This window comes from Streptomyces sp. NPDC050085, assembly GCF_044460595.1.
Classification (GTDB): Bacteria; Actinomycetota; Actinomycetes; order Streptomycetales; family Streptomycetaceae; genus Streptomyces.
The window spans coordinates 1-55454 of the sequence record NZ_JBITJZ010000007.1 but is presented as its reverse complement, the minus strand read 5'-3'; the positions used below and the strand labels follow the sequence as shown (position 1 = coordinate 55454).

The 55454-nt window shown below is 71.6% G+C and carries 52 protein-coding genes, 1 pseudogene and 2 riboswitches; of the genes and pseudogenes, 34 read left to right on the top strand and 19 right to left on the bottom strand.

What is annotated here, in order from left to right:
* Positions 1-132: 132 nt before the first annotated feature.
* The 3 genes from ACIBUY_RS25570 (at position 133) to ACIBUY_RS25560 (ending at position 2123) form a co-directional block, all read left to right on the top strand.
* A complete protein-coding gene (locus ACIBUY_RS25570; protein ID WP_365578506.1) occupies positions 133-357 on the top strand; it encodes a hypothetical protein in 225 nt (74 codons plus the stop codon).
* Positions 358-389: 32 nt separating this feature from the next.
* Positions 390-1292, top strand: coding sequence for a universal stress protein (locus tag ACIBUY_RS25565; protein WP_399153823.1), 903 nt, complete (start codon positions 390-392; stop codon positions 1290-1292).
* A gap of 222 nt (positions 1293-1514) precedes the next feature.
* A complete protein-coding gene (locus ACIBUY_RS25560; protein ID WP_365578510.1) occupies positions 1515-2123 on the top strand; it encodes a hypothetical protein in 609 nt (202 codons plus the stop codon).
* A gap of 79 nt (positions 2124-2202) precedes the next feature.
* On the opposite strand, the gene ACIBUY_RS25555 is transcribed toward ACIBUY_RS25560, so the two are convergent.
* Genes ACIBUY_RS25555 through ACIBUY_RS25545 form a run of 3 tightly spaced genes read right to left on the bottom strand, consistent with a single transcriptional unit; the run spans position 2203 to position 4779 of the window.
* Positions 2203-2970: an FAD:protein FMN transferase gene (locus ACIBUY_RS25555; RefSeq protein ID WP_365578512.1), complete on the bottom strand. Its 768-nt coding sequence runs from the start codon at positions 2968-2970 to the stop codon at positions 2203-2205.
* Entirely contained in the window at positions 2963-3406 is a 444-nt protein-coding gene (locus ACIBUY_RS25550) for an FMN-binding protein (protein WP_365578514.1), read from the bottom strand. The genes ACIBUY_RS25555 and ACIBUY_RS25550 overlap by 8 nt, the downstream gene beginning before the upstream one ends.
* Before the next feature lie 11 nt (positions 3407-3417).
* Positions 3418-4779, bottom strand: coding sequence for a ferric reductase-like transmembrane domain-containing protein (locus ACIBUY_RS25545; protein WP_399153822.1), 1362 nt, complete (start codon positions 4777-4779; stop codon positions 3418-3420).
* 169 nt (positions 4780-4948) lie between these two features.
* On the opposite strand from ACIBUY_RS25545, the gene ACIBUY_RS25540 reads away from it, so the two are divergent.
* The 3 genes from ACIBUY_RS25540 to ACIBUY_RS25530 all read left to right on the top strand — a co-directional run bounded on the left by ACIBUY_RS25540 (position 4949) and on the right by ACIBUY_RS25530 (position 7847).
* Entirely contained in the window at positions 4949-5683 is a 735-nt protein-coding gene (locus ACIBUY_RS25540) for a response regulator transcription factor (RefSeq protein ID WP_365578517.1), read from the top strand.
* Positions 5680-7104: a sensor histidine kinase gene (locus ACIBUY_RS25535; protein WP_399153821.1), complete on the top strand. Its 1425-nt coding sequence runs from the start codon at positions 5680-5682 to the stop codon at positions 7102-7104. The genes ACIBUY_RS25540 and ACIBUY_RS25535 overlap by 4 nt, the downstream gene beginning before the upstream one ends.
* A 119-nt stretch (positions 7105-7223) precedes the next feature.
* Positions 7224-7847 (top strand): flavodoxin domain-containing protein, encoded by a 624-nt coding sequence (locus tag ACIBUY_RS25530; protein WP_365578521.1) that lies wholly within the window; start codon positions 7224-7226, stop codon positions 7845-7847.
* 17 nt (positions 7848-7864) lie between these two features.
* On the opposite strand, the gene ACIBUY_RS25525 is transcribed toward ACIBUY_RS25530, so the two are convergent.
* The 3 genes from ACIBUY_RS25525 to ACIBUY_RS25515 all read right to left on the bottom strand — a co-directional run bounded on the left by ACIBUY_RS25525 (position 7865) and on the right by ACIBUY_RS25515 (position 12490).
* Complete coding sequence (locus tag ACIBUY_RS25525) at positions 7865-8761, bottom strand: universal stress protein (protein ID WP_399153820.1); 897 nt, start codon at positions 8759-8761, stop codon at positions 7865-7867.
* 58 nt (positions 8762-8819) lie between these two features.
* Positions 8820-11504, bottom strand: a complete 2685-nt coding sequence (gene ppdK, locus ACIBUY_RS25520; protein WP_365578525.1) for a pyruvate, phosphate dikinase — start codon at positions 11502-11504, stop codon at positions 8820-8822.
* Between the two features lie 65 nt (positions 11505-11569).
* On the bottom strand, positions 11570-12490 hold the full coding sequence (locus ACIBUY_RS25515; RefSeq protein ID WP_399153819.1) for a universal stress protein: 921 nt from the start codon (positions 12488-12490) through the stop codon (positions 11570-11572).
* Positions 12491-12692: 202 nt separating this feature from the next.
* On the opposite strand from ACIBUY_RS25515, the gene ACIBUY_RS25510 reads away from it, so the two are divergent.
* Positions 12693-13502 carry a universal stress protein gene (locus ACIBUY_RS25510; protein WP_365578529.1) on the top strand — a complete coding sequence of 270 codons (810 nt, stop codon included), beginning with the start codon at positions 12693-12695 and terminating at the stop codon, positions 13500-13502.
* A gap of 134 nt (positions 13503-13636) precedes the next feature.
* A complete protein-coding gene (locus ACIBUY_RS25505) occupies positions 13637-14911 on the top strand; it encodes an APC family permease (RefSeq protein ID WP_399153818.1) in 1275 nt (424 codons plus the stop codon).
* A 15-nt stretch (positions 14912-14926) separates the two neighbouring features.
* Here the strand turns inward: ACIBUY_RS25505 and ACIBUY_RS25500 are convergent, their stop codons facing one another.
* Positions 14927-15337, bottom strand: a complete 411-nt coding sequence (locus tag ACIBUY_RS25500) for a hypothetical protein (protein ID WP_399153817.1) — start codon at positions 15335-15337, stop codon at positions 14927-14929.
* A 237-nt stretch (positions 15338-15574) separates the two neighbouring features.
* Positions 15575-18292 carry a cation-translocating P-type ATPase gene (locus ACIBUY_RS25495; RefSeq protein WP_399153816.1) on the bottom strand — a complete coding sequence of 906 codons (2718 nt, stop codon included), beginning with the start codon at positions 18290-18292 and terminating at the stop codon, positions 15575-15577.
* Between the two features lie 76 nt (positions 18293-18368).
* Between ACIBUY_RS25495 and ACIBUY_RS25490 the strand changes: the two are divergent.
* A pseudogene (locus ACIBUY_RS25490) lies at positions 18369-18473 on the top strand (polyphosphate kinase 2); the annotation flags it as partial.
* A 21-nt stretch (positions 18474-18494) separates the two neighbouring features.
* Here ACIBUY_RS25490 and ACIBUY_RS25485 read toward each other — a convergent pair.
* On the bottom strand, positions 18495-19358 hold the full coding sequence (locus tag ACIBUY_RS25485) for a universal stress protein (RefSeq protein ID WP_399154037.1): 864 nt from the start codon (positions 19356-19358) through the stop codon (positions 18495-18497).
* A gap of 254 nt (positions 19359-19612) precedes the next feature.
* Here ACIBUY_RS25485 and ACIBUY_RS25480 point away from each other — a divergent pair, with 254 nt between their 5' ends.
* The 14 genes from ACIBUY_RS25480 to hypE all read left to right on the top strand — a co-directional run bounded on the left by ACIBUY_RS25480 (position 19613) and on the right by hypE (position 34309).
* The gene (locus ACIBUY_RS25480) at positions 19613-20134 is read left to right on the top strand and encodes a hydrogenase maturation protease (protein WP_399154036.1); all 522 of its coding nucleotides are present in this window, start codon (positions 19613-19615) and stop codon (positions 20132-20134) included.
* Positions 20131-22440 (top strand): carbamoyltransferase HypF, encoded by a 2310-nt coding sequence (gene hypF / locus ACIBUY_RS25475; protein WP_399153815.1) that lies wholly within the window; start codon positions 20131-20133, stop codon positions 22438-22440. The genes ACIBUY_RS25480 and hypF overlap by 4 nt, the downstream gene beginning before the upstream one ends.
* A gap of 5 nt (positions 22441-22445) precedes the next feature.
* Positions 22446-22721 carry a HypC/HybG/HupF family hydrogenase formation chaperone gene (locus tag ACIBUY_RS25470; protein WP_365578539.1) on the top strand — a complete coding sequence of 92 codons (276 nt, stop codon included), beginning with the start codon at positions 22446-22448 and terminating at the stop codon, positions 22719-22721.
* Positions 22722-22823: 102 nt separating this feature from the next.
* Complete coding sequence (locus ACIBUY_RS25465) at positions 22824-25499, top strand: GNAT family N-acetyltransferase (protein ID WP_399154035.1); 2676 nt, start codon at positions 22824-22826, stop codon at positions 25497-25499.
* 31 nt (positions 25500-25530) lie between these two features.
* On the top strand, positions 25531-26256 hold the full coding sequence (locus ACIBUY_RS25460) for a CBS domain-containing protein (protein WP_365578541.1): 726 nt from the start codon (positions 25531-25533) through the stop codon (positions 26254-26256).
* Between the two features lie 44 nt (positions 26257-26300).
* Positions 26301-26807 carry a flavodoxin domain-containing protein gene (locus ACIBUY_RS25455; RefSeq protein WP_399153814.1) on the top strand — a complete coding sequence of 169 codons (507 nt, stop codon included), beginning with the start codon at positions 26301-26303 and terminating at the stop codon, positions 26805-26807.
* A 111-nt stretch (positions 26808-26918) separates the two neighbouring features.
* Complete coding sequence (locus ACIBUY_RS25450; RefSeq protein WP_399153813.1) at positions 26919-28091, top strand: 4Fe-4S dicluster domain-containing protein; 1173 nt, start codon at positions 26919-26921, stop codon at positions 28089-28091.
* A complete protein-coding gene (locus ACIBUY_RS25445; RefSeq protein WP_365578547.1) occupies positions 28088-28546 on the top strand; it encodes a cyclic nucleotide-binding domain-containing protein in 459 nt (152 codons plus the stop codon). The genes ACIBUY_RS25450 and ACIBUY_RS25445 overlap by 4 nt, the downstream gene beginning before the upstream one ends.
* A complete protein-coding gene (locus ACIBUY_RS25440) occupies positions 28543-29361 on the top strand; it encodes an FAD/NAD(P)-binding protein (protein WP_365578549.1) in 819 nt (272 codons plus the stop codon). Before ACIBUY_RS25445 ends, ACIBUY_RS25440 begins: the two co-directional genes overlap by 4 nt.
* A 1-nt stretch (position 29362) precedes the next feature.
* Positions 29363-30139, top strand: coding sequence for an oxidoreductase (locus ACIBUY_RS25435; RefSeq protein ID WP_365578551.1), 777 nt, complete (start codon positions 29363-29365; stop codon positions 30137-30139).
* Entirely contained in the window at positions 30136-31455 is a 1320-nt protein-coding gene (locus ACIBUY_RS25430; protein ID WP_399153812.1) for a Ni/Fe hydrogenase subunit alpha, read from the top strand. Before ACIBUY_RS25435 ends, ACIBUY_RS25430 begins: the two co-directional genes overlap by 4 nt.
* Before the next feature lie 27 nt (positions 31456-31482).
* Positions 31483-32169, top strand: a complete 687-nt coding sequence (locus ACIBUY_RS25425) for a CBS domain-containing protein (RefSeq protein WP_365578555.1) — start codon at positions 31483-31485, stop codon at positions 32167-32169.
* Positions 32166-33278 (top strand): hydrogenase formation protein HypD, encoded by a 1113-nt coding sequence (gene hypD, locus ACIBUY_RS25420; protein ID WP_365578557.1) that lies wholly within the window; start codon positions 32166-32168, stop codon positions 33276-33278. Before ACIBUY_RS25425 ends, hypD begins: the two co-directional genes overlap by 4 nt.
* Positions 33275-34309, top strand: coding sequence for a hydrogenase expression/formation protein HypE (gene hypE / locus ACIBUY_RS25415; protein ID WP_365578559.1), 1035 nt, complete (start codon positions 33275-33277; stop codon positions 34307-34309). Before hypD ends, hypE begins: the two co-directional genes overlap by 4 nt.
* A 167-nt stretch (positions 34310-34476) precedes the next feature.
* On the opposite strand, the gene ACIBUY_RS25410 is transcribed toward hypE, so the two are convergent.
* Positions 34477-35073 (bottom strand): hypothetical protein, encoded by a 597-nt coding sequence (locus ACIBUY_RS25410; RefSeq protein ID WP_399153811.1) that lies wholly within the window; start codon positions 35071-35073, stop codon positions 34477-34479.
* Positions 35074-35326: 253 nt separating this feature from the next.
* Between ACIBUY_RS25410 and ACIBUY_RS25405 the strand changes: the two genes are divergently transcribed.
* A complete protein-coding gene (locus tag ACIBUY_RS25405; RefSeq protein ID WP_365578563.1) occupies positions 35327-36016 on the top strand; it encodes a response regulator transcription factor in 690 nt (229 codons plus the stop codon).
* A gap of 181 nt (positions 36017-36197) precedes the next feature.
* Positions 36198-37220 (top strand): Acg family FMN-binding oxidoreductase, encoded by a 1023-nt coding sequence (locus ACIBUY_RS25400; protein ID WP_365578565.1) that lies wholly within the window; start codon positions 36198-36200, stop codon positions 37218-37220.
* 6 nt (positions 37221-37226) lie between these two features.
* On the opposite strand, the gene ACIBUY_RS25395 is transcribed toward ACIBUY_RS25400, so the two are convergent.
* Positions 37227-38906, bottom strand: coding sequence for a GAF domain-containing protein (locus ACIBUY_RS25395; RefSeq protein WP_399153810.1), 1680 nt, complete (start codon positions 38904-38906; stop codon positions 37227-37229).
* 262 nt (positions 38907-39168) lie between these two features.
* Between ACIBUY_RS25395 and ACIBUY_RS25390 the strand changes: the two genes are divergently transcribed.
* Positions 39169-39435, top strand: a complete 267-nt coding sequence (locus ACIBUY_RS25390) for a DUF2180 family protein (RefSeq protein ID WP_399153809.1) — start codon at positions 39169-39171, stop codon at positions 39433-39435.
* A gap of 283 nt (positions 39436-39718) precedes the next feature.
* Here the strand turns inward: ACIBUY_RS25390 and ACIBUY_RS25385 are convergent, their stop codons facing one another.
* Entirely contained in the window at positions 39719-40249 is a 531-nt protein-coding gene (locus ACIBUY_RS25385; protein ID WP_399153808.1) for a flavodoxin domain-containing protein, read from the bottom strand.
* Positions 40250-40566: 317 nt separating this feature from the next.
* On the opposite strand from ACIBUY_RS25385, the gene ACIBUY_RS25380 reads away from it, so the two are divergent.
* Positions 40567-40980 (top strand): DUF1003 domain-containing protein, encoded by a 414-nt coding sequence (locus ACIBUY_RS25380; protein ID WP_365578571.1) that lies wholly within the window; start codon positions 40567-40569, stop codon positions 40978-40980.
* 428 nt (positions 40981-41408) lie between these two features.
* Here the strand turns inward: ACIBUY_RS25380 and ACIBUY_RS25375 are convergent, their stop codons facing one another.
* Positions 41409-41873, bottom strand: coding sequence for an ArsI/CadI family heavy metal resistance metalloenzyme (locus ACIBUY_RS25375; protein WP_365578573.1), 465 nt, complete (start codon positions 41871-41873; stop codon positions 41409-41411).
* Between the two features lie 80 nt (positions 41874-41953).
* Here ACIBUY_RS25375 and ACIBUY_RS25370 point away from each other — a divergent pair, with 80 nt between their 5' ends.
* Genes ACIBUY_RS25370 through ACIBUY_RS25360 form a run of 3 tightly spaced genes read left to right on the top strand, consistent with a single transcriptional unit; the run spans position 41954 to position 43870 of the window.
* The gene (locus ACIBUY_RS25370; protein WP_399153807.1) at positions 41954-42355 is read left to right on the top strand and encodes an ArsR/SmtB family transcription factor; all 402 of its coding nucleotides are present in this window, start codon (positions 41954-41956) and stop codon (positions 42353-42355) included.
* Entirely contained in the window at positions 42352-43470 is a 1119-nt protein-coding gene (gene arsB, locus ACIBUY_RS25365) for an ACR3 family arsenite efflux transporter (protein ID WP_399153806.1), read from the top strand. Before ACIBUY_RS25370 ends, arsB begins: the two co-directional genes overlap by 4 nt.
* Positions 43463-43870: an arsenate reductase ArsC gene (locus ACIBUY_RS25360; RefSeq protein ID WP_365578579.1), complete on the top strand. Its 408-nt coding sequence runs from the start codon at positions 43463-43465 to the stop codon at positions 43868-43870. The genes arsB and ACIBUY_RS25360 overlap by 8 nt, the downstream gene beginning before the upstream one ends.
* A gap of 48 nt (positions 43871-43918) precedes the next feature.
* Here the strand turns inward: ACIBUY_RS25360 and ACIBUY_RS25355 are convergent, their stop codons facing one another.
* Positions 43919-46327 (bottom strand): phosphoketolase family protein, encoded by a 2409-nt coding sequence (locus ACIBUY_RS25355; protein WP_365578581.1) that lies wholly within the window; start codon positions 46325-46327, stop codon positions 43919-43921.
* Positions 46328-46389: 62 nt separating this feature from the next.
* Here ACIBUY_RS25355 and ppk2 point away from each other — a divergent pair, with 62 nt between their 5' ends.
* Positions 46390-47172 (top strand): polyphosphate kinase 2, encoded by a 783-nt coding sequence (ppk2, locus tag ACIBUY_RS25350; RefSeq protein ID WP_365578583.1) that lies wholly within the window; start codon positions 46390-46392, stop codon positions 47170-47172.
* A 46-nt stretch (positions 47173-47218) separates the two neighbouring features.
* On the opposite strand, the gene ACIBUY_RS25345 is transcribed toward ppk2, so the two are convergent.
* Positions 47219-47671, bottom strand: coding sequence for an NUDIX domain-containing protein (locus ACIBUY_RS25345; RefSeq protein ID WP_399153805.1), 453 nt, complete (start codon positions 47669-47671; stop codon positions 47219-47221).
* Positions 47672-47738: 67 nt separating this feature from the next.
* A riboswitch (cobalamin riboswitch) is annotated at positions 47739-47965 on the top strand.
* 161 nt (positions 47966-48126) lie between these two features.
* Between ACIBUY_RS25345 and metE the strand changes: the two genes are divergently transcribed.
* A complete protein-coding gene (gene metE, locus ACIBUY_RS25340; protein ID WP_399153804.1) occupies positions 48127-50451 on the top strand; it encodes a 5-methyltetrahydropteroyltriglutamate--homocysteine S-methyltransferase in 2325 nt (774 codons plus the stop codon).
* Positions 50452-50461: 10 nt separating this feature from the next.
* Here metE and ACIBUY_RS25335 read toward each other — a convergent pair whose 3' ends face one another.
* The 4 genes from ACIBUY_RS25335 to ACIBUY_RS25320 form a co-directional block, all read right to left on the bottom strand.
* Complete coding sequence (locus ACIBUY_RS25335) at positions 50462-50794, bottom strand: hypothetical protein (protein ID WP_365578589.1); 333 nt, start codon at positions 50792-50794, stop codon at positions 50462-50464.
* Between the two features lie 96 nt (positions 50795-50890).
* Positions 50891-51655, bottom strand: a complete 765-nt coding sequence (locus tag ACIBUY_RS25330; protein ID WP_399153803.1) for a CbtA family protein — start codon at positions 51653-51655, stop codon at positions 50891-50893.
* A gap of 22 nt (positions 51656-51677) precedes the next feature.
* On the bottom strand, positions 51678-51899 hold the full coding sequence (locus ACIBUY_RS25325; RefSeq protein ID WP_365578593.1) for a CbtB-domain containing protein: 222 nt from the start codon (positions 51897-51899) through the stop codon (positions 51678-51680).
* A gap of 37 nt (positions 51900-51936) precedes the next feature.
* Positions 51937-52072: riboswitch (cobalamin riboswitch) on the bottom strand.
* A complete protein-coding gene (locus ACIBUY_RS25320) occupies positions 52064-53308 on the bottom strand; it encodes an MFS transporter (RefSeq protein WP_365578595.1) in 1245 nt (414 codons plus the stop codon). Its footprint overlaps the riboswitch before it by 9 nt.
* 100 nt (positions 53309-53408) lie before the next feature.
* Here ACIBUY_RS25320 and ACIBUY_RS25315 point away from each other — a divergent pair, with 100 nt between their 5' ends.
* Positions 53409-54494, top strand: coding sequence for a helix-turn-helix domain-containing protein (locus ACIBUY_RS25315; protein ID WP_365578597.1), 1086 nt, complete (start codon positions 53409-53411; stop codon positions 54492-54494).
* A 155-nt stretch (positions 54495-54649) separates the two neighbouring features.
* Positions 54650-55363: an MBL fold metallo-hydrolase gene (locus ACIBUY_RS25310; protein WP_365578599.1), complete on the top strand. Its 714-nt coding sequence runs from the start codon at positions 54650-54652 to the stop codon at positions 55361-55363.
* Positions 55364-55454: the final 91 nt, after the last annotated feature.

The window sequence follows — 55454 nt, the reverse complement described above, 5'->3', positions numbered from 1 at the left end:
CAGGGGCCGAGGAGGTCGCCGAAGGGGGACGGACGCACGGCGGGTACGGCCTTCCGGGCTCATGTGCGGGGCCCGGCCGTGCAGTTGGCTGGACTCGAAGGGAAATGAAGCTGCCGCGAGGAGGCGAACGAGATGATGACGCCGCGTACGTTTCTTCCCGCCGAGTTCTGGTGGACGTCCGGTCAGCTGCTGATCGTCTCGCTGGTCGTGATCTACGCACTGATCTGCCTGGCCGATGTTCTCCACCGGCACCTGCAGATTCACCGCCGTCGCCACCCGCACGACACGTCGGCGCCCGAAAGCGACGGCACTGAGCTGACGCGCGGACCACGGCCCCTGGCAGGACACCACGTGTGACCCGCGTTTCACGCCTTCCGGAGGCGACCACCATGCTGAAACCGATCGTTGTCGGTCTGGACGGCTCTCGCGAGAGCCTGGCCGCAGCGGACTGGGGCGCGCGCACCGCCCTGCGCCGTGGCCTGCCACTGCGGCTCGTCCAGGCCTGGGAGACGGCTTCGACGCCAGGCTTCGCCGAGGTCCGGCCATCCGGCCTTGCCGCACCGCAGTACTGGGCCCGTCGCCCGCTGCGCCATGCGCTGGATCACATCACGGAGCGCTATCCGCACGTGTACGTCAGTGCGGAACAGCTGCACCAACCGCCCCGTCCGGCCCTGCTCTCCGAGGCTGAGAACGCCGAACTGCTGGTCCTCGGCAATCGAGGGCTCGGCAGTGTCTCCAGTCTGTTCTCCGGCTCCGTCGCATTGGCCGTCGTGGCCCATGCGCCCCTTCCGGTCGTCCTGGTGCGAGCAGGCTTCACCGCCTGTGACGAGCACCGGCGTGACGAGAATTCCCAGCCGTCCACGCATACGCCCTGTCGAGACGTCCTCGTGGCTGTCGATGCGGAGAAGCCCAGCGACGGGTTGCTGGCCTTCGCCTTCGACGAAGCCGCACAGCGCTCCGCGACCTTGCGGGCCGTGTACATCTGGCATCTGCCGTACGGCACGTCGGGACTCGCTGTCGCCGATGTGTACGACGTCGCCCAGGAGTCGGCCCAGTGCGCACTCGACGCGCGGCTTCGCCCTTGGCAGGACAAGTACCCGACCGTGACGGTCCGGTCCGCGGCCATCCACGCCCGTACCGCCCACGAGATCGTCCACGCTGCTCAAGGAGCCGGTCTGCTCGTGGTGGGTCGCAGGCCTCGGTGGGCGGGCGTCGGTCCACACACCGGACCAGTGACCCACACGGTCGTCCACCACGTCGCCTGCCCGGTTGCCGTGGTCCCGCACGACTGACCGTCGCGCCCCGGAGGTCGGCCGGGAGTGAGCGACGCTGCTTCCGGTCCGTGGGCGACGGATTCCGTGCAGGGGTACGAAAGCCCGCTCCACGAACCGGCGTTGACGGTGATGCTGCCTGTTTCGTGCGGTCGAATGCACGTAGCCTGAACCGAGCTGTCCGTGGGCGCCGTCTGGGAGCGCAGGCGGTGCCGCAGGCCGTGCGGCACGGGGGAGGTGGCCGTGGCGGAATCCGGCGTGACGGTTGCGCTGATCAGCTGCGGGAGCAGTTTCCTCACTGCGTTCTTGGTCCTGCTGGGCGACCGCTACGTGGTGCGCACTCAGAGACAGACGAGCGTGGACACGGCGAACATTGCGGCTACCGCGACCAGGGACAGTTCGGAGAGGAACGCCCAGGCCGTCCTGGCCAGTAATGCGTGGCAGTCCCGCAAGACGGAAACGGAGGAATATCGCTCACGGATCTCCGATCTGCGAGGGTTCCAGGAGAAGCTCTATGCCGTCCGGGATCAACTCGATCCGGTGACTCGGGGCACATTGCCCACGACTTGGCCGACCACCGCCCGTCAGATTCCGTCCCGTGCCCCTGCCTGGATTTCCACGGCGAACAGCACATCCACTCAGGTCATGATCAACAGCATGCGCCGTGAGGCATCACAGATCGATTCCGAAGTGCCCTCAGAAATTGCTCGCACCGATGGTGCGATATCTGACCAACTGCAGGATCTCGCAACGAGGTTGACCACCGGAATCGACCACATGACCGCACTGGCCGACGGCGGGATCGATGCGCTGGAAGGCTGGATCGGCTCCATCGTGCGTCCAGGTGAGTAGCCGAGCCCCCGAACGGTGGACGGGCCTCGTACGAAGCTCCCGCAGCGAGCACATTGCTCAGCGGACGGCGGAGACCTCGTCAGGTTCCGTAGCGGCTGAATCCGCCGGTCCGCCATACCTGGCCGTCGGGGAGGACGGCGAGCGCTTCATAGTCCTCCAGTCCTTCCAGCCAGGCCCGTGCGCCCTCACCTCTGGCGAAAGCAGCGGTGGCGTACGCGTCGGTCGTCGTCAGCTCCGGCCCGATGACCGTGAGAGAGGCGAAAGCGGCCGCGGGTGTCCCCGTGTACGGGTCGACGATGTGGGCCCCGCGCTCGGCGACGCCCGAGGTGGCGACGGCCAGGTCGTGGTCGGCGGTGACGACGGTGACGAGTTCGCCTGGGAGCAGCGGGTGCGCGATGCCGAGGCGCCAGGGGACGCCCGGGGCCGCCTTTCCGCGAAGACGGAGGTCGCCGCCCCCGTTGACGCAGGTGTGGTGTGCACCGGCGCCGTGGAGCAGTCGGGAGGCGGCTTCGGTGGCCCAGCCCTTGACCAGGCCGGAGGGGTCGAGAACGCCGGCCGGGGCGATGTCGAACCAGCCCTCCGTGACGTCGGTGGCGTGCGCGCACAGGGACAGCACTTCGTGTACTTCGGGCGGGCAGGCGTCGAGGCGGATGTCGCCACGGTCCAGGCGGCTGATGTGGCTGTCGGGCCGGTAGGTGGAGAACACGGCGTCGACGTCGTGGAGTTGCCGCACTGCCTCGGCGAGGGCGCTGCGGATGGCGGGGGTGGGCTTGTCGCGGATGTCGAAGGAGAAGACGGTTCCCATGACGTGTTCGACGTGCCGCAGTCCTTGCGCGGTGTCAGCCACGGGCCTGGTCCAGGGCGCTCTGCAGGGACTGGATGTAGCCCTGGCTGGTGTAGCTGGCGCCGGATACGGCGTCGATGTGCGCGCTCTGGGCGCCGAGCGCCTCCTGGGTGAGCCGGGGTACGGCGTAGGAGGCGATCTGCTGGTCGCGACCATTCTGGTCGGGGGCCTTGAGCACCTTGACCGCGGTGATCCTTCCTTTGACGAGGGTGGCGGCGACCTGGACGGTCCCGTACTGGGTCTCCACGGGATCGCCGGTGAACGTGCCTGTCGCGCGCGGGGTGCCCGATGCGGTGCTGGAGGGACCGTGCGGTGACGAGGAGGGTGCGGACGATCCGGGGCCCGCTCCTTCGATGCTGGGCAGATGATGCGGTTTGAGGGCGAGCAGCGTCACGATGACGCCGCTGATCCCGGTGGTCGCGAGGACGGCTCGGCGCATGGCGGTTCTCCTCAGAACGCGAACGACTCGTGGTGGATGCGCCGCGCCGGGACTCCGGCCTCCCGCAGGGCGCGGGTCGCGGCCTGGGCCATGCCGGGTGGGCCGCAGAGGTACACGTCGTGCGCGGCCACGTCCGGTACGAGGCTGCGCAGGCCCTGTGCGGTAAGTGGCGAGGAGTACCTGGCCGGTTCGTCGACGACGTAGTGCACCGTGGCCCGTCGGTGGGCGGCTATCGCGTCGATCTCGGCGCGCAGGGCGAGGTCTTCGACGCGGCGGACGCGGTAGACGAGTGTCACCGGTCCCGGAAGCGTCTCGAAGAGCGTCCTCAGGGGGGTGATGCCGACGCCGCCCGCCAGGAGCAGCACCTTGTGCTCGGTGCGGCGGTGCGCGGTGAAGCCGCCGTAGGGGCCCTCGGCCCACACCCGGGTGCCGGGAGCGAGGTGGGCCAGCGCGGCGCTGTGTCCCCCGGCGGTCTTCACCGTGATGCGCAGGTACCGGGGGTGTGCGGGGGCGGAGAGGGAGTACGGGTTCGCGGTCCACCACAGCCCTCGGGTGAGGAACCGCCAGCGCAGGAACTGCCCCGGCTCGCCCCCGAGTTCGTCCAGATGCTCGCCGGCGAGGTGGACGGAGACCACGCCCGGTGCCTCTGGGTGGACCGCGGCGACCCGCAGGCGGTGGCGCAGTCCGCGCCGGACGGGAACGGCGAACCGGTACCAGGCCAGCAGCGCGGCCACGGCCAGGAAGAGGACGTACCAGGCGGCCTGGGCGGTGCGGTTGCCGACGAAGTCCGCTCCGTTGGAGAGCTGGTGGCCGAAGGCGAGGAAGACGGCGAGATAGGTGGCGAAGTGCAGGTAGTGCCATGTCTCGTAGCTCATCCTGCGACGGGCCGCGCGGGCCGAGAGAACGCCGGTGGCCAGGAAGAGCAGGAAGCCGGCCGTGCCCTTGAGGAGATCGGGGTAGTGCAGGACGAGCGTGGCCGTCTGGTCGACCGCGTTCGTGTGGGTGCTCAGCGAGTAGCCCCAGATGATGAGCAGCGTGTGGGCGAGGGCCAGGCCGACGGTGCAGCGGCCGCCGAAGGCGTGCCAGCGGGCGAGCCGGTCGGTGCCGATCGTATGGTCGAGGACCGGGACGCGGGCCATCAGGGCGAGCAGGACCGCGCAGGCGTATCCGGCCAGGAGCCCCGTGATGCGCCCCGCGCCGGTGAGCCAGCCCGCCGGGCCCGTCACCGAGGTGGTGTCGCTCCACCACAGCGCGAGCACCCCGGCCGCTCCGGTCCACATCACCAGCTGGGCGAGGAGGGGCACGGCGCTGCGGCGCAGGCGCCGACGGTGCGTCCCGTGGCCCGCGTACGTGGTGGTGAACGTGGTGGTCATGTGGCCCCCGGTAGGAGTCTGCTGCGGCGGTGGGCGGCCAGCCTCACACCGCTGCCTCTGTGTACCTTCTGAAACCACGTCTGCGGACCGCTCTCAGCGCCGGTTCAGAGGAAACTCACAGGAGCGGCCCGCACCGCGGCGACCTGCGCTGAGGGATGCTGAAGGAACCATGGATGAACTGCCCGACGCCTCGCTTCTGCACCGCCCGGACGGAGAGCCGGTCCGGGTGCTCGTCGTCGACGACGAACCCGACGTCACCGATGTCCTCACCGCGGTCCTGACGGGCGAGGGCTGGCAGGTTCGTACGGCGTCGGACGGTGCCGGCGCACTCAAGGCCGCGCGGGACTTCCGGCCCGACGCGGTGGTGCTGGACTGGATGCTGCCCGACCTCGACGGCCTGACGGTCCTGCGCTCGCTCAGGCGCGAGGACGCCCGTGTGTGCGTGCTGTTCCTCACGGCGCGTGACGCCGTCGAGGACCGCATCGCCGGGATCACGGCCGGCGGCGACGACTACGTCACCAAGCCCTACAGCCTGGAAGAGGTGCTGGCCCGGCTGCGCGGGCTGCTGAGGCGGGCCGGCCTGACCGCGGGGCCGGGTCCGGACTGGCTCACCGTCGGTGACCTTGCCATGGATGAGGAGGCGCGGGAGGTCAGGCGCGGCGGAGCCGTCGTCGACCTGTCGCGGACGGAGTTCGAGCTTCTGCGGTTCCTGATGCGCAATCCGCGCAGGGTGCTCTCCAAGGACCAGATCCTCGATCGCGTCTGGGCCTACGACTTCGGCGGAAAGGCCCACATCGTCGAGCTCTACATCAGCTATCTGCGCAAGAAGATCGACGCCGGCCGGTCCCCGATGATCCACACCGTGCGCGGCGTCGGCTACGTCCTCAAGCCGGACTCCCCGTGAGGCGCATGCCGCCGCGTACGCTGCGCGGTCAGCTCACCGCCGGGCTCGTCGTCCTGCTCGCGCTCGCCTGTGTCGCGGTCGGCGTCACCACCGCGCTCGCCCTGCGGGGCTTCCTCATGGGACGTCTCGACGAACAACTCAGCGCGTCCGGCGGCAGGTTCGCCGCCAGCCTCGAGCACGAGGCCAGGCCCGACTCCGACAATCGCCCCGACACCCGGGGCCAGGCCGAGTCGACCTTCGGAGCCCGCCTTCTGGCAGGCACCGTCACCCAGGCGGCCGTCGTCGACGACGCCGCCGACCGTGCCCTCACGCTCACGACTGCGGACCGCCGCACATTGGCGCAGGTCCCCGCCGACGGCAACGGGCACACCCTGCACCTGTCCGAGCTGGGGCCGTACCGTGTCACGGCCGTGCACGGCGACGACGGGGACATCCTCGTCACCGGCCTGCCGCTGCACCCGGTGGAGGAGACCGTGCACCGCCTCGAAGCAGTCGAGGCGGTGCTGTTCGGCGCCGCCCTCGCGGCCACCGGTATCGCGGGGGCTTTGTGGGTACGGCTTTCCCTGCGTCCTCTTCAGAAGGTCACGGCGAGGGCGGTGGAGGTGGCCGGACTTCCACTCGCCAGCGGTGAGATCGCCATGCCCGGCCCTCTGCCCGACGCCGACCCGCGTACCGAGGTCGGCCAGGTCGGCGGTGCCCTCAACCACATGCTCGGCCACGTCGAGGACGCTCTCACCCGTCGCCAGGCCAGCGAGGAGAGGCTCCGTCACTTCGCCGCCGACGCCAGCCACGAACTGCGCACCCCCGTCGCCAACATCCGCGGCCACGCCGAACTGGCCCTGCGGCACAAGGGCCCCGTCCCCGGCGAGGTGCGCCATGCCCTGGAGCGCATCGGCAGCGAGTCGCAGCGCATGACCCGCCTCGTGGACGACCTGCTCCTGCTCGCGCGCCTCGACGCGGGGCGCGCCCTCGAACACGAGCCGGTGGATCTGACCCTGCTGGTGCTGAACGCGACGGACGACGCCCGCGCCGCCGGCCCCGACCACCAGTGGTTCCTCGACCTGCCCGAACAGCCGGTCACCGTCACCGGCGACGCCCACCGGCTGCAGCAGGCCATCGGCAACCTCCTCGCCAACGCCCGCACGCACACCCCTCCCGGCACCGAGGTGACCATCGCCCTCGCCGCCGCCGCGACCGGCGTCTCGGTGATCGTGAGCGACAACGGGCCGGGAATCCCCCCGGAACTGCTGTCGGAGGTCTTCGTCCGCTTCGTCCGCGCCGACCACGCGCGCTCCCGCGACACGGGAAGCACGGGGCTCGGGCTCGCCATCGTCAAAGGTGTCGTCACCGCGCACGGCGGCACCGTCGAGGTCACCAGCAGCCCCGGGCGGACCGCCTTCCGCTTCACGCTTCCCGGCTGAATCCGCCCGCACCGTGCAGTGCGGCGTGCCGCGAGAGGGGACGTTCGGCCCCTGCCCGGTACCGGCTGTGGAGGGATTCCCTGAGAAGGCCGAGCGGGGGTACTGGAAGGGCGTTCACCATGGCGAACAAGGTGCTTGTCGCCTATGCGACGAAGAACTGGTCCACAGCGGAGATCGCGCGCACCATCACTCAGGTCCTGAACAAGAACGGCGTCGAAGCCGAGATGCTGCTGGTCACCGACGTGGTCGATGTGCAGTCCTATCAGGCCGTGATCCTCGGCAGCCCCCTCTACGAGGGGCGCTGGCTCAAGGAAGCGCACCGGTTCCTCAAGCATCACGGTGCGGCCCTGCGCATACGGCCGCTGTGGCTGTTCAGCAGCGGTCCCCTCGACGACTCGGCGGACAACGGGAGCGTCCCGCCCGTTTCTGGCGTGCAGCGCGCGCTCATCCGGCTCAACGCGCGAGAGCACATCACCTTTGGTGGCTGCCTGCGGGACGACGCCAGGGGCTGGGTCGCTCAGACGCTCATCAGTTCCGGACGGCGCGGGGACTTCCGGAACTTCACACAGATCTCCGACTGGGCCGGTCGCATCGCCACCACACTGCTCGACAACACCCCGGGCCCGTCGGAGGCCTACGCCACAGGCCGGTCGACACCACCCCTCAGGCCGCCCACGGTGCGGCGGCGGTTGCATCACCTGCTGCACCGCCGGCCGTCGGCGGTGGTGAAGGAGCGGTCGTGACCTGGTGCCCCGTGGCCTCAATCGTGCGGGACGACCACGACGGGGCACGTCACGTGGTGGATCGCCGCGTGCGTCACGGGTCCCAGGTGGGAGCCCGTCGCAGCACGTCGTATCCGCCGGCCCACGACCAACAGACCTGATCCGCCGGCGGCCTTGGTCACCTCGTGTGGTGCCCGCCCCTGCGCCAGGGTCTCGTGGACGAAGACGCCGGGGAACTTCTCCCGCCAAGGCTGAAGCGCGGCGGCCAGCTCGCTCTGCGCCGCCGCCCAGGTGGCCGCCCGCTCCCCCGCGCCGGAGCGGGCCGGGCCCAGCGGATGCCGCCAGGCGTGCACGACCCGCAGTGGAGCGTGCCTGAACTCCGCTGCGCGGAAGGCGAATTCGAGGATGCTGCCGGACGGCCGCGCCAGGTCGACGGCGACCGCGACATCGCGCGGTGGAGCGCTGGGCGACGCCTTTCCGTCGCCCTGAGGCAGGTGTTCGTCCGCACCGGTGTACCCGGCCCGGACGAGAACGACCGGCCGCGGTGCGTGCGCCGCTGTCGCCATGGCCACGGAGCCCGCGAGCACTCCGCTGACGCCGCCGAGGCCCTGACTGCCCAGCACGAGGAGCTCGGCGTTCTCCGCCTCGGCCAACAGGGCGGGGCCCGGTGGCAGCCGCACCTGTTCGCAAGCCGCGTACAACTTCGGGTAGCGGACGCCGAGTTGCTCCACCGTGGTGCGCAGGACTCGGCGCGCCCAGTACTGCGGCACCTTCAGTTCGGGCAGAGGCTCCTCCGCGTCATCGGCGGGCAGTCCTTCCCAGGCGTGCACGATCCGCAGCGGCAGGTCTCGCCGGAGGGCTTCGCGCGCGGCCCAGTCGGCCGCGGCGGAGCTCTCGCGCGATCCGTCCACACCTACGACCATCGGCCTCAACATGCCGGTCGCCTCCTTCGGTTGGCCAGCGGTGGCGGGTCGACCCGGTGGCACAGCGGGGTCACCTGCTGTCCGTGGTGTCCGTCGACGTGAGGGCCGCACGGCCGGCCTCGAGGCGGGCGGCCGGGATCCGCAGCGGCGAGCAGGACACGTAGTCGAGGCCCGCCCGGTGGAAGAAGTGGACGGACTGCGCATCTCCACCGTGCTCGCCGCACACGCCGGTCTCCAGCCGAGGCCGGGCACGGCGGCCCGCCGCGACGGCGAGTTCCACCAGCCTGCCGACGCCTTCCTGGTCGAGGGTCTCGAACGGTGAGGCCGGGAAGATCCCCTTGCTCAGGTAGAGGGGGAAGAACGAGGCCTCGGCGTCGTCGCGCGACATGCCCCAGGTGGTCTGGGTGAGGTCGTTGGTGCCGAAGGAGAAGAAGTCGGCGTGCCGCGCGATGCGGTCGGCGGTCAGGGCGGCCCTCGGCAGTTCGATCATGGTGCCGATGGGGCAGTCGATCCGCAGGCCGCTCTCGCGGGACACGTCCGCCAGAGCGGCCTCCACCTCGGTCCGCGCCAGGCGGAGTTCCTCGGCCGTGGCCACCAGCGGGATCATGACCTCGGCGCGTGGCTCGCCTCCGTCGCGCAGGCGCTGGACGACGGCCTCGGCGATGGCCCTGGCCTGCAGGGCCATGAGGCCGGGCACGGCAAGCCCGAGGCGTACCCCGCGCAGGCCCAGCATCGGGTTCTGTTCGTGCAACTTCCGTACGGCTGCCAGGAGTTGTCGGTCTCGCGGGTCCGGATGCTGCGCCGCGGCGATCCGCACGGAGAGGTCCGTCAGGTCGGGCAGGAACTCGTGCAGGGGCGGGTCGAGCAGGCGGATCGTCACCGGGAGACCGTCCATGGCCTGGAGGATGCCGGTGAAGTCGAGGCGTTGCAGGGGCAGCAGTGCGGCGAGCGCCGTGTCGCGGGCGGCCTCGTCGCTCGCGAGGATCATGTCCTCGACCAGCGCCCTGCGCTCCCCCAGGAACATGTGCTCGGTGCGGCACAGGCCGATGCCCCGAGCGCCGAGCCGACGGGCCCGCGCCGCGTCGGCGGGCGTGTCGGCGTTGGCTCGTACGTCCAGGCGGCGCACTCCGTCGGCGTACGTCAGGGCACGGTTCACCGTGTCGCTCAACGAGCCGCTGCGCACGCCGGATTCGAGGGCTGCGAGCACGTCGGACTCGGTCAGCGGCAGTGCGCCGAGGTACACGGTGCCGGCCGTCCCGTCGACGGAGACGGTGTCGCCCTCGTGGACCACCACGCCGGAGTCGGTGGTGAGGCTACGGGCCTCGGCGTCGACGGTGAGGGCGCCCGCACCGCACACGCAGACCTTGCCCATGCCGCGGGCGACCACGGCCGCGTGAGAGGTCTTGCCGCCGTGGCTGGTGAGCACGGCCTCGGCGGCGATCATCCCGGGCAGGTCGTCGGGTGTGGTCTCGCGGCGTACGAGGACGGTGCGCTGCCCGGCCTCGGCGCGGCGCACGGCGGCCGTCGAGTCGAAGACGACCATGCCGACGGCGGCCCCGGGCGAGGCGGGCACGCCGCGCGCCAGGGGCACGTCGGTCCGGCCGGTACGGAAGCGCGGGAACATCAGCCGGGTCAGGGCTTCCGCGTCGACCCGGGCCAGCGCCTCGTCCTCGCCGATGATCCGCTCGTCCACGAGGTCGTACGCGATCCGGAAGGCCGCCTCGGCGGTGCGTTTGCCGATGCGGGTCTGCAGGATCCACAGCCTGCCGCGTTCGACGGTGAACTCGACGTCGCACAGATCCCGGTAGTGCCGCTCCAACATCCGCAAGTGGCCCTCGAGTTCGCGGTGGATCCGCGGATGGATCGTCTTGAGCGCGTCCAGGGTGAGGGTGTCCCGCACTCCGGAGACGACGTCCTCGCCCTGGGCGTCGGGAAGGAAGTCGCCGTACAGCCCTCGTGCTCCGGTGGCCGGGTCGCGGGTGAAGGCGACTCCGGTGCCGGACTCGGCGCCCAGGTTGCCGAAGACCATGGCCTGGACGGTGACGGCGGTGCCGAGGTCGTCGGGGATGTGTTCGCGGGAGCGGTAGATGCGGGCGCGTTCGCTGTTCCAGGAGGAGAAGACGGAGCGGATGGCCAGCTGGAGCTGTTCCGCCGGGTCCTGCGGGAAGTCCTCGGCGCTCTCCTGGCGGATCAGGGATTTGAACTCCTGGACAAGACCACGGAGTTGATCCGTGTCGAGCTCGCCGTCCTCCTTGAGGCCGTGCTCCTTCTTCCGGGCGGCGATGGCCTGCTCGAACAGAGAGCTGTCGACGTCCATGACCGTGTGGCCGAACATCTGCAGGAGTCGGCGGTAGGAGTCCCAGGCGGACCGCTCCTGCCCGGTGGAGCGCGCCAGTCCGTCGATGGAGGCGTCACCCAGGCCGATGTCGAGGATCGTCTCCATCATGCCGGGCATGGAGTACCGGCCGCCGGAGCGGACCGAGACCAACAGCGGTTCGTGCTCCGCGCCGAGGGTTCGCCCCATCTCCCTTTCCAGTCGGGCGAGTTGGCGGGCCACCTCGAACCCGAGCTCCGGCGGTTCCTCGCCGGTTTCGAGGAACACCCGGCACGCCTCGGTGGTGACGGTGAAGCCGGGCGGCACCGGCAGCCCGAGGCGGGTCATCTCGGCCAGTCCCGCACCCTTGCCGCCGAGCAGGTCGGCCTGCTCCCGGCTGCCGTCGGCGAACGCGTACACATACTGCTTCGGCACACTCATCACGGGCCTTCTTCTGATCGTTTCGATCGCTCGGTCACGGTGGACGTCGGCATGGGGACGGGCGCTCAGGGGTGCGGCACGATCGCGACGGGGCATCGGGCGTGGTGGACGACGGCGTGGGTGACCGGTCCGTTGTGCTGCCCGGCACGTCCTTCATGGGTGCGCCGGCCCACCACGACGAGACAGGCCTGCTCCGTCGCGCTGAGGAGTGGTGTCGCCGCCCGCCCCGCGGTGAGCGTCCCCAGCACCGGGACGTCGGGGAACTTGCCGCGCCACGACTGCAGCACCGCTTCCTGGAAGCCGCGCCACTCCTCCTCGCGCTGCGGCCCCCGCGCCAGTGCGAGTTCGCCGGGGCCGGGCAGGTAGAAGGCAGGGTTTCGCCAGGCCGACACGACATGCAGGCGCGCACCCCTCAACTCGGCGGCGGTGAAGGCGAATTCGATGACCTCGTCACACGGATCGGCCAGATCGAGCCCCAGGACGACGTCGGCAATCGGGGCGTCCTTGGGCTCCTCGCCGTCCCGGTCGAGGCCCGAACCCGGGCCGGCCTCACCGGCATGCGCACGGACGAGCACGACGGGCACGGGCGCCGCAGCCGCCACCGTCTGCGCCACCGACCCCACGACGACTCCACTGACCGCACCGAGGCCTCGCGAACCGAGCACCAGCAGCTCGCCCTGGCCGCCGACCCGGAGCAGCGCGACCGACGCCGGCCCCTCCAACAGGTCGGCCGACGCGCGGATCGCAGGCCGGTCGGTATCGACCCGCGCCATCGCCACGTCCAGGACCGTGCGCGCGCGGGCGGCCTGGGCGGCGCCCGCGGCGGTGACTCCGGTGGGCACGTCGGAGGGCGGATGCGGGCTCCAGTTGCAGGCGTGCACGAGCCTCAACGGCCGATCGCGGCGCAGCGCCTCTGTTGCAGCCCACTCGACCGCGGCCAGGCTCTCAGGGGATGCGTCGACTCCGACGACAACCGGTCGCAGCATGATGGGGCACCGTCCCTCGCTTCGGTCGTACTCCTGTGTCCGTGTCCTGTGCCCGTCGGGCGACTTCATCGTGTCGCGGGCGCGTGGCGGCCAGGAGGGGACGGCAGGGCCGCTTCGGGGTCCGTACGGCCCCTGCTCCGCGCGACGCCCGTCACCGACCCTGGAGGCACCTCAGGACGGACTCCGCAGGAGGCGAACTTCCATGGCTCGTACGGTGGTTGTCGGCGTCGACGGCTCGGTGCGCAGCCAGGTCGCGCTGGACTGGGCGGTGCAGGAGGCTCGACTGCGCGACGTGCCGTTGTACGTCGTCCATGTCGCGCCGCACTGCGATCAGCCGCTGTCGGCCCGCCTCGACGCCCAGCTCACCGCACCGGATCCGGCGGCCCACGCGAAGAGCGCCCTGCTCGTCGGGGCGGCGCTGCCCGTGCTGCTCGCGCTCGGCAGGTCCGCGGAGATGCTCGTGCTCGGCGTGCGCGGGGCGGGCGGCCACGCAGGACTCGCCGTGGGCTCGGTGGCCCACGGCGTCGCGTCGGCCTCCGTCTGCCCGGTCGCGCTGGTGCCCGCCGCGCGGTTCGGCTGTGTCCCTGAGCGCCGCCCCGACCGGGTCACGCTGGGGATCGACGCCCGCGACCCGGCCGACCGCGCGATCGACTTCGCCCTTGCCGAAACCCGCCTGCGCGGTGCCCGGTTGCACGCCCTGCACGCCTGGAGCTACCCGGCCACAGCCACCGCCTCTCCGCTGCCGATCCCTGTGTCGGAGCACGAGCGCGCGACGTGGGAGGACCAGGAAGTACAGCTCCTGTCCGACGCGTTGCGGCCGTGGCGGGAGAAGTACGCACAGGTGCACGTGCTCGAGGACGTCGTACGGCACAGCCCCGCCGACGCATTGCTGCGCGCTTCGGCACGTGCCGAACTGCTGGCCGTGGGGCGGCGACGGGACGACGGGCTGGGACCCGCGGTGGACCGCCTCGTGCAGCACGGCCAGTGCCCTGTGGTCGTGGTTCCCTCCTGAGCGGTCGGGAAGTCCTTCGAGGAGGCACGGGTTAGGCCCCGGCCCCACTGAACCTGTCAGGGGCGCCCCCCTCTCGACACCTTCCTCGACTACGGTGTGCCCGGTTCGAGGACCGGCACGAAAGGGAGCCATCGATGAACGCGGGGAGGGCCCTGCCGGGTGCGGGTGAGATGAAGCGTCGTCTAGGGGTGTCCGATGCGGTGGTCATCGGTCTGGGGTCGATGCTCGGGGCGGGGATCTTCGCGGCGTTGGGCCCGGCGGCGGGTGCCGCCGGTTCCGGGCTGCTGCTCGCGCTGGTGCTTGCCGCGGTCGTGGCGTACTGCAACGCGACGTCCTCGGCCCGGCTGGCCGCCCTGTACCCGCGATCCGGCGGCACCTACATCTACGGCCGTGAACGCCTGGGGGAATTCTGGGGCCACCTGGCGGGCTGGGCGTTCGTGGTCGGCAAGACCGCTTCCTGCGCGGCCATGGCCCTCACCGTCGGCTCCTACGTCTGGCCAGGCCAGGCCCACGCAGTGGCCGTGGCCTGCGTGGTGGCACTGACAGCGGTCAACTACGCCGGGGTACAGAAGTCCGCACTCCTCACCCGGGTCATCGTCGCTCTTGTCCTGGCCGTGCTCGCCGTCGTGGTCGTCACCGCCCTCGGCGCCCCCGGCGCGGACACCGGCCGTCTGAACATCGGGGCGGACGCCACGGTCGGCGGGGTGCTCCAGGCGGCCGGCCTGCTGTTCTTCGCGTTCGCCGGGTACGCCCGCATCGCCACCCTCGGCGAGGAGGTCCGCGATCCCGAGCGCACCATCCCGCGTGCCATTCCAACAGCACTCGGCATCACTCTGTTCGTCTACGCCCTCGTCTCCGTCGCCGTCCTGATGACGCTGGGTCCGGGCGCCCTGGCGGACGCCGCCTCCCCGCTGGCGGACTCCGTACGTGCCGCGGGCGCAGACCGGCTGGTGCCGGTCGTCCGCGCGGGCGGTGCCGTGGCCGCGCTCGGCTCGCTGCTCGCCCTGATCCTCGGGGTCTCGCGCACCACGCTGGCGATGGCCCGAGACCGCCACCTACCGCGGGCCCTGGCCGCCGTCCACCCCCGCTTCGGTGTCCCGCACCGCGCTGAACTGGCAGTCGGCGCCGTGGTCACGGTGCTCGCCGCGACCACCGACGTACGCGGCGCGATCGGCTTCTCCTCCTTCGGCGTCCTGGCCTACTACGCCATCGCCAACGCCTCCGCCTGGACGCTCACCCCCCAAGAGGGCCGGCCCCACCGCCTCGTCCCCGCCGCCGGCCTGACCGGCTGCGCGGCCCTCGCCTTCGCCCTGCCCCTGAGCACCGTCGTCTCCGGCGGCGCGGTCCTCCTCATCGGAGCCATCGTGTACGGGCTCCGGAGGGCCTGGACCAGCAGCTCCCGCCCGTGACGAACCACCGCGCAGTCAGGCCGGAGAGTCCGGCTCCCGCAAGAGGCTGCGGGTCTTGAGCTGCATGTGGCCGTCCGGACTGCGGTGGAACTGCAGGCTCTCCTCGCCCGCCCTGTCGGCCCTGCCGGAACCGGTTCCGTTGCGGTGGGGCACCGCCTGCCAGGCCGGCTCAGCGCCGAGGACCGGTGGCACATAGTCGGTGACAGCGATCGTGACGCCGTCCTCGTCCGTGCTCAGCACCAGCTGGTAGGCAGGCGCCGCGCTGTGGTTCACCAGGTACTGGGCGGCGACACGAGTGGTCTCGGCGAGGTCGTGCGACATGGCGACCGGGGCTCCGATCGCGGCGAGGACCGCACGGGCCACCTGCCCCATCGCCATGTTGCTGTCCGTGACGCGGGGCAGTTCCAGACGGAGGGAAATGCGCACCCCGTCGGTCCTCGCGCCCGAGGAAGGGTCCCTGTCCCGCTGCTGGATGCGATGCGGTTCTGTCAGACGGAAGGTACGTCCCATCGAAAGTTCCCTGCGTTCGTCGGGTCGAACGAACTGGCCGTGGCCGGGCGAGGAGTTGTGTCCTGCGGCCTTGACCGTGAGCGACTGGCCGGGGGCTGGGACCTGCCAGTGACCCTACGCCGCACATACCGGAATGGGTATGCCGACTACGGGTCAGGGACGCCGTCGGTACCAGCGGCGTGCTTCGTCGGCTCCCCAGACGATGACGGGGAACGGTGCGATGAGGGCCCACTGTCCCGGGGTGAGGGCTTCCGTTCCCAGCACCGTGTGCGCGGCGGGGAGGTACACGGCGGCCACCGCGAAGGCCAGGGCGATACCGAGGGCGGCGAGCAAGGGCCTGTTGGTGAACAGTCCGACGGTGCGCAGGGAGGCGTGCTCGGTGCGTACGGCGACGGCGGTGCCGAGCTGACAGGCGACGATCCCGGCCCAGGTGACGGTGGTTGCCTGCCGATACGTGTGGTGCAGGGGGCTGCCGGTACCGACGGGGTCACCGGGGCGCCAGCCGGCCCGCAGCAGGACGGTGGCGAAGGCCGTCATGACCAGGAATGCGGAGATGAGGCCGAGGAAGGCCCAGGCGCGCAGGAGCATGGCTCGGTCGATGACGTTCTGTGTGCGGGGGCGCGGCGGGCGTTGCATGGCGCCGGGTTCGGCGGGTTCTCGGCTCAGGGCAAGTGCGGGCAGGGTGTCGGTGCCCAGGTCGATGGCGAGGATCTGCAGGACGGTCAGCGGGAGCGGGACTGCTCCGCCGGAGAGCGCGAAGGCCAGGAAGGGAACGATCTCGGGGACGGCGTGGGCGAAGATGTACAGGATGAATTTGCGGACGTTGTCATAGATGCGACGGCCGGCCTGGATGGCAGTGACGATGGTGGTGAAGTCGTCATCGGTGAGGACCATGGTGGAGGCCTCGCGGGCGACGTCCGTGCCGGAGCGGCCCATGGCGATGCCGATGTCGGCCCGGCGCAGCGCGGGGGCGTCGTTGACGCCGTCCCCGGTCATGGCGACGACCTGGCCCTCGGCACGCAGCGCGTCGGCGATGCGGAGTTTGGCCTCGGGTGTGCTGCGGGCGAAGACCACTTCGCCGCCGGTGGCCAGGAGTTGGTCCAGTTCCGGTTCGGAGAGCTGGTCCAGTTCGCTGCCGGTGACGATGCGCGGGTGATCACCGCCGATGCCGACGCGGCGGGCGATGGCCGCCGCGGTGACGCCGTAGTCGCCGGTGACGACGTGGACACGGATGCCGGCCTGGTGGGCGAGGTCGATCGCGGCGGCCACCTGGGGCCGGGGCGGGTCGTTCATGGCGACCAGACCGAGCAGGCACAGGTCCCGTTCGACCTCTCGGCGGTCGGCAGGGGCGGGCGTTCCAGCGAGCAGCGTGCGGTCGGCGACGGCCAGGACGCGCAGCCCGGCCGCGGCGTAGTCGTCCATGGCCGCCGTCACAGCGGCACGCTCGCCCTCGGTCAACGGGACGGGCCCGTCGGGGTGTTGGAGGTGTGTGCACCGAGGGAGTACTTCCTCGGGAGCGCCCTTGGTGTGTGCCGTGAGGGCAGTGGTGCTGCCGTTCCACTCGTCCAGGGTGGTCATGAGCTTGAGCCGGGAGTCGAAGGGGAACAGGTGCCGACGGCGCGCCGCTCGCTGGGCCGGGGTGGTGGCGAGGCCGCGGGCGGAGGCCAGTTCCAGCAGGGCGACCTCGGTGGGGTCGCCCTTCGCCTCGTCAGCGGTGCCCTCACCCGACTCGGCGTTGGTGCAGGCCGCGGCGGCCACCACCACGAGATCGGTCCGCGGGGTCATTGCCTGCGGGGTCGTGGGCCCGTCGGAGGTCCACAGGGAAGTGACGCGCATGTGGTTCTCGGTGAGCGTTCCGGTCTTGTCGGTGCAGATCACCGTGGTCGAGCCGAGAGTCTCGACGGCGCTGAGCCGTTTCACGACGGCGCCTCGTCGGGCCAGGTCCCGCACGCCGACGGCCAGGGCCAGGGTGATGGTGGGCAGCAGGCCCTCGGGCACGTTGGCCACCAGCAGGCCGATCGCGAAGCTGATCGCGGCGCTCCAGCCGAGGCCTGCCAGCAACCCCAGCGGCAGGAAGCCGATCCCCACCCCCACGGCCACCGCGGCGATCAGCCACGCCACCCGCTTGACCTGGTGCTCCAGAGGGCTGTCCTCCCGCACCACGCGCGCGGTGAGTGCAGCGATGCGGCCCAGCTCGGTGTGCATGCCGGTCGCGGTGACCACGGCCTGGGCCTGACCGCCGGTGCACACGGTCCCGCTGAAGACGACGTCCCGTGCGTGCAGGAGCGGAACCCCCGTGTCCACGCTGTCGGCGGAGCGGGCGACGGGTTCGGACTCGCCGGTGAGGGTGGAGATGTCGACCTGGATCTCACCTTCGAGCAGCCGCGCGTCGGCGCAGATGCTGTCGCCCTCCTCCACGAGCAGCACGTCCCCGGGGACCAGTTGGACGGCTTCCACTTGCTGTGGGCGGCCGTCACGCAGGACTCGGGCGTGGGAGGGCAGGAACGCCTCGAGCGCCTCCACGGCCCGCTCCGCCTGGACTTCCTGGAAGAACGCGAAGGCCGCGTTCAGCACGATCACCGCCGTGATCGCCATCCCGAGCGCAGGGCTCCCACTGAACCATGCCAGCACCGCGGCCACCGCCAGGACCAGCGCCAGCGGATGCGTGAACTGGCGTCCCAGTTCGCCGGGCCACCGTGTCCCCCCGCGGCGGACCAGCGCGTTCGGCCCGTGGACAAGCAGCCTGCGCGCCGATTCCCGTTCCGACAGCCCCTCCGGAGAACTACGCAGATGCTGCAGCAGGAGGGTCAGCGGTTCGAGCGGGTCCGCAAGTCGCGCCGCGCCCCCCTCATGTGCCGTCCGGCCGCGCACTTCACGGTCCTGGGCCACTGCATCTACCGCCTCGGGCTACGTCACAGCAAGAAGGACTACGGCCATCGACGCCCGGTCGGTGCCCGACCGAGAAGTCGCGCTGCCCGCGACGGATCTGCCGCGGCGGCCGCCGCGCGATCTCCGGACATACGTCCCCGATCACGCGGCGGATCTCGCCTGACCTGCAAGCGAGCCGGGGCGCTCACGCCGCGTCGGGCACGACCGCCACCGGACACTGCGCCTGGTGGAGCAGGGCGTGACTGACCCGGCTGAGTTGCAGCCCGAAGTGGCCGTGCCGGCGCCGGGCTCCGACGACCAGCAGGTCGGCGGCGGCCGAGCGGTGCACGAGCACCTTGTGGGCCGGCCCCTCCACGGTGACCGGGTTGACCCGCACGTCCGGGTGGTGCACGACGGACTCCTCCAGGATCGAGGCCAGGAACTGCTCCGCCTGCTCCTCGTGCTCGCGCTCGGGCTCCTGCGCACCCGGGCTCTCGTGCGTGGGGCAGCGCCAGGCGCGTACGACGTCGAGGGTGCACCGGCGCGCCTCGGCCTCGCGGAACGCGAAGCGCAGCGCAGCGGAGTCGGCCGCCGCGTCCCCTGCCGCGAGCAGGATCCGCTCGTGACTCCCGGCGAGGCCTGCCTTGTCGCCGCGCACCACGATGACGGGACCGTGGGAATGCGCGGCCACCGACAGTCCGACCGAGCCGAGCAGGGCCCCCTTCAGTTCGCCGCGACCTCGCGATCCGGTCACCACGCCCCATGCGTGGCGCGACTCGTCGAGGAGCGCGTACGACGCCTCCTGCGGTACGAGCGAGGTGGTGAGCTTGACCTCCGGGTTGCGCCGCTGGGCGCGTTCGGCCGCAGCACCCACGATGTTCTCGGCGAGAGCCTGGTCGGCCGGTCGGCCGAGATCGCCCCCGAGCGCCATGGCTTCGTAGCGCGACCACAAGAACGCGTACACGATCCGCAGTTCGAGTCCGTGGCGCGCGGCCTCGTCCACGGACCAGTCGACCGCGTCCATACTCGGACCGGATCCGTCCACACCCACGACCAGGGGCAGCTCCACCGTCCCCACCGCCTTTCCTCACGTCGAAGTTCAGTTCCTTGCAGCGTCAGTGCTTGGCGAACAACCACTCGGCGTACGGCGCGCTCCGGTCGTCGACGGGTCCTTCGGTCCTTCCTCTCCTTCTCTTCCTTCTCTCACGGGCCGGACGACGTCCGCGAGTGCCCTTCAGTCCCCGTCCGGGGACGTTCGGCCCCCTGTCGTGCCGCGCCGCGCGCCACAGGATGGGCACCCGCCGTGGACGGAGGGAGCGGATGATGACCGGCTCGGTACGCATCGCGGTCATCGGGGTCGGCAACGAGTTCCGGCACGACGACGGGGTGGGCTGGGCGGTGGTGGACCGGCTCAGGGTGCGGGCCCAGGAGCGGCCGTTGCCACCCGGCACCCAGCTGGACACCTGCGACGGCGATCCGGGGCGCCTGCTCGGCCTGTGGGAGAACGCGGGCCTCGCCGTCGTCGTGGACGCCGCGCACGCGGACCCGCCGCACCCGGGACGCGTGCACCGACTGGAGCTGGACAGTGACCGGTTGGGGTACGCGGGCGCGACGAGCTCGCACGGTCTGGGGCTCGGTGAGGCCATCGAGCTGTCCCGCGTGCTCGGGCGGCTGCCCGGCCGTCTGGTGGTGTACGCCGTCGAGGGCGCCGACAGGAGCGTGGGGCTCGGCCTGTCGCACGCGGTGGCGGAGCAGGTGATCCCGCTGGCGGACCGCGTGGGCGAGGAGATCGTCCGCGGTCGCGGCGAGTGCGCCGCCGCACCGATCGGCCAGGACGAATCATGAGCGCGCACGAGACCCGGCACATCGAGGTCTTCGGCCGGGTTCAGGGCGTCGGTTTCCGACCGTTCCTGCACAGGACCGCCCACGCGCTCGGCCTGAGCGGTTGGGTGCGCAACGTCAACGGCCATGTGGAGATGAGCGTTTCGGGCCGGCCCGCCGCCCTGCGTGAACTGCTCGCACACCTTCGCGAGCAGGCTCCGCCACTGTCCGACGTGCGCCGGGTGCGGGTCACGACCACCTCCGACGGCGATCAGGAGACCGGTCAGGGCTTCACGGTGCGCGCCAGCCGTTCCGGCCCACGGGCGTCGGGCGCACCCCGCGAGATCCCTCCGGACGCGGCACTCTGCGAGGCGTGCCTCGCCGAGCTGTTCGACCCCGGCGATCGGCGCCACCGCTATCCGTTCATCAACTGCACGGACTGCGGCCCCCGCGCCACCGTCATCGAGGACCTGCCGTACGACCGCACACGCACCACCATGCGGAACTTCCCGCTCTGCGACCGCTGCACCACGGAATACGAAGATCCCGCCGACCGGCGCTTCCACGCCGAGCCCCTCGCCTGTCCGGCCTGTGGACCGGCATTGGCCTGGGGAGCGGTCCGGGGCGAGGGCGCCCTGCAGTGCGCCGTGAAGGCCGTCGCGGACGGTGGAATCGTCGCCGTGAAGGGACTGGGCGGCTACCAACTCATCTGTGACGCAACGGACTTGAACGCGGTGGCCGAGCTGCGGCGGCGCAAGCGGCGGCCCGCGAAACCGTTCGCCGTGATGGTGCCCGATCTCACGACAGCGCGGCGTCTGGCCACGGTCGGCGCGACACAGCAGTCGTTGCTCACCTCGCCCGGCGCCCCCATCGTGCTGCTCGACACCACCAGCGCACAGACCGCGTCCCTGGCCCCCGCGGTTCACCCCGGCACCCGTCGGCTCGGGCTCTTCCTGCCCACCACCGGCCTGCACCACCTCCTGCTGGCCGCCCTGGACCGGCCGCTCGTCGTCACCAGCGGAAACCTCAGCGACGAGCCCCTCGTCATCGACGACGCCGAGGCCCACCGCACGCTCCCGTCGGTCGCCGACGGATTCCTGACCCACAACCGGCCGATCCGTGCCCGGTACGACGACTCCGTCGTCCAGACCGAGCGGCGCAGTGTGCACGTACTGCGGCGCGCACGCGGCTACGCGCCCGCTCCCCTGCGCCTGCCCGCCTCGTCCCCACTGCCCCTGGTGGCCGCCGGGGCCCAGCTCAAGCACACGGTCACGCTGGCCCTGCACCGGCGCGCCCATCTCGGGCCGCACACAGGCGACTTGGCGGACCAGGCCACGTACGACGCCTTCCTTCGTACGTACGCGGACCTGTCCCGCCTGACGGGCATCTCCCCGCGCGCGGTCGCCCACGACCTGCACCCCGGTTACCGCTCCACCCAGTGGGCCCGCTCCCTGCCGGTGGAACATCGCATCCCCGTGCAGCACCATCACGCGCACGTCGCCGCGGTGGCGGCCGAGCACCGGCTGCGCTCCCCGTTCATCGGCATCGCCTACGACGGGCTCGGTCTCGGCGACGACGGCACCCTGTGGGGCGGCGAGGTCCTCGTCGCCGACCTGAGCGGTTACCGCAGGGTGGGCCGCTTCGCCCGCGCGCCGCTGCCCGGCGGGGAGGCCGCGGTGCGCAACCCGGCCCGGATGGCGCTGAGTTACCTGTACGCCGCCGAACCCCTGGGCACGCCCCGGCCCTCCCCCCGGCTCGTCAGGGCCTTCGCCGCGCGCCTCGATGCGCGCGCGGTGGACACGGTGCGCACCTTGGCCGAGCGCGGCCTCGGCAGCCCGCCCGCCTCGAGCTGCGGCCGTCTCTTCGACGCCGCGGCCGCCCTGCTCGGCCTCGGTGACGTGGTGTCGTACGAGGGACAGGCCGCCGTCGCTCTCGAAAGCGCGGCCGCGACCGTACGTGCCCCCGCCCTGCCCTGGCAGCTGGCGCGCGCGGACGGGCTGTGGGTGTACGACCCGACACCGACCCTGACCGCATTGCTCGAACAGTACGTCGCGGGCGCTCATGTCCCTTACCTGGCCGCCGCGTTCCACACCAGCGTCGCCGAGGCCACCTCCGCGCTCGTCGAGCACGCGGTCGCCGAGGGCGCGCCGCGCACCGTGTGCCTGGGCGGTGGCTGTTTCCAGAACCGTCGGCTGCTGACCGAGGTGCGGCGGCGGCTGCGTGCCCAAGGGTTGCGCGTGCTGACCGGCCACGAGGTCCCGGTGGGCGACGGCGGAATCAGTTTCGGGCAGGCCGCCGTGGCGGCGGCCCGCCTCCACGACGAAGGGTGAGCGCGATGTGCCTGGGCATTCCCGGCCGGATCCTCGACATCCGCGACAGCGACGGCATGCGCATGGGCGACGTCGACTTCGGCGGCGTACGCCGTGAGGTCTGCCTCGCCTACACCCCGCAGGCCGAGCCGGGTTCGTACGTCATCGTGCACGTCGGCTTCGCCATCAGCCAGGTCGACGAGGCGGAGGCCGCGCGCACCCTGGACGTCCTGCGGGCGATGGCCGACCAGGTGGCGGGCGAGCTGGGCGAGCCGCTGCCCGGCCCGACAGGCGGTGCTTGAGGGCCGGTTGGCCCTCACTCACTGCCCGGGCAGCTCCTGGGGACGCGGGCGCCGCCGCCGGAGGCTGGAGGCGACCCCCGACGGAAGGACCGTGATCGCGTGATGGCCAGGATCCACGAAGCACCGGTGCACGCGCTCCTCGCGGACGGCACCACCGTTCGCATACGCACCGCGGGACCGGACGACCGCGATGCAGTGCGGCACTTCTACGAAGACATGTCGGCACAGAACCTGCGGTTGCGGTTCTTCTCGGCCGGCCGCGTCAGCGCACGGCAGGCCGGCGACCGCGTGGCCCGTCCGCCCCGCCCCGAGTACCAGGCACTGGCCGCCGAGCACGACGGCGCACTGATCGGCCTGGCCGAGTACGAGGCGGACCCCGGTTCCACCACGGCGGAGATCTCCCTGGCCGTCGACGACGACTGGCACCACCGCGGCATCGGCACACTGCTCCTGGAACACCTGGCGGACGCCGCACGCGGCGCGGGGTTCACCGCGTTCCGTGCGGACGCGCTCGCCGAGAACCACGAGGTCCTCAAGGTCTTCGCCGACCTCGGGCTGCACCTCTCCCGCCACTTCGACGGGCCCGAGGTCCACTGCACCGTGGAACTCACCGAGAACGAGGGCTATTTGAGTGCGGTCGACAGGCGCGCGAGCGCCGCGGACGCGGCCAGCCTGCGACCGCTGCTGCAGCCCCGGTCGGTCGTGGTGATCGGCGCGGGCCGCAAACCCGGATCGGTCGGACGCGCCGTCCTGCGCAATCTGCGCACCGGGTCCTTCACCGGGCGGCTGTTCGCCGTGCACCCCGAGGCGGCCAACATCCTCGGCATCCACACCTGCGCCGCCGTCGCGTCCCTGCCCCTCGTCCCCGACCTCGCGGTCATCGCCGTACCCGCGGCATCCGTTCCTCAAGTCGCCGAGGAATGCGGCTCGTTCGGTGTGCGGGCGCTGTGCGTCGTCTCGGCCGGGCTGAGCACCTCGGAGGGGGCCGCGGTCCTCGCCGCCTGCCGACGGCACGGCATGCGACTGACCGGGCCCAACTGCCTGGGCCTGGCCAACACGGAGCCCGACATCCGTCTCGACGCCACGTTCGCCGCCCACCACCCGGGCCCCGGGACCGCCGGGGTCGCCGTGCAGTCCGGGGGCGTCGGCATCGCCCTGCTCGACGGCCTGCGCCGGCTCGGCATCGGCGTCTCCAGCTTCGTATCCCTGGGCGACAAGTACGACGTCAGCGGCAACGACCTGCTGCACTGGTGGGAGAGCGACGGCCGCACGGACCTGGCGCTGCTGCACCTGGAGTCGTTCGGCAACCCCCGCGCCTTCTCCCGCACCGCCCGCCGCGTGGCCCGCACCATGCCGGTGCTGACCGTGGACGCCGGGCGGTCCGCCGCCGGACAGCGCGCCGCCGCCTCGCACACCGCGGCCGCCGCCACCCGCACGATGACCCGCCAGGCCCTGTTCCACCAGGCAGGGGTCACCGCCACCCGCACCATCGGCGAACTCCTCGACACCGCGGCCCTGTTGCACTCCCAGCCGCTGCCCACCGGCACCCGGGTCGCCATCGTGAGCAACGCGGGCGGCGCCGCCGTACTGGCCGCCGACGCCTGCGCAGAGGCAGGACTCAGCCTGCCGGCCCTCGGCGCCGACCTCGTCGACACGCTGCTCACCGAACTGCCCGCGGGAGCGAGCGCCACCAACCCGGTGGACACCACTCCCATGGTCGACGAGGCCCAACTCCGGGGATGCGTCGAGCAGTTGGCGCGGCACGGGGCGGTCGACGCCGTCCTGGTCCTCCTGGTCCCCACCGCGGTCGCGACGGCGACGGGCGACGACCTGACTGCCGCTCTCGGTCGACTCGCCACCCCGCTCCCCCGGCCGGTGGTCGCGGTACTCCCCGCACAGGCGCCCCGCATCGAGCTGCTGCACGGCACCATCCCCGCATACGGCGAAGCACAGGACGCCGCCCGGGCCCTGGCCCACGCCACCACCCGGGCCCAGTGGCTCGCCCGACAGCCGGACACCTACCCGGAGTTGACCGGCATCGACGCCGATGCCGCGCAGGCCCTCGTCGCCGGCTTCCTCGCCGAGCAGCCGGACGGCGGCTGGCTCGACCCGCGCACCACTGCCGCTCTGCTCGCCTGCTACGGCATCCCGCAGATCCCGTGGGCCTGGGCCCGCGACGAGGACGAGGCCGTCAGCGCCGCCGAACGCCTCGCCGGAGCCGACGGACTCGTCGTCATGAAGGCCTACTGGCCCGGTCTGCTGCACAAGAGCGAGCAGCACGCACTCCACCTGGACCTGCGCGGGGCGTCCCAAGTACGGGCCGCACACCGGGACTTGACCACCCGCTTCGGCGACCACATGACCGGAGTGCTGATCCAGCCGCTCGCCGACCGCGGCACCGAGCTGTTCGCCGGGCTCGTCCAGGACGACGTGTTCGGCCCGCTCGTCGTCTTCGGTCACGGCGGCACGGCGACCGAGCTCCTGGCCGACCACGCCGCACGTCTGGCCCCGTTGAGCGACCGCGACGTACACGATCTGATCACGTCTCCGCGCTGCGCACCCCTGCTCTTCGGCTACGCGGGCACGCCCGCGGCCGACCTCGACGGCCTGGAGCAACTCCTGCACCGGCTCTCCCGGCTGGCGGGCGATGTGCCCCAGCTGGCGGAGGCCGACCTGAACCCCGTCCTGGCGGGGCCGCACGGCATCGCCGCGCTCGACGTCCGCGTGCGCCTCGTGCCCCGGCAGGCCCACGACCCGTATCTGCGCCGACTGCGCTGACCGCACCGGCGAGAAGGAAGGAACGGTTCCCATGAAGCACACGAAGACCGGCGACGTGATGGTCGGTGACGTCGTCACCGCCCGCTATGCCACTCCGTTCAAGGAAGTGGCCCGGCTCCTTGCCGAGCACCGCATCAGCGGCCTCCCGGTCATCGACGAGGACGACAAGGTGATCGGCGTCATTTCGGAGACCGACCTGATGCTCCACCAGTCCGAACAGCCAGAACCCGGCGCCCGCCCGTCCCGCTGGAGCCGCCTGAGCCGGGCCCGCCGCACGATCGCGGCCAAGGCGGACGCCCGCACCGCGGGGTCACTGATGACCACGCCCGCCCTCACGGTGACCGCCGATTCGACGGTGCCCGAGGCCGCACGGACCATGGCCCAACACGGCGTGGAGCGGCTTCCCGTGGTCGACGAGGAGGACCGTCTGGTCGGGATCGTCACCCGCCGCGACATCCTCCAGGTCTTCCTGCGTCCCGACGCCGAGATCCGCCGCGCCGTCATCGAGGACGTACTGGTGCGCACGCTGTGGCTGGGGCCCCGGCTCGTCACGGTCGACGTGCACGAGGGCGTGGTCACGCTCAAAGGACAGCTGGAGCGGCAGAGCGAGATCGCGATCGCCACCGGGATGATCGCGCGCATGGACGGTGTCGTCGGCGTGGTCGACCACCTGACCTACCGCCTCGACGACTCCCATCTGCGACCGAGCGAACAGGCCTTGCACGGCATCCAGGAGGACTGGCTGCACAAGCTCTGAGAGGCCGTGCCGACCGACCACAGTCCGAAGGGAGAACCCGCGCCATGTCGGTACTGATCGGCTGCGCCGGCGAACACGGCTCCACCGTGGAGGTCGCGGAACGCATCTGCGCCCGCATCGCCGCCAGGGGCCACCCCGTGGACATCCAGCGTTTCGACAAGGCACCCGCCCTCGACGGCCGCACCGCGGTCGTCCTGGGCAGTGCCGTGCACGACGGCGCCTGGCTGCCCGTCGCGGCCGGCTTCGTACGCGATCACCGCGCCGAGCTGGCCGGCATGCCCGTGTGGATGTTCAGCGTCGGAATGACCGGAGCGTTGCGCGGACCCGCGCGACGCCTCGCCGAACGCGGCGAACAGCAACCCGTTGCCGAGCTCGTCGAGTTGATCGCGCCCCGCGGATACCGGCGCTTCTCCGGAGTCGTCCGACCCGACCACTTCGGCCGGGGCGGACGCCTCATGTTCACGCTCGGCGGTGGCCGGTACGGAGACTTCCGGGACTGGCCGGCCATCGACAGCTGGGCCGACACGATCGCGGACGCGCTCTCCGACTGAGCCGAACGACCCTAGTTGTGGACCGGGCAGCCCGTAGCGCCACCCGCCCCACAGCCGGACGCTGGAGTGAACGAGCAGACGGACCCACCACAGCGAAGCACCGGAGGGAAGATGGACCGCGCCCTGGGCACCGCCGTCCTGGACCGGGGCGGACTCGACTGCCTGATCAAGACCCTGGCCGCGCACGGCCGTACCGTGATCGGCCCGACCGCACGCGACGGGGCCGTCGTCCTGTCCCAGGTCTCCTCGGCCGACGATCTGCCGTTCGGCTGGGGCAGCGAGGTCGAAGCCGGCCGCTACCGGCTCGTGCCGCGTGCCGACGGCGCCGCGTTCGCCCACACCTCGGGCCCGCAGTCCTGGAAGAACTTCCTGCACCCGCAGCGCGAGAAGCTGTGGAGCACGGACCGCGCGGCCGACGGGTCCCTGACCGTCAGCGAGGACCGGCCCCCGCGCCCGTCCTACGCGTTCCTCGGCGTCCGCCCCTGCGACCTGCGGGCCATCGCCATCCAGGACCGGGTCCTGGCCGCAGGCCGCTACGAGGACAACGGCTACCGGCAGCGTCGCAACGGCGCGTTCCTGATCGCCGCCGAATGCACCGTGCCCGGGTCCACCTGCTTCTGCGTCTCCATGGGCAGCGGCCCGGCAGCCGATCAGGACGCCGGCTACGACCTCGCGCTCACCGAAGTCATCGACCCGGCCGGCCACCGCTTCTTCGTGCGCGCGGGCACCGAGGAAGGCTCGAAGATCCTGGCCCAACTTCCTTGCAGGGACGCCGACTCGGTCACGGAGGCGACCGCCGGGACCCTGGTCGACCAGGCCCGCGACCACATGGGCCGGGCCATGCCCGCGGTGAACCTCCAGACCCTGATGGGCGAGAGCCTGGACGCCGCACGCTGGGACGACGTCGCCGACCGCTGTCTCACCTGTGGCAACTGCACGATGGTGTGCCCCACCTGCTTCTGCACGACCACGGAGGAGGTCACCGACCTCACCGGCGACCACGCCGAGCGGTGGCAACGCTGGGACTCCTGCTTCGACCTGGACTTCTCCCACGTGCACGGCGGCCCCGTGCGCTCCTCGCCGCGCAGCCGCTACCGCCAGTGGCTCACCCACAAACTCGGCACCTGGCACGAGCAGTTCGAATCCACCGGATGTGTGGGCTGCGGCCGCTGCGTGACGTGGTGCCCCGTCGGCATCGACATCACCGAAGAAGCCACCGCGCTGCACGACGAGCTCGCCGCCCGCCTGAGCCGGGAGCACAAGCACGAGGGGACGCAGCCATGACCTCCACCACCACCCTGCGCACGGCCCTGCCCGTCACACACCGGGACCGGCTGATGCGCATCGCCCGCCCGGTCAACTTCGACATCGGCACCCGCCTGTTCGAGGAAGGTGGGCACGCCGACCGGTTCTGGATCGTGCGCACCGGCACCGTCGCCCTCGACATGCACGTCCCGGGCCGCCGTGCCGCGGTCATCGAAACCCTCGGACACGGCGAACTCATCGGCTGGTCCTGGCTGTTCGCGCCACACCAGTGGCAGCTGGGCGCGGAGACGACGAGCCCGGTACGGGCCTGGGAGTTCGACGCCACCGCCGTAAGGTCCATGTGCGCGGCCGATCCCGCGTTCGGCAACTCCGTCGCCGCCTGGGTCGGACGCGTGCTCGCCCACCGGCTGCAGTCGGCCCGGACCCGGCTCCTCGACCTCTATGCCCCCTATGGCAGCGGCAGCCCTCGATGACCCCGCCCCCACTGCCGTACCGCGTCACCGAGGTGCGGCCGGAGACCGCCGACACCGTCTCCCTCACCATCGAGCCCGTCGGCCCGCACGCGCTCTCCCCGTTCGGGGCCGGGCAGTTCGCGATGGTGTACGCGTTCGGGGTCGGCGAGATCCCCGTGTCCGTCTCCCGCGTCGAGGGGCGCGAGCTGGTGCACACCGTCCGCGCGGTGGGTGCCGTGTCGGGCGCGCTGTGCGGGCTGCGGCCCGGCGCACAGATCGGGCTGCGCGGGCCGTTCGGTGCCGGGTGGGAGGTGGAGCGCGCCGTGGGGCGGGACGTGCTGGTGGTGGCGGGAGGCATCGGCCTGGCCCCGCTGCGCCCCCTGGTCCTGGCCGTGCTGGCCGAGCCGTCCCGGTTCGGCCGGCTCAGCCTGCTGGTCGGCGCTCGCACGCCGGACGACCTCCTCTACGCCGATCAGGTGGGCGCCTGGACGTCCGACGACGCGGCGCTGCACTGCGTGGCGACCGTCGACCGGCCCGCCCCGTCCTGGTCCGGGCACGTCGGGATCGTCACCACGCTGTTGAGCGGCGCCGAGTTCCGGCCGGAGCACACCACCGCTTTCCTCTGCGGCCCCGAGGTCATGATCCGCGCCACCGGCCGCGACCTGCTGCACCGCGGCATCCCGGCCGAGCACATCCGGGTCTCCCTGGAGCGCAACATGCGCTGCGCCACCGGGACGTGCGGCCACTGCCAGCTCGGCGGCGTCCTGCTGTGCCGGGACGGCCCGGTGATCGACTGGGGCCGCGCCGAACCACTCCTCCACGTAAGGGAGTTGTGACATGAGCGCCGCCCCCATGAACGCCGCCCCCACCCTGGCCGTGTTCAAACTCGCCTCCTGCGACGGCTGTCAGCTCACCCTCCTCGACTGCGAGGACGAGATCCTCGCGCTCAGCGAGAAGGTCCGCATCGCGCACTTCCTCGAGGCGACCAGGGCCGTCGAGCCCGGCCCGTACGACCTGACCCTCGTCGAGGGCTCGATCACGACGGCGGCCGACGCGGAGCGCATCCGGCACATCCGAGCGCAGTCCCGGTTCCTCGTGACGATCGGGGCGTGCGCGACGGCCGGCGGCATCCAGGCGCTGCGCAACTTCGCCGACGTGGACGAGTTCCGGCGCACCGTGTACGCCCGCCCCGACTACATCGACACCCTCGCCACCTCGACCCCCGTCTCGGCGCACGTCGACGTCGACTTCGAACTGCGCGGCTGCCCCATCGACCGCCGCCAGCTCCTCGAAGTCATCACCGCCTACCTTGCCGGGCGGCGGCCCGACATCCCCAGCCACAGCGTGTGCTTCGAGTGCAAGCGGCGCGGCACGGTCTGCGTCACCGTCGCCCACGGCACCCCCTGCCTGGGGCCGGTCACCCACGCGGGCTGCGGCGCGCTGTGCCCCGCGTACGGGCGCGGCTGCTACGGCTGCTTCGGACCGTCCGGCTCGGTGAACCTGCCCGCGCAGATCCCGCTGCTGCGCCGCGACGGCATGAGCGACGCGGACGTCGAGCGCGTCCTGCACACCTTCAACACCACTGCCTTCGAGGAGGAGTTGAGGCCGTCATGAGCCATCAGGGCACGCGCGTCCTGCGTGTCGACTCGCTCGCCCGGGTGGAGGGCGAGGGCGCCCTGCACCTCACCGTCCGGGGCGGCGAGGTGAGCGAGGCACGCCTCCAGATCTACGAACCGCCCCGCTTCTTCGAGGCGTTCCTGCGCGGCCGCGCCCACACCGAGCCGCCCGACATCACCGCGCGGGTGTGCGGGATCTGTCCCGTGGCGTATCAGATGAGTGCCTGCGCGGCGATCGAGGACGCGTGCGGCGTCACCGTGGATCCGGCGATCGCCGCACTGCGCCGCCTCCTGTACTGCGGCGAGTGGATCGAGAGCCAGACCCTGCACATCTACCTGCTGCACGCCCCCGACTTCCTGGGCTGCGACGGCGCGATCGACCTGGCGCGCACCGACCGGGGCTCGGTGGAGCGCGGGTTGCGACTGAAGCAGGCGGGCAATGCGATCCTGGAGTTGCTCGGCGGGCGCGCCATCCACCCGGTCAACGTGCGCGTCGGAGGCTTCCACCGCACCCCCGCCCGAGCCGAACTCGCTTCCTTGACCGAGCAGTTGAGGCGGGCGGCGGACGACGCGTGGGAGACGGTGCGCTGGGTCCGCGGCTTCGAGTTCCCGGACGCCTGCGTCGACGCGGACTTCTTCGCGCTGGCCGCCCCGGACACGTACGCCATCGAGACCGGCACGCCGACGGTGCTGCGCACGGACGGCGAACCGCACTCCTTCCCCCTGCCCGCCTTCCTCGACCACGTGCGGGAATCACAGGTGCCGCACTCCACCGCTCTGCACGCACGGCTCGACGGACGGCGCCATCTCACCGGATCGCTGGCCCGGTTCGCGATCAACGGCCACCTCCTGTCCCGTACCGGACAGGAAGCGGTGAGCGAGGCCGGGCTCGGCGAGGGCGTGTGCCGCAACCCGTTCCGCTCGATCCTGGTCCGGGCCGTCGAGGTCGTGTACGCCGTCGACGAGGCGCTGCGCATCATCGACTCCTACGAGCCCCCGCCCCGCCCCTGCGCGGAGGTCCCGCCGCGCGCCGCGACCGGTCACGGCGCCACCGAGGCGCCCCGCGGACTCCTCTACCACCGCTACGTCCTGGACGCCGACGGCACCGTCACCGACGCCCGCCTGGTGCCTCCCACGTCGCAGAACCAGGGCGCCATCGAGGAGGACCTGCGGCGCATCGCGCACACCGGCATCACCGAACTCGGTCTCGACGACCACGAGTTGACCCATCTGTGCGAGCGGGCCATCCGCAACCACGATCCGTGCATCTCGTGCTCCACCCACTTCCTCGACCTGACCGTCGACCGTACCTAGACCAGCCACTTCAGCAGGGAGGACACCATGCACGGCAGCCCGCACGTGGTCAGCGACGTGATGACCCAGACCGTCGTGGGCGTCGGACGCGACGCCCCGTTCAAGGAGATCGTCGATCTGATGCAGGAGTGGAAGGTCAGCGCGCTGCCCGTCCTGGAGGGCGAAGGGCGCGTCGTCGGCGTCGTCTCCGAAGCCGACCTGCTGCCGAAGGAGGAGTTCCGCGACAGCGACCCCGACCGGGAGACACAGCGACGCCGCCTGGCCGACCTCGCGAAGGCCGGGGCGATCTGCGCCGCCGAGCTGATGACCAGCCCCGCCGTGACCGTCCACGCCGACGCCACCCTCGCCCGGGCCGCCCGCACCATGGCACAGCTGCACGTCAAGCGGCTGCCCGTCGTCGACGCCGAAGGACGGCTCCAGGGCATCGTCTCTCGCTCGGACCTCCTGAAGGTCTTCCTGCGGCCGGACGAGGACATCGCCGAAGAGATCCGCCGCGAGGTCGTCGCCTACCTCTTCCCGACGCCGATCACACCGATACGCGTCACGGTGGCGAACGGCGTCGTCACCCTCACCGGGCGCATTCGCGACACCCGACTCGTCCCGGTGGCCGCACGGTTGGCGCGGGCCGTCGAAGGCGTCGTGGACGTGGAGTGCCACCTCGCGAGCCACGGAACACCGGAGGACGACACCACCTCGGAGGTCACCGGTTCGTGAAGTACCTCGACGAGTACCGCGACCCCGCGCTCGCCCGGCGGCTCCTCGCCGAGCTGCGGGCCACCGCCACCCGCCCCTGGCGGATCATGGAGGTCTGCGGCGGCCAGACCCACACCCTGGTCCGCCAGGGCATCGACGAACTGCTGCCGGCCGGGATCCGCATGATCCACGGTCCGGGCTGCCCCGTGTGCGTGACCCCGCTGGAGACGCTGGACCGCGCCATGGCGATCGCCGCGCGGCCCGGCGTGACCTTCACCAGCTTCGGCGACATGCTGCGCGTCCCCGGCTCGGACACCGACCTGCTCGCCCTGCGCGCACGCGGCGCCGACGTGCGCGTCGTCTACAGCCCCATGGACGCGGTGCGCATCGCGGAGGAACTCCCGGACCGCCAGGTCGTGTTCCTGGCCGTCGGGTTCGAGACCACCGCGCCGGCCAACGCGATGGCGGTGCTGCACGCCGCACGGCTCGGCCTGCCGAACTTCTCGCTGCTCGTCAGCCACGTCCTCGTCCCGCCCGCGATGACCGCGCTCCTCGACGACCCGGACTGCGAGGTCCAGGCGTTCCTCGCGGCCGGACACGTATGCGCGGTGATGGGCTGGACCGCGTACGAACCGATCGCCGCCCGCCACCACGTGCCCATCGTGGTCACGGGTTTCGAACCACTGGACCTCCTGGAGGGGATCCTGTTCGCGGTGCGTCAGCTGGAAGCCGGACGGCACGAGGTGGAGAACCAGTACGTGCGGGCCGTCGCCCGCAGTGGCAACACCACGGCACGCGATGCCGTACGCCGCGCCTTCCGCGTCACCGACCGCGCCTGGCGGGGCATCGGCCGGCTCCCCGACAGCGGTCTCGAACTCGCCCCGGAATACGTGGAGTTCGATGCGGCACACCGCTTCGACGTCGGCGGCCTGCACCCGTCCGAGGACCCCGAGTGCATCGCGGGCGCCATCCTCACCGGAGCGCGGCTGCCCACCGACTGCACCGCGTACGGCACCCGCTGCACACCCCGTCACCCGCTCGGCGCTCCGATGGTGTCCACCGAGGGCACCTGCGCGGCCTTCCACTCCGCCGGACGCACCCGGGTACCCGCAGAAGGTGAGGTCTCATGACCGTCGACTGCCCCCTGCCCCGTCACGAGGACGAGCGCGTTCTGCTCGGCCACGGCGCCGGCGGACGGCTCAGCGCCGAACTCCTCGACACCCTCGTCCTGCCCGCCCTCACAGGCGCCCCCGGCCCCCTCGAGGACGCCGCGCCCCTGCCGGGCCACCCCGACCTCGTGGTCAGCACGGACACCTTCGTGGTCAGTCCCCTGTTCTTCCCGGGAGGCGACATCGGCTCCCTCGCCGTGCACGGGACCGTCAACGACCTGGCGATGCGCGGCGCGCAGCCCCTGGCGCTGTCCGTCGCGCTCATCATCGAGGAGGGCCTGCCCCTCACCGAACTGCACGCCGTGCTCGGCTCGTTGGGCAAGGCGGCCCGCGACGCCGGGGTGCCTGTCGTCACCGGTGACACCAAGGTCGTCGGCCGCGGCGCCGCCGACAAGGTCTTCGTCAACACCACCGGCATCGGCCGCCGCGAGGGGCTCCTGCGTCCCTCCGCCGCGCTCGCCCGCCCCGGCGATCAGATCCTGTTGTCAGGGCCGGTCGGCCTGCACGGCATCACCGTGCTCTCCACCCGCGAGGGCCTCGGCTTCGAGAGCGACATCACCTCCGACAGCCGCCCCCTGCACCGCCTGGTCCGCACCCTCGCCCCGCTCGGCCGCCACGTGCACACGCTGCGCGACCCGACGCGCGGCGGTCTCGCCGCGTCTCTCAACGAGATCGCCCGTGACGCGGCTGTGGCCATCGAGATCGACGAGGGCGCCGTACCCGTACCGCAGTCCGTCGCGGCGGCGTGCGACCTGCTCGGCCTCGATCCGCTGACCGTCGCCAACGAGGGCTGCCTGATCGCCTTCGTCGCCCCCGCAGCCGCCGATGAGGCCCTCACCACCCTGCGCGCACGCCCCGAAGGTGTCGAGGCCGTACGCATCGGCGAGGTGTCGGCCGACGGACCGCCCGGCAGGGTGGTGCTCCGCACTCTGATGGGGGCACGCCGGATCCTCGACATGCCGTTGGGGGAACAACTCCCGCGCATCTGCTGACCGCGGTCACTCGAGCCACTGCCTCGACAACGTCACCGAGAACGCGGCGAAGCTCCAGATGCGGTCGTGCACCGGCCGACCGTCCTCCCGCCGCGCGCACTGAGCCGAGTGCGCGCGGGTCCACCGGGGCCGCGCAATGCCGGGCCGACTCCTGCCCTGCGCGCTCCTCACCCCGTCCTGCGCCCCCACTGGGGACCGATCCGCGCCCACTCGTCGCCCCACCGCTCCAGGCGACGCGACATCAGGCGCCGTCGCAGCACCCACCCGCCGGCCAGCACCACGGCCCCCGTGCCCCACCCCGACAGCCCTCCCAGCAGGACGGCTTCCTGCAGAGCCAGGGACACGCTGTCGGGCTCGGAGGTCAGGCGGCCTGCGCGGTCCGTCCACACCTTCGCCCCCTCGCCCTTGGTGAGCCCGGGTTCCACCAGCGCCGATCCCGTGCGGGCGGCGCCGCGTGCGGATGTCCACCGCACCGTCGCCCACACCCGCCCCCGGGCGACACCGGCCGCCGAGACCGGCGACTGACGAGGAGCGTCCTCGGCCAGGACGGCTGGGACCAGGTGCCGGTCCGCGCGTTGCTGCGCCAGATGCCGTTGCACCACGTCGGCGGTGGCGAGCCCGGACAGCGCGCCGCCCAGCAGTGCGAGGAACCAGACCGTGATGCCGATCCAGGCCTCCACCACGTCGGTGCGGCGCCGCAGTGGATTGCTCCGCCATCGCCACAGGAGCACCTTCGCCGGTTCCCTGCTTCCTGCACGTGCCACGGCCCGGCACCTCCTCGTCAGGGAGGACAACGGCGCTGGGCCGTCTCCCTGTCGAACGTGTCAGGCCCGCCGAGCGCCGAACAGGGGCCGACCAGGCAGCCCCAAGGCCCCCGCGGCCCAACTATCCGTCGTATAGGGGCCGTTCAGCCCTGGCCAGGCCCTCGCCCATGGGCAACGATCGGCAGCGGGAGCAACCGGCACAGCCAGACCGGGGCCATCCACGCGACCTTCTTGCAGAGGGCAGAGGACCGTCATGACCGACACCACACGGACGTTCACGGCCCAACGGCCGATCAAGGTCTTTCTCCTCGACGACCACGAGGTCGTACGCCGCGGCCTCGCCGACATGCTGGAGTCCGAACCCGACATCACCGTGATCGGCGAAGCGGCCACGGCCCAGCAGGCGCTGGCCCGCGGCCCCGCCCTGCGTCCCGACGTCGCGGTCCTGGACGTCCGCCTCCCGGACGGCGACGGCATGACGGTCTGTCGTGAACTGCGTTCGGCAATGCCGGAGTTGGCGTGTCTCATGCTCACGTCGTTCGACGACGAGGACGCCCTGCTCGACGCGATCATGGCCGGCGCATCCGGCTACGTACTCAAACAGATCAGGGGCACAGCCCTCCTCTCCGCCGTGCGGACCGTCGCCGCCGGGCAGTCCATGCTCGACCCGACCACCACGGCCCGCCTGATGAACAGCCTGCGCGCACCGACCGACGACGACGCCACCGCGTCACCGCTCCTGCGGTCCCTGTCGGAGCGCGAGAACAGCATCCTGAAGCTGATCGGCGAGGGGTTCACCAATCGCGAGATCGGCAAACGCCTCTATCTGTCGGAGAAGACCGTCAAGAACCACATCTCCCGCATCTTCGCCAAGCTCGGCGTGCACCGGCGCGTCCAGGCCGCCGTGATCGCCGCCCACCTCGACCCGCCCGCTCAGCCATGACCATGAGGGTGCGGGCGACCTCGACATGCCCGGTCGGCCCCTCGCGCGGGGCCAACGGCCCCTTCGCCCAGTGGGGTTGACGGGCGCAGGCTTGACCCGTTCCGCATTCCACGGGATGCCCGGCGAAACCGGCGCAGGTGGCCCCTCGGCCGTCCGCCCGGTCCACGAGGAGGCGATCCCCATGCTCTCGACATCCATGAACGCGGCGACGCTGGAGAAACTGCTCTCGGCCGCCATCGCCGCACCGTCGATGCACAACACGCAGCCCTGGCGCTTCCGCTTCGCCCCCGCGTCCATGACCGTGGAGATACACGCGGCACCCGAACAGAGCCTGCCCCAGGAGGACCCGCACGGACGCGCCCTGCACCTCGCGGCGGGCTCCGCCCTGTTCAACCTGCGTGTCGCGGTGGACCACTTCGGCTGGACCCCGGTGCCACGACTGCTGCCCGAACCCGGAAATCCCGGAGTTCTCGCGGCGGTGCGCATCACCCGGAACGGCGGGCACGGCACCCTTCACGACGAAGGCCTGTACGACGCGATCTGGCGTCGGCACAGCAGCCGGTTCCCGTTCTCCGAACGCCACGCTCCACGCTCCGTGCTCCGTGAACTCGCCGAAGCCGCCCACACCGAGGGCGCCACGCTCACCCTGCCGGATCAGAGCGAGATCAGCCGTCTCCTGCGCCTCACGACGGAGGCGGAGCGCCGCAACCATCGCGACCCGCGGCGCGGGGCCGAGAGCCGTCGTGCCGTGCGGCCGGCCGATGAGGACCACGGCAGTGCGGACACCGGCATCCCGCCCTCCGCGTACGGCCCGCAGGACGGCTTCGAGTTCCTGCCCATGCGCGACTTCAGCGCAGAACACCACCTCGAACGGCTTCCCTCGCAGCCCTTCGAACGCACCCCCACCATCGGGGTTCTGCGCTCCAGCCACGACCGGCGGATCGACTGGCTGCGCAGCGGCCAGGCCCTCCAGCACGTCCTCCTCGTCGCGACCGCGCGGGGGCTGAGCACGTCCCTGCTGCACCAGGCCATGGAGTGGCCCGATCTGCGGGCACGGCTCCATGCGGCAGGCGCGCCGCTGGACCACGTGCAGATGCTCGTACGACTCGGCTACGGCCCCGAGGGGCCCTCCACACCGCGGCGCACGGCACGCCAACTGCTGGACTCCGACGGGGAACCCGGTTCGCCGACCCGCCCGGCGTGACGACCGTCAGGACCGGCTTCCGCGTCGCAGCGGCACCCGCCAGCTCAGTCGCGTACCTCCCGCGGCAGGCCGCTCCGCCGAGAAGACCCCGCCGAGCTGCCGGGCGCGTTCCTCCATGTTCGCCAGCCCACTGTGCCGCGCCCCGGCGGGAATCCCCCGGCCGTCATCGATCACCGTCAGGCTCAACTCCCCTTGTTCGGCCACCACATGCACCTCCACACCTGTTGCCCGCGCATGCCGTACGACGTTGCTCAGCGCCTCGCCCAGCACGGCGATCGCGTGATCCGCCGCCTCTTGAGGCACCTCGGTGTCCACCAGCCCTTCCACGCGCAGGGCCGGCGAGAATCCGAGGGCCGCGCCCGCCTCCTCCACCGCCTTGGCCACCCGCATACGCAGCCCGGAACCACCGATCGTGTGGTCACGAGAGCGCAACCCGAAGATCGCCGACCGAATGATCTTGATGGTGTCGTCGAGTTCGTCCACCGCGTGCCCCAGCCGCTCGGCCACCCTCGGCTCCTTGGCCAGCCGCTCGGCGCTCTGCAACGCCATGCCCGTCGCGAACAGCCGCTGGATCGCCAGGTCATGGAGATCGCGAGCAATACGGTCCCTGTCCTCCAGCAGCGCGACCTGCTCGGCATCCCGGCGCCGGTCCACCAGTTCCATGGCCAGCGCCGCTTGGCCGGCGAAGCCCAGCAGCGGTTCGGCCTCCGTCGCCAGGAACTCCGACCGCCCGGCCCGCCTGGCGAACAGCAGTACGCCGCGGACCGCCCCTTGCGCTCCCATCGGGACCGCGACCGCAGGACCGAGCCCGACCCACTTCCGGGGTGAACCGCCGCCTCGTGGATCGTGTGCGATGTCGTCGCTGAACACCGGAGCGCCCTCAGTAACGGCTGCCCCCACGAGTCCCTCCTGACCGGACAGATCCAGACCCTCGTGAGCCTCGGCGTCCTGCCCCACGGCGCAGGCCACGCGCAGCCGGTCTCCGTCCACCGCCGAAACCGCCACCACGCCCAGATCCGCTGACACGATCTGCCGAGCACGTTCGACAATCAGCCTCAACACCTCACCCCGAGGCACCCCGAGCAGCAGTCGGTTCGTCACTTCACCGCTGGCCGCCAGCCACTCCTCGCGCCTGCGGGCCTGCTCGTACAAGCGGGCGTTCTCGATGCCGACGCCTGCCGCCACCGCGAGTGTGGACAGCACGGACTCGTCTTCCGCGTCGAACTCCTTCGCACCGCGCTTCTCGGTGAGGTACAGCACTCCGAAGACCTCGTCGCGCACGCGGATGGGGACGCCGAGGAACGAGTGCATCGGCGGATGGTGCGCGGGAAAGCCGTAGGACGCCGGGTGATCGGAGATCTCCGCCAGACGCAGTGGCTCCGGATGGCGTATCAACTCCCCGAGCACCCCGCGTCCGATGGGGAACTCGCCTATCCGGTCCTGCAGTTCGTCGTCGATCCCGACCGTGATGAACGCTGACAGCGTCTGCACCCCGCCGATCACGCCCAGCGCACCGTACTCGGCGTCGACCAAGGTCACGGCCGCCTGGACGATCCGGCGCAACACCTGCGGCAGTTCAAGCCCCCGGCCGACCGCGAGGACAGCTTCGAGCAGCGTGTGCACCCGGTCGCGCGTACCACGCATGTGGGCGATACGCCCCTGGAGTTCCTCCAGGAGCTCGTCCATCCGCAGCCCGGGCACCGCCCCGCCTTCCGGCGTGCTGTCCCTCCCCACAGCCCCTCCGTTCAGCGCTCGTCCGCCCGCTCCCCCTCCCTACCCCTGCTTCGCCACCATAGAGCGATCCCCGTCCTACGTCCTGTGCCCGGAACGGCTGACGCCCGGGGGCGGGCCCTGACAGCACTGGGCAAGGCACCGAGCCGGGGATAACGTAGGCAGTGCTGCCCCGGTCCCTGGCCGTACCGCATTCACCGCGACGTCGCACCGGAGCATGGCGGACGCCTTTCACCGGAACCGCGAGGCACTTCCCGCGCACCGCGTCCGTAGTCCTTGCGGGCCCTGGCGGCGCCCATGTACGTACTTCTTCCTCCCGGCCACTGCCTCCTGCCGCAACTGCGGCGCCGGACTCTGCCCTGATCACATCAAGGTCACCGCCCAGGAGATCCACCGACACGAAGGCATGGGCCTGTCCACCCTCAAGCAATCGGCCCGCCGCCTCACCTGCTTCACCTGCCACGACGCGGAGCACCAGCTCTGACCGGCGTTCGTACTCCTGCCAGTGCCGTCACGCACGACTTCGTGAGCGTCGAGCAGGACGAACCGGCACCGGAGCGGAGGATCCAGAACCGGTCGGCGTGCTGCCCCTCGTCGAACAGGCGAGCCCGCGCCGGAAAGGTCACTTCGCACGCGAGATCCTCCAACTGGTCACGGTGCTCCGCCCCGAGGCCGCTGAGGAGCTTGCTCACGGCAGACACGGACCGGCCACCTCAGGTAGGGGCTCTCGCCGAACGGTGCTGTCTGCCACGTGAGGCTCCGCCACGTCATCCTGCTTCGTGCCCCTGTCGTCGGACCTGTACCTCCGCAGCAGCCGCGTGCGCGATCTTCGTGGCCCAGGCCGCGATGCGGGCGAAATCCCTGAAGTCCCCGCCGCGCCCGGACTGAACGATCATCCGCGCCATACGGCCTCGCGCCCCGGCTTCAAGCCGGCCGCCGAAGGTCACGTGCTCCCTGGCGTCCAGACGCACCAACGCCCGCCGTGCGCCCCGCACCGGCAGGATCTCCCGCTCGCCGGCCGATGCGTCGAGCGGCCCGCTGCTGAACAACCACACCGTCCGCTTCGACAGCGCGGCGCCGTGCCGGTGCACGAACCGGACCGCGTCACTGTGCCAACGGCCCCTGTACAGTGCTCCGCCCAGCACCACCACGTCGTACGGACTCACGCCCCTGACCTCGGACGCAGCGCGCACCTCGGCTTCCATCCCGTGAGCGCGCAGGGCATCACCGATGGCTTCCGCTATCTCCTGAGTCGAACCGTTCTTCGTCCCGTACGCAACGAGCGCTCGCGGTGCCATGGCGGCCCCTCATCCCCGGAGTTCGTGGATCCAGTCGTCCTCGGCGTCCTCACGTTCCTCTTCCACCTCGTCCTCCCCTGCACCACCCCTGCAAGTGCGGTGGCCTCTCCACTCTCTGGCCCCGGCCCGACTTCTACTCCGGGCCGAAGGGCCGCTCGGGGGGCCAACCGGCCCCAAAAGAGGAGCGGCCGACGTCCGGAGCCGCGGACGGCTATGTGATCAGCACGTTCCGGCGACCCGAGCCTCGTCCCGGAGCCGCGGGAATGGCACCATGCACCCTCCAGCACTCAGCGTCGGACCTCCGAGGAAGCAGGCGCATGCAGATGCTCGACGACGAATCGGTCTCGCACCGACACCATCCCGTCGTGGCCGCGCACCGGTCCCGGCGGGCGAGCGATGCTCAGCTCCGCATCGCTGATGCGATCACCAAGTTCGCCGGCTCGATGAACTTCGTCTACCTCCACGCCATTGGCTTCCTGCTCTGGATGCTGTTCGTGGAGTCCGCCCCGTGGCCCACACTGACCCTGGTCGTGTCGCTGGAGGCGATCTTCCTGTCGACCTTCGTCATGATCGGCCAAAACCGGCAGGCGGAGTTCCAACAGGCAAAAGCCGACCACGACTTCATCGAACAGGAACTGGAACTCAAGACGAACACGGAGCTGACCCGGGCGATCCACGCGATGACGACAGAACTCCACCGTCGGCTGGTGGAGGACTCCGGTCAGACGTGACGCACCGGACACCTCTTCGCCCAGGGCTTGGTCCGCCTTGCCGCGCCCGTTGGCTTCGCATGGGGCGCCTCGGTTCAGGAGACCGGATGGACCTGCGGCGGGGGCCACGTGACGAAGGACGCCTCGCGGGCTTCGCGAGCCTGGGCGAGTTCGGCGGTGGACGCCGATGTTGACGGTGTTGAGGAAGTAGGTGCCGAGAGCGGCGGGCGGCGGCCGCAGCCGTGGGGTCTCGGCCGCAGGGTCACTGACCATGCCCCCACGCGAGGGAGGTGCCCCCTTCGCCGCACCGGGCGCAGACCCAAGTACATCCGGTACGAGGGTCGGCCCCCGACACTCCCCCAGCCTTCGGCCGGGGGGACCCCCAGAGCACGCACCAGACGCCGCCCGGCCCGCCCTCCGGGCGGACGAAGCCACTTTCGGCACAGGCCCTAGCAGGCGCAGCCCGCAGGCGCAGCCACCTCCGCGCTCTCGTCCTGTCCGGCGCAGCAGCCGTCGCCCTCCGGGGCGGTGCCCTTGCCCAGCCGGTCGGCGTCGGCCTTGACCACGTAGACCTCCCACGGCTCCTTGCCGGGGCCGTGGACCCACACCTTGTCCTGGAGGGCGTAGCAGCAGGACGTGTCGTTCTCCTCGAACGTTGCGAGACCCGCGTCCCTCAGCCGGGTCGTGGCGGCGGACACCTCGTCGGTGGAGTCGACCTCGACGCCGAGGTGGTCCAGGCGCGTGTCCTGCCCCGGCTCTCCCTCGATGAGGACGAGCTTGAGCGGAGGGGTGTCGATCGCGAAGTTCGCGTAGCCCGGGCGGCGCTTGGCGGGTTCGACGCCGAACAGCTTGGAGTAGAAGGTGACCGACGCCTCGAGGTCGGCGACGTTGAGCGCGAGCTGGGCACGGGACATGGTGGTCTCCCCGATCGACTTGTATTGACGTCTGTCGATGCAACCTTGCGCCTTGGATCGAAGGATGTCAATATAGAAGCATGTCGAAACAAGAGCTTGTGGTGCTCGGCCAGGACGGTGCCGAAGGATGCTGCCCCGCGCTGCTGACCACCCCGCTGGACGAGGACCGGGCCGCCGATCTGGCGAAGGTGTTCAAGGCCCTGGGCGACCCCGTGCGGCTTCGACTTCTGTCGATGATCGCGTCCCGCGCCGGCGGGGAGGTGTGCGTCTGTGACCTGACTCCGGCCTTCGACCTGTCGCAGCCGACCATCTCCCACCACCTCAAGCTGCTGAAGCAGGCTGGGCTCATCGACTCGGAGCGGCGCGGAACCTGGGTGTACTACCGGCTGCTGCCGCAGATGACCGACCGCCTGGCCGCGGTCCTCACCCGGCCCGACGGACAGCCGCTCGCCCAGACCGCGCCCGCCGGAAACGCCTCGTGAACGCTTCAGCCACCGCGGCGCCCGCGCACCCGGTGGCCCGACGGCTGTCCTTCCTGGACCGCTTCCTCGCCGTGTGGATCCTGCTCGCGATGGCGGCCGGCCTGGGTCTGGGCCGTCTCGTGCCCGGCCTGGGAAACGCGCTCGCGAAGGTCACCGTCACCGGCGTCTCGCTGCCGATCGCGCTCGGACTGCTCGTGATGATGTACCCGGTCCTGGCGAAGGTCCGCTACGACCGTCTGGACACCGTCACCCGCGACCGCCGCCTCCTCGTCCCGTCCCTGGTCCTGAACTGGATCGTCGGCCCGGCCCTGATGTTCGCCCTCGCCTGGCTCTTCCTGCCGGACCTGCCCGAGTTCCGCACCGGCCTGATCATCGTCGGGCTTGCCCGCTGCATCGCCATGGTGATCATCTGGAACGACCTCGCCTGCGGCGATCGCGAAGCCGCCGCCGTTCTCGTCGCTCTCAACTCCGCCTTCCAAGTGGTCGCGTTCGCCGCGCTGGGCTGGTTCTACCTGACCGTGCTGCCGGGCTGGCTCGGCCTGGAACAGACCGCACTCGACGTGTCGGTGTGGGAGATCGCCCGCTCCGTCCTGCTCTTCCTCGGCATCCCGCTGCTCGCCGGGTTCCTCACCCGCCGCCTGGGCGAGCGGGCCAAGGGACGCACCTGGTACGAGACCACGCTGATCCCACGGATCGGCCCGTTCGCCCTGTACGGGCTGCTGTTCACCGTCGTCGTCCTGTTCGCCCTCCAAGGCGAGGCCATCACCTCGAAGCCGCTGGACGTCGTACGGATCGCGCTGCCGCTGCTGGTGTACTTCGCCGTGATGTGGACCGGGTCCATGGCCGTCGGCCGTGCGGTCGGACTCGACCACCCGAAGGCGACGACGCTGGCGTTCACGGCGGCGGGCAACAACTTCGAACTCGCCATCGCCGTTGCCATCGCCACCTTCGGCGCCGCCTCCGGACAGGCCCTCGCGGGAGTCGTAGGTCCGCTCATCGAGGTGCCGGTCCTGATCGGCCTGGTCCACGTCGCCCTGGCCTCCCGCCGCTGCTTCCCTCCCTCCGCCCCTGCCGCCGGACGGGCCGTCTCCCCGGAAGGATCCGCCCGTGTCTGAATCCAAGCCGTCCGTCCTGTTCGTGTGCGTCCACAACGCGGGCCGTTCGCAGATGGCCGCCGCCTTCCTCACTCACCTCTCCGAGGGCGGCGTCGAGGTGCGGTCCGCGGGGTCCGCGCCCGCCGATGCCGTGAACCCGGCCGCCGTTCAGGTCATGGCGGAGGTGGGCATCGACATGTCCGCCGAGACGCCGAAGGTGCTGACCGTGGAAGCGGTGCGGGCGTCCGACGTGGTGATCACCATGGGCTGCGGCGACACCTGCCCCGTCTTTCCCGGCAAGCGGTACCTCGACTGGAAGCTCGACGACCCCGCGGGGCAGGGCGCCGAGGCCGTCCGCCCGATCCGGGACGAGATCGAGCGGCGCATCCGCGAACTGCTCACCGAACTCCGGCCCCGCTGACCCTTCCCGTGGCGGTCCCCGATCGCGGCCTGCCGCAACGCGACGCCCTCAGCCCGTCCACGCCCAGTCGGCGACCTCGGGCAGGTCGGTGCCGTGCTCGCGGATCCACGCCTGGTGGCGGGTGCGGGTGTCCGCCATGGTCTGGCGGACGGCCGCGGCGCGTACGGCAAGGCCGGGGACGCGGTCGATGACGTCCATGACGAGGCGGTAGCGGTCGAGGTCGTTGCGGACGACCATGTCGAACGGTGTGGTGGTGGTGCCGGATTCCTTGTAGCCGCGTACGTGGAGATGGGCGTGGCCGGTGCGCCGGTAGGCCAGGCGGTGGATGAGCCACGGGTAGCCGTGGTAGGCGAAGATCACCGGTTTGTCCGGGGTAAACAGGGCGTCGTACTCGAAGTCCGCCATGCCGTGCGGGTGTTCCTCGCGGGGCACGAGACGGGCGATGTCGACGACGTTCACGACGCGGACCGCGAGATCCGGCAGGTGGCGGCGGAGCAGCTGGGACGCGGCCAGGACTTCCAGGGTCGGCACGTCGCCCGCGCACGCCAGCACCACGTCCGGCTCCCGGCTGCCGTCGTCCGTGCCCGCCCAGGGCCAGATGCCCGCGCCCCGCGCGCAGTGCGCCCGTGCCTGCTCCAGCGAGAGCCAGTCGAAGCAGGGCTGTTTGCCGGCGACGACGACATTGACGTAGTCCCGGCTGTGCAGGACGTGTTCGGCGACACAGAGGAGGGTGTTGGCGTCCGGCGGCAGGTAGACGCGGACGACGTCGGGGCTCTTGTTCATCACGTGGTCGACGAAGCCGGGGTCCTGGTGCGAGAACCCGTTGTGGTCCTGGCGCCACACGTGGGACGTGAGGAGGTAGTTGAGGGAGGCGATGGGCGCCCGCCACGCCAACTCGCGTGATGTCTTGAGCCACTTGATGTGCTGGTTGACCATCGAGTCGACGATGTGGACGAACGCCTCGTAGCAGGAGAACAGCCCGTGGCGGCCGGTGAGGAGGTACCCCTCCAGCCAGCCCTGACAGAGGTGTTCGGAGAGGATCTCCATCACCCGGCCGTCGCGGGCGAGGTGCTCGTCGGTGTCACGGACGCCTGCCTGCCAGGCCTTTCCGGTGACGTCGATGACGGCCTGGAGGCGGTTGGAGGCCGTCTCGTCGGGTCCGACCAGGCGGAAGTCGCGACGGTCGGCGGTGTCGGCCATGACCTGGGCGACCAACTCGCCGAGGACGCGGGTGGGTTCGTGCAGGCTCGTGCCGGGTTTGTCGACGGGGACGGCGAACCGCTCCAGGGGCGCGAGCGGCAGATCGCGGGCGAGGAGGCCACCGTTGGCGTGCGGGTTGGCGCCCAGGCGGTGCGTGCCGTCGGGGACGCAGGCGAGGACGTGCGGGAGCGGCCGGCCCTCCGCGTCGAAGAGATCCTCGGGACGGTAGGAGCGCAGCCACGTCTCCAACTGCCGCAGGTGCTCGGGGTTTTCGCGCACGGCGGCGAGCGGGACCTGGTGGGAGCGCCAGGTGTCCTCGACCGGCAGGCCGTCGACCTCGCGCGGGCCCGTCCAGCCCTTGGGGGTGCGCAGCACGATCATGGGCCAGCGCGGGCGTTCGGTGGCGCCCTCGGTGCGGGCGGCCCGCTGGAGGTGGGCGATGCGGTCGAGGGCCCGGTCCATCGCGGCGGCCATCGCGTGGTGCACCTGGCCGGGTTCGTGTCCGGACACGTGGATCGGCTCGTGGCCGTAGCCGCGCAGCAGGTCGTCGAGCTCGTCCTCGGGGATGCGGGCCAGGACCGTCGGGTTGGCGATCTTGTAGCCGTTGAGGTGGAGGATCGGCAGGACCGCGCCGTCGTGCACCGGGTCGAGGAACTTGGTGGAGTGCCAGGAGGCGGCCAGCGGTCCGGTCTCCGCCTCGCCGTCGCCGATGACGCAGGCGACGAGGAGGTCCGGGTTGTCGAGGGCGGCTCCGTAGGCGTGGGCGAGGGAGTAGCCCAGCTCGCCGCCCTCGTGGATCGAGCCGGGTGTCTCCGGGGCGACGTGGCTGGGCACGCCGCCGGGGAAGGAGAACTGGCGGAACAGGCGCTCCATGCCGGCCGCGTCCCGGCCGACGTCCGGATACGTCTCGCCGTAGGACCCGTCCAGCCAGGAGTTGGCAAGGACCGCCGGCCCGCCGTGCCCGGGTCCCCAGATGCACAGGGCCTCCAGGTCGCGGGCCTTGATCACCCGGTTGAGGTGGGTGTGGACCAGGTTCAGTCCGGGCGAGGTGCCCCAGTGGCCGAGCAGGCGCGGCTTGATGTGCTCGGGTCGCAGGGGCTGGGCGAGCAGCGGGTTCCCCATGAGGTAGATCTGGCCGACCGCGAGGTAGTTCGCGGCCCGCCAGTGCGCGTCGAGCGCCTCGTGTTCGCCGGCGTCGAGCGCGCCGTGTTCGTCGACGTCGAGCGCCGTGTTGTCCGGATGATTGGCCCTGGTCATGGGATTCTCCGTAACGTCGCTGTAGGCATGGGGCGTTGGGCTAGGGGATACGGGGTGGGGCCGTGAACAAGGCGCTGTACGAGCGGGAGTTGTACCGGTTGCAGACCGAACTGGTGAAGCTCCAGGAGTGGGTGCGTGCCGAGGCGGCCCGCCTGGTCGTCGTCTTCGAGGGACGCGACGCAGCGGGCAAGGGCGGCACGATCAAGCGGGTCGCCGAGCATCTCAATCCCCGGGTGGCACGGATCGTCGCGCTGCCCGCGCCCACGGAGCGCGAGCGCACGCAGTGGTACTTCCAGCGGTACGTGGAACGGCTTCCCGCGGCAGGCGAAATAGTCCTCTTCGACCGCAGTTGGTACAACCGGGCGGGCGTGGAGCACGTGATGGGATTCTGTACGCCTGCCGAGCACCGACGCTTCCTCCATCAGTGCCCCCTGTTCGAGCGACTCCTCGTCGAGGACGGCGTCCTGTTGCGCAAGTACTGGTTCTCGGTGAGTGACGCGGTGCAGGAGCAGCGGTTCCGGCGCCGTCTCGAAGACCCCACACGGCGTTGGAAGTTGTCGGCGCTGGACGTCGAGTCGATCACGCGCTGGGAGGCGTACTCGCGGGCGAAGGACGAGATGCTCGTGCACACCGACATCGCGGAGGCGCCCTGGTACCTCGTCGAGAGCGACGACAAGCGCAGCGCCCGCCTCAACATGATCGCGCACCTGCTGTCGACGGTGCCCTACCGGGAGGTCGCACCGCCCGCGATCGATCTGCCACGGCGGCCGCCGGCCACGGGTTACCGGCGGCCGCCGCGCGACCTTCAGACGTACGTCCCCGATCACGCGGCGGGCCTCGTCTGACGTACGTGCCGTTGCCCACGCCGGGCGTCCCGACCCGCTCCGTGGCCTAGAGCACGCCCCTGTCCCGCAGCAACGGCAGCAGATGGCGTTCGACGGCGGGGGCGAGTCGCAGGCCCGGGTCACGTCCGTCGGTCCAGCGCAGGGCGGACAGTTCGGCCGCGGGTACCGGCTCGCCGGTCAACGTCGTGGAGAAGACGGTCAGGTGCATCGGGACGCCTTCCAGGGCTGCCGTCTCCTCCACCACCGCGAGCGGTTCGAGGGTGCCCGGTACGACGCCCAACTCCTCGTGCAACTCCCGTACGAGGGTCTCCTCCGGCTCCTCTCCCGGCTCGGGCTTGCCGCCCGGAACGTAGAAGACGTCCGGCGCCGCCCGCTTGCTGACGACGAGCAGCTTCCCGTCCTCGACCACGGCGGCGGCGACGACCTTCATGACGGTGTGATCCGCGTGATCCGCGTGATCCGTGTGATCGGTGTGATCGGTGTGATTCATGTGCTCCATCCCCGCATTGTGCAGGCCAACCCGCCCGGATCCCGGACCCCCTGGCACCGCTCGACCCACGCCCCGTAGGGTGGCCCGTGCAGCTGGTTCGCCCCGTCCGCCAGGCGGGATGCGTCGCAAGAGGGAACCCGGTGGGAATCCGGGACTGCCCCGCAGCGGTGAGTGGGAACGACCGCCGTCATACGCACTGGGCCCCGAGGAACGGGACCTGGGAAGCGACGGCCAGTAGGTGTTCCGTCTGTGCACGGGACGCGCCCACGAGTCCGAAGACCTGCCAACTGCCCGTGTACGCACCACGCGTACGCGGAGATTCCGGTGACCTCGAGGGCGGGTCGGCGTACCTACCGAGCGGACCACCGCGCCTTGCCGCGCGAGGTCGTGCCGCCGGTCCGTCACTCCTTCTCGACCGCGTCGGTCCCGGGATCCCAGGGATACGTCTCTCGAAGGAGAACTCCGTGACCACCAGCACCGCAGCCGCAACAGCACGGGCCACCGTGCACGGCTACCCGCGCCAGGGACCGAACCGCGAGCTCAAGAAGGCGATCGAGGGCTACTGGAAGGGCCGCGTCACCGCCGACGCCCTCCGTGCCACCGCGGCCGGGCTGCGCCGCACGAACTGGCGGGAACTCGCGGGCGCGGGCATCGGCGAAGTCCCCACCGGCGACTTCTCGTACTACGACCACGTCCTCGACACCACCGTCATGGTCGGCGCGATCCCCGAGCGCCACCGCGCCGCCGTCGACGCGGACGCCCTCGACGGGTTCTTCGCCATGGCCCGCGGCACGCAGGACGTCGCACCGCTGGAGATGACCAAGTGGTTCGACACCAACTACCACTACCTGGTGCCTGAGTTGGGCCCGGACACGGTCTTCGCCGCCGACTCCACCAAACAGGTCGCGGAGCTCGAGGAGGCCCTCGCCCTGGGGCTCGCCGCCCGCCCGGTGCTCGTCGGACCGGTCACGTACCTGCTCCTGGCCAAGCCCGCGCCCGGCGTCGCGGCGGACTTCGACCCGCTCACGCTCCTCGACCGGCTGCTGCCCGTGTACGCCGAGGTCCTCGCCGACCTGCGCGCCGCCGGCGCCGCGTGGGTGCAGCTCGACGAGCCCGCCCTCGTCCAGGACCGCACCCCGGCCGAACTGGGCGCGGCGGCCCGCACGTACCGCGACCTCGGCGCCCTCACCGACCGTCCGAGGCTGCTCGTCGCCTCCTACTTCGACCAGCTCGGTGACGCGCTGCCCGTCCTCGCGAAGGCGCCGGTCGACGGCCTCGCCCTCGACTTCACCGACGCCGCGGCCGCCAACCTCGACGCGCTCGCCGCGGTCGGCGGCCTGCCCGGCAAGCGGCTGGTCGCCGGTGTCGTCAACGGCCGCAACATCTGGATCAACGACCTGGCGAAGTCCCTCAGCACACTCGGCACCCTGCTGGGCCTGGCCGACCGCGTCGACGTGGCCGCCTCCTGCTCGCTGCTCCACGTCCCGCTCGACGCCGCGGCGGAGCGCGACATCGAGCCGCAGATCCGGCGCTGGCTCGCCTTCGCCCGGCAGAAGACCACCGAGGTCGCCATCCTCGCCAAGGGGCTGGCCCAGGGCACGGACGCCATCACCGCGGAACTCGCGGCCAACAGGGCCGATCTCGCCTCGCGCACCGCATCGCCGATCACCCGCGACCCGGCCGTCCGGGCGCGCGCCGCGGCCGTCACCGACTCCGACAGCCGCCGCTCGCAGCCCTACGCCGAGCGGGCCGCGGCCCAGCGCGCCCTCCTCGGCCTGCCGCTGCTGCCGACCACCACCATCGGATCCTTCCCGCAGACCACCGAACTGCGCACCGCCCGCGCCGACTTGCGCGCCGGGCGGATCGACACCGCGGGCTACGAGGAACGCATCAGGAACGAGATCCGCGACGTCATCTCGTTCCAGGAGAAGACGGGCCTGGACGTCCTCGTGCACGGCGAACCCGAACGCAACGACATGGTCCAGTACTTCGCCGAGCAGCTCACCGGCTACCTCGCCACGCAGCACGGCTGGGTCCAGTCGTACGGCACCCGCTACGTCCGCCCGCCGGTCCTGGCCGGTGACATCGCGCGCCCCGGGCCGATGACGGTGCGCTGGACGACGTACGCGCAGTCGCTCTCCGACCGGCCCGTCAAGGGCATGCTGACCGGGCCCGTCACCATGCTCGCCTGGTCCTTCGTCCGCGACGACCAGCCGCTCGGCGACACCGCCCGCCAGGTCGCCCTCGCCCTGCGCGACGAGGTCAACGACCTGGAGGCGAACGGGACTTCGGTCATCCAGGTCGACGAGCCCGCCCTGCGCGAGACGCTGCCGCTGCGCGCCGCGGGCCACGCCGCGTACCTCGCCTGGGCCACCGAGGCGTTCCGCCTGTCCACGGCGGGGGTCCGCCCGGACACCCAGATCCACACCCACATGTGCTACGCCGAGTTCGGCGACATCGTCCGGGCCATCGACGACCTCGACGCCGACGTCATCAGCCTCGAAGCGGCGCGCTCGCACATGCAGGTCGCGCGCGAGCTGGCCGAGCACGGCTACCCGCGCGAGGCGGGCCCCGGCGTGTACGACATCCACTCCCCCCGCATCCCGAGCCCCGAGGAGGCATCCGCCTTGCTGCGTACGGGACTTGAGGCCATTCCCGCCGAGCGGCTGTGGGTCAACCCGGACTGCGGTCTGAAGACCCGCGGCTGGCCCGAGACCCGGGCCTCCCTGGAGAACCTCGTCGCGGCCGCACGCACGGTCCGCGAGGAGCTGGGGACCACGACGTCCTGATCCATCCGGGTCAGCCGCTCGTCATGTCCTTGTACCCGCGCAGCAGTTCGGCGACGGCGCAGCGCGGGCAGTCGTCGTCCCGACGGTCGTCCGACCGTGGCTGCCCCGGCTGCGGTGTGCCGGCGGCACGGCAGGCCTCGGCAGCGCACTCCTCGACGAGTTCCTCCAGGCCTCGCACCAGGCGCTCGGTGCGCTTCGCCTGGTGGGCCAGGACCCGGACGCGGGCGCTCTGACCGCCGATCTGCCGTCGGCTCGCGATCAGTTGGGCGTACTCGTCGATGGTCAGGGCGACGGCTTCGTGGCCGCCGAGCATGATGTGGCGCGGTTGGGGTGGTCTGCCCATGCGGCTCCTCGGTTCGTCGCCCCATCGGTGGTGCCGGAGAAACGCGAGAGGGCCCTCGGATCGTTCCGCGGGCCCTCCTGTGTGCGATGGTTCAGGTCACCGCCCGGCGGGCACCGGCGCCCGTCCGGGCACGGCCGTCGCGGGCTTCGGGTTCAGCAGTCGTTCGGCCAACTCGCCGAAGAGCAGGCCGAATCCGCCCCACATCGCGATCTGCATCGCGAGCGCGGAGAGCCGGAAGCGCCACAGCAGCGCGGCCGGGAAGTGCTCCGGCACCTCGTTGACGACGGGCAGGAACGCGAACGCCAGACCGATGGCGACGGCGAAGCCGAGGACGGCCACGACGGTGGCGTACCAGGTGCCCAAGCGCGGCGCGAGGCGCTTTCCGGCGATCGTCGAGACGACCGCGAGGAGAACGCTGAGCACCATCATCAGGAAGTACAGGGTGGTCCGCTTGCCGATGGTGTCGGGGTTGCCGACGGCCGGCGGGTTCGCGGGGTACTTCAGGAACGGGACGACGTAGACCGCGAGCAGTGCGCAGCCGGACAGCAGCAGCGCCGTGGCGCGCGGGCCGAAGCGGCCCACCCGCCCGAGCGCGAAGCAGTAGGCGAGCGCTGCGATGCCGCCGAAGGCGACCCCGTAGACGAGGACGCCGGTGGCGAGACCGGCGGTGGACTGGAGGCTGCGGGAGACGAGTTCGACCTCGTCGCCGTGGGAGTGCCCGGCGTGGGCCTCCTCGAAGGCGATCGCCTTGTCGACGTTCGGCTCACCGAGCCAGTAGGAGATGACCAGGGCGAGCACGCCGGCCGCGAGACCGGCGAGCATGCCCCGAACGAGCAGATTGCGTACGGTGGTTGAGTTCATGAGCCGTTCGGCGTCCCTTACGTCAGTGGCAGGGGAAACCGAGCAGGTGGCGGGCGTCGTGCACCCACTCGTGAACCTCCGCGCCGCTGAACACGGACGTGGCGCCCTGCTCGGCGCCGACGAAGTACAGCAGGACCAGCATCAGTACGCCGAAGAAGACGGCCCAGGGGGCGATCGCCTTCAACGGCAACTTGGCCGGCAGAGCAGGGGTGGTGGCGGTCGGCTGGGCGACATGCTGCGCCATGGCAGGGCCTCCTCGGGAGTTCGCGTCCCATCTCGGTGGTGCACAAAGGACGACAGTCACGGGTCTGACTCACGAAGCGGCCCTCGGACCCTCCGCACACAGTGGCGCGACCGTGCCGGACTTTCACCGGCTTCCGTCGTACCGTCGTCGATAACGGAGCGACGTTACCGCGTGACGCGGGCATGGCCAAGACCGCGATTCCGCGGAGGCGTTCCTTCCTCCTTCTCCGCGGCGACGGCGGAGGCCGACAGGAGGGTGCCTGCCGTGAGGCTGCCCCACAGGGCGGCCGGGCCGTAGGGGGCGAGCGTCGTGATGACCGCCGGGGAGACGGCGAGGCCGAAGCCCGTGGAGAGCTGGAAGCGGGCGAGGGCGCGGCCCAGGACACGGGCCGGGGTCAGTGCGGTGACGAGGGCGGTGGCGCTTCCGGCGTAGACGATCTCGCCGAGCGTGCAGACGACGGAGACGGCGGCGACGGCCGGGACGGCCAAGGCGCCGCCCAGTGAGGCGGCGGCGAGGAAGCCGAGGTAGGAGGCGGCAAGAAGCACGCCGGAGAAGGCCAGCACGCTCCGCCGGGAGAAGCGGGACATGAGGACGGTGACCGGGACCTGCAGGGTGACGACCAGCACCGTGTTGGCCACGAAGACGACCCCGGGCCACACCGAGGACGCGTGGAGCTGCGTCACCAGGACCAGCGGGAGCGCGATCTCGGGGACGTTGAGGCAGAAGACGTAGATCACGTTGGCGGCGAGCAGCGCGCGCATCCGGGGTGCGGGCTCCTCGTCGCCGCCCTTGGCCGCGGCCCGGGCCGGCTGTGCGTGGACGTGCACCGACCACGCCAGGGCGGCCGCGGCGAGGTAGGAGACCGCGGTGACAACTGCCAGCGCCCGCAGGGCAGTTGTGCCGCCCGCCATGCATGCGGTGGCCAGGAGTGCTCCGACGCCCAGGGCGGCGTTGCGCAGGGCGCGGCCCGCCGCGAGAGCGGTGTCGCGTTCTCGGCCATGGGCGACGGTGGCCACGAGCGCGGCGTGGGCGGCCGGCCAGGCCTGGTTGCCGATGCCGAGGAAGAGTGCTGCCGCCGCGAAGAGCCCGACGTGCCCCGCGGGGGCGGCCATCAGCAGCGCCACGCCCAGGACCCGGATCAGCATGGACGCCGCCACGACGGTGCTGCGGGCGCCGCGGTCGAGCCAGCGGCCCACCGCGGGCATGCACAGCAGCCCCGCGACGATGCCGGCCGTCATCGCGGTGCCGGTGACCGGCCCGGACAGCTTCAGCACGGCCACGCCGTAGAGCAGCAGGAAGGGGCGCAGCAGGCCGGTGCCCAGGGCGTCCACGGCCAGCGCGACGGCATAACGGGGGCCTCCTGAGGCGCGGACGAGGGCGCGGGGCCGGATTGCGGTGAGGGTTGCCATGACTCAGACAGTGCGTTCGACCGCCGGGGCCGGGCCCGTCGGTTGACGTACTTCGTCAACTGACGCCGTCGCCCGGCGGGTTGGGCGGAATGATGGGGGGATGACGTTGAGGATCGACATCAGCGAAGTGCCGTCCGAGCCGGTGCGGTTCGCCGCCTCCCCGCTGGCCGAGTTGACCGCGATGCTGCACGCGCTGGCCGAGCCCGGTCACCATCCGCAGTTCGCCGGCTGGGCCGCGGACGTCTGGACCGGACTGCCGGACGAGTTGGCGGAGCGGCTCAAGGAGGCGGAGTTCCTCTGGCGTTCCTCACAGGCCGACTTCCTGATCCCCGCGCGGCCCCGGCCGACCCTCGCGGAGGAGTTGGACGACGTCGACCGGATCGACGACGAGACGTACGTGACCGCCGCGCTCGTCACCACGTGCGGGAGCAGCCGCGTCCACTTCCGCGGCGCTTCGCCGCTCACCGACGCGACCGCGCGCGAGCGGGCCCTGGACGTGGCCCAGGCGCGTGGCGCACGGCAGGAGGCGTTCGCGGAACGGCTGCTCGCGGACCCGGTCGCGGTGCGGGCGCGGGTGCGCCGCACCCTCGAAGAGTGCGCCGGGGCGTTCTTCGACGCCGCCTGGGCGGGTGTCGCGGTGCAGCTCGCCACCGATCTGCGCCTGAAGAACGAGCTGCTCAGGCGGCAGGGCGTCGGGGCGGCGCTCGCCTCGGTCTCCGGCGCGGTCACCCTGGCACCGGACGGCGACCGCATCGTCGTGGACAAGGTGCAGGACAAGTCGACCGCCGCCCGCGGCTCCGGGGTCACCTTCATCCCCAGCGTGTACGGCCGCCCGCACCTGGTGGCGGTGCACGCGCCTGGCTGGCATCCGGTGGTGCAGTACCCCGTGTCCGAGCCGAGTCCGGCGGAGCCGGTCTCCCTGGAGACGGTCTCCCTCCGGCTCGAGGCGCTCTCGCACCCGGTACGGCTGCGGCTGCTGCGCACCCTGGCCCGCGGCCCGCACACCAACGCGGAGCTGGCCAACTTCTGGGAGCTCTCGCCCCCCGAGGTGTCCCGCCACATCGCGGTCCTGCGCCGCGCGGGCCTGCTCACGGCACGGCGGCACGGCCGCTACGTGCGGTACACCCTCAATCTGCCCGACCTGACGGCGCTGGGTTCCGACCTGCTGGCGGCGGTGCTGCGCTGAGCGACACCCGCGCGCGTCCGCCACGCGGACCCCGGGAGCGCTACGGGCCCACATCATTCTCCCTCAACCGCCTTACCTCGCAGGGGCGTTGGTGTGTCAAGATGCCGTCCCAGCCAGAAGTCCATGATCTCGGCCCCCTCCCCGGCAGGAGTCCCATGAAGCTCGCTCCGCACCTGCACCGACTCGGCAACGACAAGGTGTCCTGCTACCTGATCGACACCCCCGAGGGCATCACCCTCGTCGACGCCGGTCTGCCCGGCCACTGGCACGATCTGCAGGCCGAGTTGCGCGTGCTCGGCAAGTCCGCCGACGACATCCGCGGGCTCGTGCTCACCCACGGCGACTCCGACCACCTGGGCTTCGCCGAACGCCTGCGGCGCGAGCACCAGGTGCCGGTGTACGTGCATGCGGCCGACGCCGTCCGCGCCCGCACGGGCGAGAAGCCCAAGATCCCGACCGGTCCCATGCGACTCGGTGCGACGCTCGGCTTCTTCGGCTACTCCCTGCGCAAGAACGGCCTGCGCACCCAGTACGTCGGCGAAGTGACCGAGATCGCCGACGGCGACGTGCTGGAGCTGCCCGGCAGCCCGGTGATCGTGGGGATGCCGGGCCACTCGCCGGGCAGTGTCGCCGTCCACGTACCGATCGCCGACGCGGTCTGCGTCGGCGACGCCCTGACGACCCGGCACGTGCTCACCGGGCGCACGGGCCCGCAACCCGCACCGTTCACCGACGACCCGGCCGAGGCGCTCGCCTCGCTCGAGCGCCTCGCGGGTCTCGAGGCGTCCTGGGTCCTCCCCGGCCACGGCAGCCCCTGGCAGGCAACTCCGGCGCAGACGTGCGAGGCGGTCCGGCGGGCTGCCGGCTAGGGCGTGTCTTCAAACTCCCTCCCCCAGCCTTCGGCCGGGGGGACCCCCACGCCCGGAGGGCGGCCTTGCGGCGTCTGGTGCGTGCTCTGGG

Coding starts and splice junctions, on each gene's coding strand:
- ACIBUY_RS25450 (WP_399153813.1), top strand. CDS start 26,919: ATGGACCGCGCCCTGGGCACCGCCGTCCTGGACCGGGGCGGACTCGAC.
- ACIBUY_RS25400 (WP_365578565.1), top strand. CDS start 36,198: ATGCTCTCGACATCCATGAACGCGGCGACGCTGGAGAAACTGCTCTCG.
- ACIBUY_RS25570 (WP_365578506.1), top strand. CDS start 133: ATGATGACGCCGCGTACGTTTCTTCCCGCCGAGTTCTGGTGGACGTCC.
- ACIBUY_RS25380 (WP_365578571.1), top strand. CDS start 40,567: ATGCAGATGCTCGACGACGAATCGGTCTCGCACCGACACCATCCCGTC.
- ppdK (WP_365578525.1), bottom strand. CDS start 11,504: ATGAGTGTGCCGAAGCAGTATGTGTACGCGTTCGCCGACGGCAGCCGG.
- ACIBUY_RS25375 (WP_365578573.1), bottom strand. CDS start 41,873: ATGTCCCGTGCCCAGCTCGCGCTCAACGTCGCCGACCTCGAGGCGTCG.
- ACIBUY_RS25320 (WP_365578595.1), bottom strand. CDS start 53,308: ATGGCAACCCTCACCGCAATCCGGCCCCGCGCCCTCGTCCGCGCCTCA.
- ACIBUY_RS25435 (WP_365578551.1), top strand. CDS start 29,363: ATGAGCGCCGCCCCCATGAACGCCGCCCCCACCCTGGCCGTGTTCAAA.
- ACIBUY_RS25540 (WP_365578517.1), top strand. CDS start 4,949: ATGGATGAACTGCCCGACGCCTCGCTTCTGCACCGCCCGGACGGAGAG.
- ACIBUY_RS25315 (WP_365578597.1), top strand. CDS start 53,409: ATGACGTTGAGGATCGACATCAGCGAAGTGCCGTCCGAGCCGGTGCGG.
- ACIBUY_RS25530 (WP_365578521.1), top strand. CDS start 7,224: ATGGCGAACAAGGTGCTTGTCGCCTATGCGACGAAGAACTGGTCCACA.
- ACIBUY_RS25460 (WP_365578541.1), top strand. CDS start 25,531: ATGAAGCACACGAAGACCGGCGACGTGATGGTCGGTGACGTCGTCACC.
- ACIBUY_RS25505 (WP_399153818.1), top strand. CDS start 13,637: ATGAACGCGGGGAGGGCCCTGCCGGGTGCGGGTGAGATGAAGCGTCGT.
- ACIBUY_RS25445 (WP_365578547.1), top strand. CDS start 28,088: ATGACCTCCACCACCACCCTGCGCACGGCCCTGCCCGTCACACACCGG.
- ACIBUY_RS25430 (WP_399153812.1), top strand. CDS start 30,136: ATGAGCCATCAGGGCACGCGCGTCCTGCGTGTCGACTCGCTCGCCCGG.
- ACIBUY_RS25510 (WP_365578529.1), top strand. CDS start 12,693: ATGGCTCGTACGGTGGTTGTCGGCGTCGACGGCTCGGTGCGCAGCCAG.
- ACIBUY_RS25550 (WP_365578514.1), bottom strand. CDS start 3,406: ATGCGCCGAGCCGTCCTCGCGACCACCGGGATCAGCGGCGTCATCGTG.
- ACIBUY_RS25345 (WP_399153805.1), bottom strand. CDS start 47,671: ATGGAGCACATGAATCACACCGATCACACCGATCACACGGATCACGCG.
- hypE (WP_365578559.1), top strand. CDS start 33,275: ATGACCGTCGACTGCCCCCTGCCCCGTCACGAGGACGAGCGCGTTCTG.
- ACIBUY_RS25325 (WP_365578593.1), bottom strand. CDS start 51,899: ATGGCGCAGCATGTCGCCCAGCCGACCGCCACCACCCCTGCTCTGCCG.
- ACIBUY_RS25385 (WP_399153808.1), bottom strand. CDS start 40,249: ATGGCACCGCGAGCGCTCGTTGCGTACGGGACGAAGAACGGTTCGACT.
- ACIBUY_RS25465 (WP_399154035.1), top strand. CDS start 22,824: ATGGCCAGGATCCACGAAGCACCGGTGCACGCGCTCCTCGCGGACGGC.
- ACIBUY_RS25395 (WP_399153810.1), bottom strand. CDS start 38,906: ATGGACGAGCTCCTGGAGGAACTCCAGGGGCGTATCGCCCACATGCGT.
- ACIBUY_RS25545 (WP_399153822.1), bottom strand. CDS start 4,779: ATGACCACCACGTTCACCACCACGTACGCGGGCCACGGGACGCACCGT.
- ACIBUY_RS25440 (WP_365578549.1), top strand. CDS start 28,543: ATGACCCCGCCCCCACTGCCGTACCGCGTCACCGAGGTGCGGCCGGAG.
- ACIBUY_RS25370 (WP_399153807.1), top strand. CDS start 41,954: ATGTCGAAACAAGAGCTTGTGGTGCTCGGCCAGGACGGTGCCGAAGGA.
- ACIBUY_RS25425 (WP_365578555.1), top strand. CDS start 31,483: ATGCACGGCAGCCCGCACGTGGTCAGCGACGTGATGACCCAGACCGTC.
- ACIBUY_RS25405 (WP_365578563.1), top strand. CDS start 35,327: ATGACCGACACCACACGGACGTTCACGGCCCAACGGCCGATCAAGGTC.
- ACIBUY_RS25470 (WP_365578539.1), top strand. CDS start 22,446: ATGTGCCTGGGCATTCCCGGCCGGATCCTCGACATCCGCGACAGCGAC.
- ACIBUY_RS25480 (WP_399154036.1), top strand. CDS start 19,613: ATGACCGGCTCGGTACGCATCGCGGTCATCGGGGTCGGCAACGAGTTC.
- hypF (WP_399153815.1), top strand. CDS start 20,131: ATGAGCGCGCACGAGACCCGGCACATCGAGGTCTTCGGCCGGGTTCAG.
- ACIBUY_RS25335 (WP_365578589.1), bottom strand. CDS start 50,794: ATGGGCAGACCACCCCAACCGCGCCACATCATGCTCGGCGGCCACGAA.
- ACIBUY_RS25330 (WP_399153803.1), bottom strand. CDS start 51,655: ATGAACTCAACCACCGTACGCAATCTGCTCGTTCGGGGCATGCTCGCC.
- ACIBUY_RS25565 (WP_399153823.1), top strand. CDS start 390: ATGCTGAAACCGATCGTTGTCGGTCTGGACGGCTCTCGCGAGAGCCTG.
- ACIBUY_RS25390 (WP_399153809.1), top strand. CDS start 39,169: ATGGCGGACGCCTTTCACCGGAACCGCGAGGCACTTCCCGCGCACCGC.
- ACIBUY_RS25515 (WP_399153819.1), bottom strand. CDS start 12,490: ATGCTGCGACCGGTTGTCGTCGGAGTCGACGCATCCCCTGAGAGCCTG.
- ACIBUY_RS25525 (WP_399153820.1), bottom strand. CDS start 8,761: ATGTTGAGGCCGATGGTCGTAGGTGTGGACGGATCGCGCGAGAGCTCC.
- ACIBUY_RS25455 (WP_399153814.1), top strand. CDS start 26,301: ATGTCGGTACTGATCGGCTGCGCCGGCGAACACGGCTCCACCGTGGAG.
- ACIBUY_RS25310 (WP_365578599.1), top strand. CDS start 54,650: ATGAAGCTCGCTCCGCACCTGCACCGACTCGGCAACGACAAGGTGTCC.
- ACIBUY_RS25355 (WP_365578581.1), bottom strand. CDS start 46,327: ATGACCAGGGCCAATCATCCGGACAACACGGCGCTCGACGTCGACGAA.